Annotated in this window: 49 protein-coding genes (2 of these 49 running past the window's edge); 32 read left to right on the top strand and 17 right to left on the bottom strand. The window is 42.0% G+C overall.

Annotated features, from left to right (window positions below; genetic code table 11):
* The 4 genes in view from ABIN22_RS17445 to ABIN22_RS17430 are tightly spaced (at most 22 nt apart) and all read left to right on the top strand, a layout consistent with a single transcriptional unit that may run on beyond the window.
* Nucleotides 1–600: the 3' portion of an ArsR/SmtB family transcription factor gene (locus ABIN22_RS17445; RefSeq protein ID WP_346910217.1), read on the top strand. 360 nt of this gene lie to the left of the window's left edge; only the last 600 of its 960 coding nucleotides appear in the window; the start codon falls outside the window, past its left edge; the stop codon is at nt 598–600.
* Between the two features lie 22 nt (nt 601–622).
* The gene (locus ABIN22_RS17440) at nt 623–1,432 is read left to right on the top strand and encodes an ABC transporter permease (protein ID WP_118621892.1); all 810 of its coding nucleotides are present in this window, start codon (nt 623–625) and stop codon (nt 1,430–1,432) included.
* Between the two features lie 20 nt (nt 1,433–1,452).
* The gene (locus ABIN22_RS17435; protein ID WP_118621891.1) at nt 1,453–2,292 is read left to right on the top strand and encodes an ABC transporter ATP-binding protein; all 840 of its coding nucleotides are present in this window, start codon (nt 1,453–1,455) and stop codon (nt 2,290–2,292) included.
* Complete coding sequence (locus ABIN22_RS17430) at nt 2,267–3,076, top strand: ABC transporter permease (RefSeq protein WP_346910214.1); 810 nt, start codon at nt 2,267–2,269, stop codon at nt 3,074–3,076. Before ABIN22_RS17435 ends, ABIN22_RS17430 begins: the two co-directional genes overlap by 26 nt.
* An 85-nt stretch (nt 3,077–3,161) precedes the next feature.
* Here ABIN22_RS17430 and ABIN22_RS17425 read toward each other — a convergent pair whose 3' ends face one another.
* From ABIN22_RS17425 to ABIN22_RS17385, 9 genes are all read right to left on the bottom strand, one after another.
* On the bottom strand, nt 3,162–3,623 hold the full coding sequence (locus ABIN22_RS17425) for a VOC family protein (RefSeq protein ID WP_346910212.1): 462 nt from the start codon (nt 3,621–3,623) through the stop codon (nt 3,162–3,164).
* A 55-nt stretch (nt 3,624–3,678) separates the two neighbouring features.
* Nucleotides 3,679–4,422, bottom strand: coding sequence for an SDR family NAD(P)-dependent oxidoreductase (locus tag ABIN22_RS17420; protein ID WP_118621888.1), 744 nt, complete (start codon nt 4,420–4,422; stop codon nt 3,679–3,681).
* A 25-nt stretch (nt 4,423–4,447) separates the two neighbouring features.
* Complete coding sequence (locus tag ABIN22_RS17415) at nt 4,448–6,058, bottom strand: glycoside hydrolase family 43 protein (protein WP_118621887.1); 1,611 nt, start codon at nt 6,056–6,058, stop codon at nt 4,448–4,450.
* Between the two features lie 46 nt (nt 6,059–6,104).
* On the bottom strand, nt 6,105–6,893 hold the full coding sequence (locus tag ABIN22_RS17410) for a carbohydrate ABC transporter permease (protein ID WP_346910209.1): 789 nt from the start codon (nt 6,891–6,893) through the stop codon (nt 6,105–6,107).
* A 1-nt stretch (nt 6,894) separates the two neighbouring features.
* Nucleotides 6,895–7,776, bottom strand: coding sequence for a carbohydrate ABC transporter permease (locus ABIN22_RS17405; RefSeq protein ID WP_346910207.1), 882 nt, complete (start codon nt 7,774–7,776; stop codon nt 6,895–6,897).
* A gap of 68 nt (nt 7,777–7,844) precedes the next feature.
* The gene (locus ABIN22_RS17400) at nt 7,845–9,203 is read right to left on the bottom strand and encodes an ABC transporter substrate-binding protein (RefSeq protein ID WP_109733288.1); all 1,359 of its coding nucleotides are present in this window, start codon (nt 9,201–9,203) and stop codon (nt 7,845–7,847) included.
* Nucleotides 9,204–9,252: 49 nt separating this feature from the next.
* Nucleotides 9,253–10,071: a sugar phosphate isomerase/epimerase family protein gene (locus tag ABIN22_RS17395; protein WP_346910205.1), complete on the bottom strand. Its 819-nt coding sequence runs from the start codon at nt 10,069–10,071 to the stop codon at nt 9,253–9,255.
* A gap of 42 nt (nt 10,072–10,113) precedes the next feature.
* Entirely contained in the window at nt 10,114–10,578 is a 465-nt protein-coding gene (locus ABIN22_RS17390) for a VOC family protein (RefSeq protein WP_346910203.1), read from the bottom strand.
* Nucleotides 10,579–10,614: 36 nt separating this feature from the next.
* A complete protein-coding gene (locus ABIN22_RS17385) occupies nt 10,615–11,766 on the bottom strand; it encodes a Gfo/Idh/MocA family protein (protein WP_346910201.1) in 1,152 nt (383 codons plus the stop codon).
* A gap of 306 nt (nt 11,767–12,072) precedes the next feature.
* Here ABIN22_RS17385 and ABIN22_RS17380 point away from each other — a divergent pair, with 306 nt between their 5' ends.
* From ABIN22_RS17380 to ABIN22_RS17345, 8 genes are all read left to right on the top strand, one after another.
* Complete coding sequence (locus tag ABIN22_RS17380; protein ID WP_109733291.1) at nt 12,073–12,987, top strand: helix-turn-helix domain-containing protein; 915 nt, start codon at nt 12,073–12,075, stop codon at nt 12,985–12,987.
* 47 nt (nt 12,988–13,034) lie between these two features.
* A complete protein-coding gene (locus tag ABIN22_RS17375; RefSeq protein ID WP_346910198.1) occupies nt 13,035–13,529 on the top strand; it encodes a hypothetical protein in 495 nt (164 codons plus the stop codon).
* Between the two features lie 137 nt (nt 13,530–13,666).
* Complete coding sequence (locus ABIN22_RS17370; protein WP_109733293.1) at nt 13,667–14,143, top strand: GNAT family N-acetyltransferase; 477 nt, start codon at nt 13,667–13,669, stop codon at nt 14,141–14,143.
* Nucleotides 14,144–14,555: 412 nt separating this feature from the next.
* Nucleotides 14,556–15,614 (top strand): ABC transporter substrate-binding protein, encoded by a 1,059-nt coding sequence (locus tag ABIN22_RS17365; RefSeq protein ID WP_346910196.1) that lies wholly within the window; start codon nt 14,556–14,558, stop codon nt 15,612–15,614.
* A gap of 76 nt (nt 15,615–15,690) precedes the next feature.
* Nucleotides 15,691–16,767 carry an ABC transporter ATP-binding protein gene (locus ABIN22_RS17360; RefSeq protein WP_346910194.1) on the top strand — a complete coding sequence of 359 codons (1,077 nt, stop codon included), beginning with the start codon at nt 15,691–15,693 and terminating at the stop codon, nt 16,765–16,767.
* Between the two features lie 71 nt (nt 16,768–16,838).
* Nucleotides 16,839–18,476, top strand: a complete 1,638-nt coding sequence (locus ABIN22_RS17355) for an ABC transporter permease (RefSeq protein ID WP_346910192.1) — start codon at nt 16,839–16,841, stop codon at nt 18,474–18,476.
* Between the two features lie 122 nt (nt 18,477–18,598).
* Nucleotides 18,599–20,329, top strand: a complete 1,731-nt coding sequence (locus ABIN22_RS17350; RefSeq protein WP_346910190.1) for a cache domain-containing sensor histidine kinase — start codon at nt 18,599–18,601, stop codon at nt 20,327–20,329.
* Nucleotides 20,330–20,354: 25 nt separating this feature from the next.
* A complete protein-coding gene (locus tag ABIN22_RS17345; protein WP_346910188.1) occupies nt 20,355–21,152 on the top strand; it encodes a response regulator transcription factor in 798 nt (265 codons plus the stop codon).
* Between the two features lie 25 nt (nt 21,153–21,177).
* On the opposite strand, the gene ABIN22_RS17340 is transcribed toward ABIN22_RS17345, so the two are convergent.
* On the bottom strand, nt 21,178–21,960 hold the full coding sequence (locus tag ABIN22_RS17340; protein ID WP_346910186.1) for an inositol monophosphatase family protein: 783 nt from the start codon (nt 21,958–21,960) through the stop codon (nt 21,178–21,180).
* Nucleotides 21,961–22,209: 249 nt separating this feature from the next.
* Here ABIN22_RS17340 and ABIN22_RS17335 point away from each other — a divergent pair, with 249 nt between their 5' ends.
* Both ABIN22_RS17335 and ABIN22_RS17330 read left to right on the top strand, forming a co-directional pair.
* Entirely contained in the window at nt 22,210–25,098 is a 2,889-nt protein-coding gene (locus ABIN22_RS17335; RefSeq protein WP_346910184.1) for a response regulator, read from the top strand.
* Nucleotides 25,099–25,175: 77 nt separating this feature from the next.
* Nucleotides 25,176–26,597 (top strand): D-alanyl-D-alanine carboxypeptidase family protein, encoded by a 1,422-nt coding sequence (locus ABIN22_RS17330; RefSeq protein ID WP_109733299.1) that lies wholly within the window; start codon nt 25,176–25,178, stop codon nt 26,595–26,597.
* Between the two features lie 86 nt (nt 26,598–26,683).
* On the opposite strand, the gene ABIN22_RS17325 is transcribed toward ABIN22_RS17330, so the two are convergent.
* On the bottom strand, nt 26,684–27,874 hold the full coding sequence (locus ABIN22_RS17325; protein WP_109733300.1) for an AfsR/SARP family transcriptional regulator: 1,191 nt from the start codon (nt 27,872–27,874) through the stop codon (nt 26,684–26,686).
* Between the two features lie 517 nt (nt 27,875–28,391).
* On the opposite strand from ABIN22_RS17325, the gene ileS reads away from it, so the two are divergent.
* The 13 genes from ileS to ABIN22_RS17260 all read left to right on the top strand — a co-directional run bounded on the left by ileS (nt 28,392) and on the right by ABIN22_RS17260 (nt 47,336).
* Nucleotides 28,392–31,547 (top strand): isoleucine--tRNA ligase, encoded by a 3,156-nt coding sequence (gene ileS, locus ABIN22_RS17320; protein WP_118622830.1) that lies wholly within the window; start codon nt 28,392–28,394, stop codon nt 31,545–31,547.
* A 5-nt stretch (nt 31,548–31,552) separates the two neighbouring features.
* Nucleotides 31,553–34,027, top strand: a complete 2,475-nt coding sequence (locus ABIN22_RS17315; protein WP_118622832.1) for a glycogen/starch/alpha-glucan phosphorylase — start codon at nt 31,553–31,555, stop codon at nt 34,025–34,027.
* A 9-nt stretch (nt 34,028–34,036) separates the two neighbouring features.
* On the top strand, nt 34,037–34,999 hold the full coding sequence (locus tag ABIN22_RS17310; protein ID WP_242996225.1) for an RNA-binding protein: 963 nt from the start codon (nt 34,037–34,039) through the stop codon (nt 34,997–34,999).
* A 67-nt stretch (nt 35,000–35,066) separates the two neighbouring features.
* Nucleotides 35,067–36,056: a SpoIID/LytB domain-containing protein gene (locus ABIN22_RS17305; protein WP_118622834.1), complete on the top strand. Its 990-nt coding sequence runs from the start codon at nt 35,067–35,069 to the stop codon at nt 36,054–36,056.
* A 42-nt stretch (nt 36,057–36,098) separates the two neighbouring features.
* On the top strand, nt 36,099–36,842 hold the full coding sequence (locus ABIN22_RS17300; protein WP_109733304.1) for a murein hydrolase activator EnvC family protein: 744 nt from the start codon (nt 36,099–36,101) through the stop codon (nt 36,840–36,842).
* A 116-nt stretch (nt 36,843–36,958) separates the two neighbouring features.
* Nucleotides 36,959–38,155 (top strand): ATP-binding protein, encoded by a 1,197-nt coding sequence (locus ABIN22_RS17295; protein WP_346910179.1) that lies wholly within the window; start codon nt 36,959–36,961, stop codon nt 38,153–38,155.
* 374 nt (nt 38,156–38,529) lie between these two features.
* Nucleotides 38,530–39,903, top strand: coding sequence for an ABC transporter substrate-binding protein (locus tag ABIN22_RS17290; protein WP_109733305.1), 1,374 nt, complete (start codon nt 38,530–38,532; stop codon nt 39,901–39,903).
* A 101-nt stretch (nt 39,904–40,004) separates the two neighbouring features.
* Complete coding sequence (locus ABIN22_RS17285; protein WP_109733306.1) at nt 40,005–40,901, top strand: carbohydrate ABC transporter permease; 897 nt, start codon at nt 40,005–40,007, stop codon at nt 40,899–40,901.
* Nucleotides 40,902–40,930: 29 nt separating this feature from the next.
* The gene (locus ABIN22_RS17280) at nt 40,931–41,770 is read left to right on the top strand and encodes a carbohydrate ABC transporter permease (protein ID WP_109733307.1); all 840 of its coding nucleotides are present in this window, start codon (nt 40,931–40,933) and stop codon (nt 41,768–41,770) included.
* Between the two features lie 63 nt (nt 41,771–41,833).
* A complete protein-coding gene (locus tag ABIN22_RS17275) occupies nt 41,834–43,297 on the top strand; it encodes an alpha-L-fucosidase (protein WP_346910176.1) in 1,464 nt (487 codons plus the stop codon).
* A gap of 27 nt (nt 43,298–43,324) precedes the next feature.
* Entirely contained in the window at nt 43,325–44,647 is a 1,323-nt protein-coding gene (locus tag ABIN22_RS17270; RefSeq protein ID WP_346910174.1) for an alpha-L-fucosidase, read from the top strand.
* Between the two features lie 108 nt (nt 44,648–44,755).
* Nucleotides 44,756–46,000, top strand: coding sequence for an alpha-L-fucosidase (locus tag ABIN22_RS17265; RefSeq protein ID WP_346910172.1), 1,245 nt, complete (start codon nt 44,756–44,758; stop codon nt 45,998–46,000).
* A gap of 298 nt (nt 46,001–46,298) precedes the next feature.
* Nucleotides 46,299–47,336 (top strand): LacI family DNA-binding transcriptional regulator, encoded by a 1,038-nt coding sequence (locus tag ABIN22_RS17260; protein ID WP_346910170.1) that lies wholly within the window; start codon nt 46,299–46,301, stop codon nt 47,334–47,336.
* A 14-nt stretch (nt 47,337–47,350) separates the two neighbouring features.
* Here ABIN22_RS17260 and ABIN22_RS17255 read toward each other — a convergent pair whose 3' ends face one another.
* Nucleotides 47,351–48,358 carry a LacI family DNA-binding transcriptional regulator gene (locus ABIN22_RS17255; protein WP_346910168.1) on the bottom strand — a complete coding sequence of 336 codons (1,008 nt, stop codon included), beginning with the start codon at nt 48,356–48,358 and terminating at the stop codon, nt 47,351–47,353.
* Nucleotides 48,359–48,539: 181 nt separating this feature from the next.
* Here ABIN22_RS17255 and ABIN22_RS17250 point away from each other — a divergent pair, with 181 nt between their 5' ends.
* Nucleotides 48,540–48,803: a GIY-YIG nuclease family protein gene (locus ABIN22_RS17250; protein WP_109733313.1), complete on the top strand. Its 264-nt coding sequence runs from the start codon at nt 48,540–48,542 to the stop codon at nt 48,801–48,803.
* A gap of 75 nt (nt 48,804–48,878) precedes the next feature.
* On the opposite strand, the gene ABIN22_RS17245 is transcribed toward ABIN22_RS17250, so the two are convergent.
* The 4 genes from ABIN22_RS17245 to ABIN22_RS17230 all read right to left on the bottom strand — a co-directional run bounded on the left by ABIN22_RS17245 (nt 48,879) and on the right by ABIN22_RS17230 (nt 52,184).
* Nucleotides 48,879–49,853, bottom strand: a complete 975-nt coding sequence (locus ABIN22_RS17245; RefSeq protein WP_346910166.1) for a 3-isopropylmalate dehydrogenase — start codon at nt 49,851–49,853, stop codon at nt 48,879–48,881.
* Nucleotides 49,854–50,281: 428 nt separating this feature from the next.
* Entirely contained in the window at nt 50,282–50,818 is a 537-nt protein-coding gene (gene rbr / locus ABIN22_RS17240; protein ID WP_109733315.1) for a rubrerythrin, read from the bottom strand.
* A 234-nt stretch (nt 50,819–51,052) separates the two neighbouring features.
* A complete protein-coding gene (locus ABIN22_RS17235) occupies nt 51,053–51,595 on the bottom strand; it encodes an NADH peroxidase (RefSeq protein WP_109733316.1) in 543 nt (180 codons plus the stop codon).
* Nucleotides 51,596–51,788: 193 nt separating this feature from the next.
* Nucleotides 51,789–52,184: a Fur family transcriptional regulator gene (locus tag ABIN22_RS17230; protein WP_109733317.1), complete on the bottom strand. Its 396-nt coding sequence runs from the start codon at nt 52,182–52,184 to the stop codon at nt 51,789–51,791.
* Nucleotides 52,185–52,704: 520 nt separating this feature from the next.
* Between ABIN22_RS17230 and ABIN22_RS17225 the strand changes: the two genes are divergently transcribed.
* Nucleotides 52,705–53,811: a C40 family peptidase gene (locus ABIN22_RS17225; protein WP_346910163.1), complete on the top strand. Its 1,107-nt coding sequence runs from the start codon at nt 52,705–52,707 to the stop codon at nt 53,809–53,811.
* Nucleotides 53,812–54,663: 852 nt separating this feature from the next.
* Nucleotides 54,664–54,873 (top strand): DUF1858 domain-containing protein, encoded by a 210-nt coding sequence (locus ABIN22_RS17220; RefSeq protein ID WP_109733319.1) that lies wholly within the window; start codon nt 54,664–54,666, stop codon nt 54,871–54,873.
* Nucleotides 54,874–54,999: 126 nt separating this feature from the next.
* On the opposite strand, the gene ABIN22_RS17215 is transcribed toward ABIN22_RS17220, so the two are convergent.
* Nucleotides 55,000–55,722 carry an adaptor protein MecA gene (locus ABIN22_RS17215; RefSeq protein ID WP_109733320.1) on the bottom strand — a complete coding sequence of 241 codons (723 nt, stop codon included), beginning with the start codon at nt 55,720–55,722 and terminating at the stop codon, nt 55,000–55,002.
* Between the two features lie 544 nt (nt 55,723–56,266).
* Between ABIN22_RS17215 and ABIN22_RS17210 the strand changes: the two genes are divergently transcribed.
* Complete coding sequence (locus ABIN22_RS17210) at nt 56,267–57,148, top strand: carbohydrate ABC transporter permease (protein WP_109733321.1); 882 nt, start codon at nt 56,267–56,269, stop codon at nt 57,146–57,148.
* Nucleotides 57,149–57,162: 14 nt separating this feature from the next.
* Nucleotides 57,163–57,671, top strand: partial view of a carbohydrate ABC transporter permease gene (locus ABIN22_RS17205; RefSeq protein WP_109733322.1) — the 5' portion only. The gene runs 328 nt beyond the window's last position; 509 of the gene's 837 nt are visible here — the first part of the coding sequence; the start codon lies at nt 57,163–57,165; the stop codon falls past the right edge of the window.

Here is a 57,671-nt window from a genome sequence, read left to right as displayed (position 1 = left end):
TTAGATGTGATAGAAAGGTATTATACATATTCTTTTAAAATGGAAGAAACGATTTTGCGGCAATATATTTTACAAATTTTACAAAGAGAAAGGGACAAATGTAAAAAAGAAGGGGTATGGAGTTGGTGCGAAAGAATTCATTCAAGGTTAAAAATAACACAAAATGAAATTGTGTATAAAAAAGATCAAGAATATAAATATGGGAAACAGGAAATAGATAGTGTGACTATTACGGCTAGCACATTTGTATATCCTCATTTGTGGATGAGCAATAATAAATATCGGTTAGAAATGGTTAAGAGTGTAATGGTTGAGAATATAAAAGCTGATATTCCGGAAGAATTTTCGAATGTGTTCAAAGCGTTAGGAGATAAAACAAGACTGAAAATAATTCAACTATTATTACAAGGAATATGTACGACACAAGCGTTAGCCAAAAAAATGCAGTTAAGTGAGGCGGCAATATCGAAACATTTAAAGATTATGTTGGAGGCTGGTCTGGTGCGAAAGATAAGAAAAGGAGTTTATATAGAATATGAATTTAGAATGGAAGTAATTGATTTTATTCCATATAAATTTTATGAAACAATGTTAATTTAGAATATCAGGAGGTGTGGAGAAGATGTGGCGGGTAATTTTTTCGACGTATAAAAAAATCCGGACAGGAATTATAAGAGCGGTACCGTGGTCATTTATGGTTTCGAGAATACTAACTGGTGTTACACAGATTGTTTTTCCATATTTTATATATTATTACCTTATGTATGGAAATATAAATGCAGACTTCAGCAAATATACAGAAGGGGCTGACTATATGACTTATATTGTATTAGGTTCTGCGCTAAATGTTTTAGCTGTTTCTACATTGATGAATATAGGCCGGGCTCTTATAACTGAATTAAGAGAGGGAACTTTAGAAGTTTTATTATTGTCTCCGGCCCCGAGAAAGTATTATTTTCTCGGCTGTTTATTAGAACAAACAACACGGGCATTATTAGAATTTGGAACAGTGTTAATAATAGGCATTCTGTTGGGTGCAAATTTGAAATATTTTTTTTCATTGAAAGTATTTATAGTCATTATTTTAGCAATATTAAGTTTTTTTTGCATGGGAATAACGTTATCATCGGTAATGTTATATACAAGAGATACATATTTAACACAAAACACGTTGTTTGTCACAATGAGTTTAGTATGTGGTATAGTTTACCCCATTCAATATTTACCACTTTATATACAGAACCTAGCACAGATTTTTCCATTAACACCTGCAGTGACTTTATTCCGAAACGTAGTAATAGGTAATCAAAATCTGATGGAAAATCATGTATTGGTATCACAAATTATTATTTTATCGTTTGTATATCTGATAATTGGAATCGTATGGTATAAAACGATGGAACGGAAGTTAGTGGAAAATATATTTGGATAAATTACAGGTTAGGAGCAAAAATGGATAGTGAGAAAATAGTGGCGAGAAATTTGACTAAGGAATATGTAGTTAAAGAAAAAAGGGGAATGTTTCAGGCAAAAAGTAAAAAAATTGTACGGGCAGTTAAGGATATTTCACTAGAAATTCCGCAGGGAAAAATTATTGGCGTTTTAGGAATAAACGGAGCAGGGAAGACGACGACAATTCGTATGCTGGCATCTATTATTGAGCCAACATCTGGAAGTATTACAATGAATGGAGTTGATGCGGTAAAAGAGCATTTGTGGGTAAAAGAGAAGATTAATGTTATTTCTGGCGGAGAAAGAAATTTATATTGGAGATTGACTGCAAAAGAAAATTTGAAATTTTTTGGGAATTTATATGGATTAAGTGGTAAGGAATTAAATGATAAAATCGAACAATTACTAAAGGTAGTAGGATTGGAAGCGGCGGCAGATACTCCTGTTGAGAGATATTCGAAAGGAATGAAACAGCGTTTGCAAATTGCAAGAGGGCTGATAAATGATCCGGAATACATTTTTTTAGATGAACCAACACTTGGATTAGATATTGTTATTGCAAAGGAAATTCGGAATGTCATAGCAGGGTTAGCAAAGAAAAAGAATAAAGGAATATTATTAACAACGCACTATATTAGTGAGGCCGAAGAATTATGCGATTATATTTATGTGTTAGATAAAGGGGAAATTATTGCACGGGGTACGAAGGGAGAACTGAAAGCGTTATTTGACTGTAAACCCAAATTAGTTCTTCAAGAGCCGGGATTAGAAGAAATACTTATGAAAATAATTCAGGATTCGCGGGAGGTGAAGAATGAAAAAGATTGTATTGGTAATTAAAGCAGAGATTGTGAAACAACAGAGGCATGATTACCACTCTGCATATGTATATTTATCACTGCTAATTTGGCCTGTTTTAGGATTCTTTGAGGTGTACTATACATATAAACCGTTTGAATTTTCAGGGTATATGGGGATATCAGGCCATAGGGAACTGTTAGCTTTTCTGGGGACAGGTTTTATGGCATATACGTGTTTTTGGTCAATGGTGCAGAATGCATGGTCAATGGCACATCAGGAACGCACAGGAGGTACATTGGAAATAACGTTTCTTTCACCTGCGAATAGAATGGCAATGCTTTATGGAAAAGCACTCGGTGCGCTGATGCAGGAGACATGGATGTTTTCTTGTTTTTGCATTTTTATTTTGTTTTATACTAATACAATTCAAATATATAACATCTTTTTACTGCCATTAGTTTTTGTGTTATTGATGATATCGTCAACAATCTGGGGTGGAATGTTGAATGCTATTTTTATGTTTTCCAGAGACGCATCAATTATTATGAATGTGTTTGATACTCCAATGGTATTGTTTTCAGGAACGAGAATACCAAGAGAGTGTTTTCCGAAATGGGCACACATTCTCTCTTTATTTTTCCCGTTGACCTATTGTATTAATATTATTCGGTTTGTGCTAAAGATAAAAGTTGGAGAGCAAAATTGGCGTATTGATTTAATAGAATTAATAATTTGTTTAATAGTAATGTTTATGATAACATTTTTTTTAATACGTAAAGTTGAAAAGCACAATAGAAAAACGGGAGAATTACAGTTCTATTAAGTAAAATAATAAGGTACTACCTAACCGTCTATCGGTAGTACCTTTTCTAATCTCATTCTAACAAATAGGCTGCGGATTGTTAAATCTATATATACTGTTCTTTCACCTCGACTAATACGCCAAGTGCATCCGATGTATCGAAATATTCGTAAGCCTCATACCCCTTTTCCTGTTTAAAAATGGATTCGAAGCCTGCATTTTTTACAATCTCTTCATCATTTTCCAGAGGTCCGTCTGATAACAGGCAGATGGAGCAGATTGACGTGCCGTGTTCTTTTAACCAGTCTGCCCAGGGATCATTGTTTCCGAGAGGCTGGATAATTTCGAACCAGAAATTATCACTGAAAACACTCTCCACTTTCATAGGTGTATCTGTAATATCAGCACCTTTATACTTCGTAAAAGGTGTTCTTACCTCTTTGTGTTCTCCATCCTGCGCTTCCGGCCCTTTCCCGGTTCCCAGCAGTGTTTTATATGCTGAAACAGTTTTTTCCAAATCGTCTGTCACTACAATTACTTTAACGATATTCGTTGATGATAATGCCATTGTTGTCTCCCTCATGTTATATGTTATTATTTACTTGTTTCTTTGCTTACCTGATCTATTTATTCGTAAAACCGCCGTCCGTTATAATTTCAGCACCTGTCACATAAGACGATTCATCGGATGCCAGAAATAATGCAACTGCCGCGATTTCGCTGGGTTTTCCGATATGACCGATGGGGAGCTGTGAAATGATATTGTTCCGTATCTCGTCATTGTCATGTACAAAGTCCGTGAACCCTTGTGTCTCTGTCGGTCCGGGGCTTATGGCATTTGCCCGGATCCCCTTTTCGGCAAGCTCGCCTGTGAAAGAACGGGCCATAGACCTGACCGCCGCTTTTGCCGCATTATAAACGATGGCGTTTTTCCCGCCCTGAAAACCTGCAATGGATGAGATGAGAACGATTGCGGATTTATCAGACATAAACGGAATAAGCTTCTGTACTGTGAAAAAGGCAGAAAAAACATTCAAATCCATAATCAGATGGAACTCTTCCGGAGTGATTTCCGGGATCGGGTTTTGAGGTCCGTTTCCGACAATCGGAAGTACTGCCTTGACTTTACGCCCTGTTTTTTTTACGGACTCGGCTATTTTCTCCAGATCCTCTACCTTGGTTGCGTCAACCTTCAGAATATCGATAACCTGACTGTTTCCCTCATATACTTTTTTAGCGGTTTCCAGATCATAATCAGCTACAATCAAATCGGCGCCTTCACTCATAAAACGTTCTGCGATAGCCCTGCCGATCCCGTTTGCAGCACCTGTAACAACACACAATTCTTTATCCAATAATTTATTCATAAATTTCTACCGAACCTTTCTGTGTCTAAACGATATACTCAAAGAATTCAAATTCTGCTTTGGATTCATAGCCGGAATAATCAACCGCGGCCAGACCTACGAATGCTCCTGTAAAAAAGCCGCCGTAATGGGAATTCACATAATCATCAGACAAAATCATGGCATCATATTTCACAGGTATTCTGTTCCAATCTTTCCCGTTGAAGGAATATTCATAAAAATAGTCCAGATGATCGACAACTGTCTTGAACCATATCCATTCGGCATTTTCTGGAATTTTCACAGCGTTGTCTTTCAGGGCAGAAGTGTATCTGCCATTGTCGCACTCGGCAGCTTCAATTACATTATTGCCTTCATCGTCTTTTGTAATGAAGATCCAGGACCAGTGCTCACTATTGTAATAATTTGCAAGACCTGCCATTGCCTGATAGCCGCAGGGGTTGAATTTTACCTTTGTCACAGCCTCAAACTCAAAATCTTTCCATCTTCTTGCAATAAAGGATGGGTCGAATTTATTTGAAAGAGAGCCACGGCCTATTAATTCAAGTTTTCCGCCTCCAGTCTTTCCCATTTTCCCAGAAAAAGGTACCCGCAGTGTATTCCACTCACCATTCAGCTTATCCGATGAAAAATCATCATAAACGGCATTGGTTTCAGGTGCCTCCGTATATATGGCATCCTTCGGGGCATCCACTTCCTTCAGGCCGCCGTGCCCGCCTTCGATCCTCGGCCAATGCTGGTCATCCCAATAGACCTTCTGGATGCTTGTTTCACGGCCAAGCGGACACCAGCCTCTCGGATCATAAATATTTTCTGTCGCATGGTGGAGCGGTCTTGCACAAAGAGAAGCATAATACCATTCTCCGGAAGGGGTCTCAACAAGGGAGCCATGTCCCTGCTTCTGGAGATAATGGTCGGGCGTGTCGAAGTTGGTTATGAATGGGCCGTCCGGCTCTGTTTCATAAGGTCCGGTCAGATTTTTTGAGCGGGCAACAACTTCCTGATGTGTCCAGATTGTTCCACCCTGTGCTGCAAATATGTAATAGTATCCATTAATTTTATAGATATGCGGTCCTTCAACTGTTTTTACATTCGTACCTTCATATACGGTCTTTGCGGTCTCTGGTTTCAGCCTTTGGCTGACCACGTCATATTCTGTAAGGGTCAGTCCATTAAAGGGATTGTTATATTCACGGTGATCCCATGTCTGCTGGATAAGATATTTTTTCCCGTCATCATCATGGAAAAGAGATGCGTCAAAACCAACACCGTTCAGCTTAATGGGACTGCTCCAGGGACCTTTTATATCCTCTGCGGTTACAAGGTAGTTATACATATCCTTAAACGCACCTTCTACCACTTTTACATCTGTGTAGACGAGCCAGAACTTTCCGTCAGCATAGGACAGGTCAGGCGCCCAGATACCGCCGGAGCATGGATTGCCTTCCATGTCAAGAAGTTCTACACTGTCCAGAATAGATGTGGTCAAATTCCAATGTACAAGATCTTTCGATTCATGAACTCTGACACCGGGAAACCACTCGAATGTGGAAGACGCAATATAATAAGTATCATCCACTCTGATCATAGACGGATCCCCGTGAAAACCTGTAAGAACCGGATTCATTATTTTCATCTTTATTCTCCTTTATATTTTAAATAGAATGCCTTTTGTTTCCTAACTATTTCAACGCTCCGGCACTCATACCCTTTTCAAAATTCTTCTGCATGGACAGGTAAACAATAATCTCCGGGATTGCAGTGATTACGGCTGCCGCAAGTATTTTAGTCTGGTCATTTGTAAACTCACCCTGGAAATACTGTGGGAGCAGTGTTACTGTCTGCATGCTCGGGCTTTGCAGGAACAGAAGCGGCAGGAGATAAGAATTCCATGCGTTGATGAATGTCAAAACAATAATAGAAGATGCAATTGGTTTGGTAAGCGGGAGGATAATATACCAAAACATAGAACGGACATTCGCACCGTCAATTCTTGCTGCCTCCATCAATTCATCCGGAATTCCGGTGGCAAAATTTCGTGCAAGCAGAATTGAGAACGGCAGCTGCAGTGCAGCACTTGGCAAAATGACTGCCCAGAAGGTATTAAACATGTGCATCTTCTGAAATGTTACAAATAAAGGTGATAACATAATGACTTCCGGTAAAGTTAACGCAATCAGAATCATCCAGAAAAATACTTCTTTTCCAAATATATGTAGTTTTGCAAATCCAAAACCGGCTGTCATACTGAAGATATACACCAGTATAATGACACCTGCTGTGATGATGAGTGAATTTCTAAAATAGGTCGGAACTACACCTGTGTCCCATACTGCCTTATAATTTGAAAAACCTGTTCCACCAAGAGAACCAAGAAACATCTGTACGAGTGGAATCGCATAAGGTATTGTCATCAGCAGCAGAACAATCTGTAGAATAACTTTGTTTTTTAAACTTCTAACTTCAAACATTTTACGACTCCTCCCCTTTATTCATCCTATTGATAAGCAGCGCGCCACAGATTGCCAGTACAAGGAGCACTACTGATATTGCTGCTGCATAGCCAAGATGAGACTGCCTGATCCCCTGTCTGTAAATATAGGTACCCAGAAATTCTGTTGCATGATTCGGCCCGCCGGTTGTAACCAGATACGGTATGTCAAATGTCTTTAAAGCTCCGATGATTCCAAGCATTGCTAAAGAAATGATAGTGCCTTTGCAGTTCGGAAGTACCATACTGAATAGCGTTCTGATATTTCCTGCCCCGTCCAGATGCGATGCCTCAAGCATTTCTTTATCAATCTGGCTCATTGCCGCATAATATAAAATGAAGCTCATTCCTGTGAACTGCCATACAGCAATCATCATAAGGATAATCAGCGCTGAATTTGATTTCGACAGCCAGTCAACAGTGATACCGAGATGGAACACGTTAAATATATCCTGCAGAAGCCCCTGTGGTGAAAACAGAAGTCTGAATACCGGTGCCATTGTTGCAGGAGCCAGAATTGTCGGTATAAAAATCAAACACTTATGCAGTGTGGCGAGCTTTACTTTTGTATGCAGAATTGCGGCAAATATAAAGCCTAAAAAATTCTGGACTAAAAATGTAACGATGAAATAAACAATTGTGTTTGTAATAGCTTTCCAGAAAACCCAGTCAGAAAACACCTTCGTATAATTGCTTATCCCTACTTTTGTCTGAATCGGGTCAAGGCCATTCCAATTTAATGTAGACAGGTCAAATGTATAAAATATGGAATAATATATAATACCTACAACAAAAATAAATGCCGGAAGAATCCACGGGAGTCCATTCATCTTACTGGATTTTTTTGCTTTATTCTTTTTCATATTTAAATCTCCTCAGTTCTAACTGGCAGGGGGCCAGAAAACGGCCCCCTTTGTCAAAATATGGTCCCTTATTCACTGTCAGCCTGAGTTGCTGCAAGCTGGGCAGCCCCGTCTTCCGGAGTCATTGTCCCACCTGCCACGCCGGCCAGAACATCCATCATTGCCTGATTCATATCTGCATTGATTGCTCCAAAGCGCGGGTTATCTCCGCTGTTCATAGCATTTTCAATATAGTCTTTAATTTCGTTATTCTGCTTCTCAGGATTTACCAGTTTTACATTATCCCAATCTGGAGTGATAGATTTCAGTGAAGGAACAACGTTCAGTGTGTCAGCAATCATCTGCTGTCCGCTTTCAGAAGTTCCGAGCCAAACGGCAAATGTAGTTGCTGCCTTGATGTTTTCTGATGTCGCAGATACCGCTGTTGAGTAGTCCAAATCGCCGAACATGGAGCCTGTATTTCCTGTTCCTGCGATATCAGGGAATTCGATCGGTATCATCGTAAATGGTTCTTCTGATGATGCTGCGGACTCGATTGCAACCTTCATCGTTTCAGGCAGCGTATTGGATGTATACCAGGAGCCCATCATAACCATGGCTGCTTTCTGGGACATAAACAGATTGTTTGCCTCTGGGTACTGCTGGATACCAAGAGCACCTTTTTGCATAATTCCGTCGTCGAATAAGCCTTTCCACAACTCCAGAGCTTTTACGATGGATTCATCTGTCCACTCTGCTTCGCCCCTTGCTGCTTTGGTAAAAAGCCCCGGTTCTACATTGTCAGCGATTGCATGGAAGGTATCCATGTTAAATGCACCCTGCCCTGCACCTTGAACGAAACCTTCAATACCATTATCTCTAAAGGTCTGGCATGCTTCTTTCCACTCGTCATAGTTAGTAGGGATTTTTACATTATATTTATCGAAAAGGTCCTGATTGATCCAGAGATTTCCTGCATATACACTGCCGACACCCAGTCCTTTCAGCTGTCCGTCGACCGTCATGGTTGTAATAGATGCCTCATTGAGTTTATCCTCATAATCATCGCCTAAGGCTTCCTTAACAGCATCAGTTAAATCAATAGCCTGTCCGCCAAATACCTGAATTCCGCCGTTTGCTGATCCTGCTGAAACCTGAAAAGCATCAACACCCTCACCATTAGCTAAAGCAGGTTTGATAGCTGCATCATAATCATCGATTGTAGTCTGTTTCCATGTTACCTTGATGTCCGGATATTCTTTGTTAAACTCGGCAATATATTCTTCATTAGCCGGTGACCCCGGAGTCCATCCCCACCAGACAACTTCGCCTGATGTTTCCGTTGATGTATCTTCTTTCGGTTTGCTGCCGCCGCACCCGGCGAGCACAGTTGACGTCATCACCATTAAGGCTGCTAAGCCTGCTGCTGCAATTCTTCTTTTTTTCATTTCTTTTCCTCCTTTTACTTGTTTAATACCTACTCTATACCATAAACGCTCAAAGCGCCATTAGAGTCTTTACTTTCAAAACACTGTTTAAATATTCTTCATCTGTATTAAGATGCTCAATGATAAACGGCATGTTATCATCAAAGGATAATGCTTTTTCAATTAAGTATCTGATGTTTATCCCCCCGTTACCGACATTCGTTTCTCTGAAAAACAGGGTATAGTTTTCCTCCATCCTGACATCTTTCAGGTGGCAGCTTCGGATATGTTCGCCCAGCTTTTCAAAGCACTCGTTTATGAATTCTTCATTCAGAAAATATCTTCTCGGTGTCGTGATCCAGTTAAAAATATCCATGTGAACGGCAAACCGGTCTCTGTCTACAGATTCAAGCAGCTGTATATATTCATCGGGTCCGGTTGGGAACATCCATGGCATTGACTCAATGGTAAAATATGTATTGGTGGGATTAACTGCATCTATAATCTCCTGAATTGTCTTTACGCCGAGTTTCCATGTTTCTTTCGAAAAATTCTCTTTATAGGCGCCATCCCAGCGGGGGCCTCTTGCCCCTATAATATTCACACAGCAGCGGGCGCCGATCCTGTCCGCAAGTTCCAACTGGCCAATTGTATACTCTATAGCCTCTTTGCGTGCGTCTTTATCTAAATCCAGTGTATTGCGCCAGACTCCAACTTCTGCTATCATAAGATCATTTTTTTCTGATTCTTTCACATATGCATCGATAAGTGCATCGTCGTCTTTGTAAGAGAGTGGAAAGTTGACAGATCCAAGACCTAATGTTTTATGCTTCACAGCCCAGTCCTTCGGGCTGCTGTGCTCTAATGGTGAAGATGTCCCAAGTCTCATGTTTTATATCACGCCTTTCTATTCCGGTTCGTGTATCTGTTATTACTTATTATAACTTTCGAGAAGTTCAACTATACATTTCAGGTCCGGAGCATCGAAATAATTATATTCTCCGCTGCCATCACCATAAACACCTCTTTGAACCAGTGTCATGCCGGCTGCTTCCATATTAACGACGGCAGTTTTTGAATCCTCTACCTGAAATGCAACGTGGTGGATTCCTTCACCCTTTTCATCGAGGTAGTTTCTCCATGTGGAAGGCTCCTCGTTCGGCTGGATTAATTCAAGCTGCAGTCCCGGTCCAACATCAAAGAAGGCCATCCAGCAATAGGCATTCGGTGCAGGCTCACCCTGAAACTGTGTTCCTGTAACTTCATAATCTCCGATTGGCTGTGTCTCCGGGACATTCACACCTAAAAATTCGGCCCACTTCTTCTTTGTCTCCTCGACATCCTTTACAATGAATCCTACCTGTGCTACTAATTTTGTTCCTATTACTCCTGACATGTTCTGTCTCCTTCCTGGGTTTTACCCAATTAAATATTAAATTTCATCTATAAATCCACCTGGTTTTAAAGGCTCTGGCCTTTCACAGGTAGTTTTCATTTTGTAAAACTCACCCATTTCAGAAGAAATCATTATTCCCTCTATTGCTTCGGTAATATGCATAATTAAGATTCCATTTGCCCTGTTTTCTGAGTTTGTCTCTATCGCATCAGCAAGGTCGAGCACCCCTATGCCCCTGGAATAATCTTTTACTCTGGGATATAACTCTGGAAGCTCATAGAACTTTTCTTTTCTGGTGAGAGCTTCCCCGGTTTTTTGGTAAACCGTATCCGTATACTGTTCCTTCCGGTATACTCTTGGAGTGCCGCTGCCGTAGTTCGGGTCCGGATAGGTGAGTGTGCCGCCGTCTCCGTAAATTTCAAACATGGGAAGGTTTGAACCGTAAATATCAAAGCTTACGTTGAGGTTCACAACGACGCCGCTCTTTAATCTTAATATAGAAGAATAATGGGTTGGAACCTCTGTCTCGATCTCTGTTCCCGCATGCGGCCCAACATAGATGTGCCTTGTCCTGCCGGCTTTCGCATCAAAAGCGGCAATGCTTTCTATAGGACCGAGCAGTGAGACGATTGCAGAGAGATAATACGGCGCCATATCAAACAGGGGGCCGCTGTTCTTTTTATAAAAAGGTACTGGGTTCGGATGCCATGTTTCCACACCGAAGGTTGTCATGTTTGCCGTTAAAAAGAATGGCTTTCCGATCAGGCCCGCATCCAGGTAATATCTCAGACTCTGAAGCCCGGATGAAAGAAAAGTATCCGGTGCGCATCCGACCTTGACACCCTTTGCCTTTGCCAGATCCAGAACTTCCTTTGCTTCCTTCAGACTGGGGGCAAATGGTTTTTCACTGAAAAGGTGCTTTCCGGCCATTATGATCTGTCTGCCCAGTTCAACGTGGAACTGCGGCGGCGTTAGATTTATGATAATCTCAACCTCATCATCGTTTAACAATTCTTCCGGGGTGTATGCCTTTTTTATATCAAACTCCGATGCCAGTTTCTGCGCAAGTTCTATATTAATATCTGCACAGGCAATGACATCCAGCTTTTTATAAAATGCTTTTATATCGGCAAGGTATGTTCTGCTAATCACTCCGGAACCAAGGATGCCTATTTTAAATATTCTCAAAGTCATTCTCCTTTTCTGCTGAATTTTCTACAAACCATTTTGCAATGTGTTTTTCTATTTATATAGTATCTAACTTTTTCACAAATTTCTTTTAAAAACTTGTGTACCATATGTGCATATTTTGTTATGTTCCTATAGCAGACTTGATATTGTGTCCATAAAAATCATGTGTTTTTACGTATTTTTGTTAATTTTGTATGCATATTGTTCTTTAAAACTTATCAAATATTGCTATTTGCAATCCTAAATGATAAACTAACCATATACCTAGACTCATCTATATAACCAGTAAAGGATGGTTCGATTATGCAGACAAATAGTTATTTTGAGGAGTTGAATTTTGAAGAGAAGAAGAAAATTATTGTATCAAAGAAAATCGATACAACTTTTTCTGATACAATGCATTGGCATCCTTTTGTCGAAATACTTGTAAGCTGCTATGATAATAATGAAGTAACAATTAATTTTACCAAGTACACGCTTAAGATTAATGACCTGGTTATCATCTACCCGGGCGACCTTCATTCTTTGATTCATGTGGATGAGAAGGCATTTATTCTTGTGCAGTTTCCACTCGATTTACTGATGATTATGAGCGAATTTAACAGTAATTTTTCTGTATTTTCCCAATATCATTGCATAAAATATGACCCTTCGAATATCGATGTTGACAGAATGATTTTTTTAATAAAAGAACTGCCCGAACTATATTATTCCGACGCTCTGTTTAATGAAGTCCGGATATACTCACTTCTGCTGGAGTTTTTTGTAAAGTTTGGACAATACTGTATTAATGATAAGAAAGAAGAGTTTGCCAGTGATACTAACGAGGAATACAAGTCTCTCAAACTCATGGCGGAAGCCTGCCTTTATATATCACAGAACTGTACGAAATCCCTTACTCTGGATGATATTTCCCGTTACATCGGGTTTAGCAAATACCATTTTTCGCACCTGTTCAAAACATATACGAATATGACATTTATAGATTTTCTTACGACTGAGCGTATCAAAATGGCGGAATCATTGATTTCGAATCCAAAAGCACACATGATTGATATTGCTTACGACTCGGGATTTTCAAGTATTTCTTCATTTAACCGTGCCTTTAAAAAGATAAAGGGAATTTCCCCCAGTGAATTTAGAAAAACATTGATCAATAACAGCGTAGATGTGAAATCACCGGTCGGTTTAGAAGAAGAGGGTGACCCCGTTTCCTGAGGATATATTATTAATAAAAAATAAAAATTGAAAGTGAGGTTTATAGTATGCAGTCTGTTAGAATTATTGAGATACCGAAAATCAAGGCGGTTTTTTCCGGGCCGCTTTCTTCAAAAGAAAAATTCGAGAAGTTTATCAAATGGTTCAGTGAATATCATGCATCCCTGAAAGGGGAATTGTTCCCAAGAGATTTTATGTGGTACAACGAAAGAATGAATGTGAGGGAATGGTTTTATGCGTTACCTCCAAATGCAGATTTACAGCAAATAACTGATTATGAAATTGTTGATCTGCCATCCGGCCTTTATGCGGCTGCCTCATGCCTGAATGCTGATCTGGATGGTGCAGAAGACTGGCTTAGTACAAGGCAGGAAATAAACAACTGGGTTCAGAAAAGTGATAAGTTTGATTTATATGTTAATGGAGAGGGCAGGGAGGAAAGATATCCGATGTTTCACATAGTTTCTCCGGGGTGGATGATGGAGAAGGGGATTTCGATTGAAGATTTATATGTTCCGATTGTAGAAAAAGGAGAGAAGTAGAGGAGATATTTTGTACCTGTAGCATAGGTAGTGATATGTATGGATGAAGGATTCTTTTCATAGGGTACATGCATTTCACAGTCTTGAAAACAGCTGATACTGAGGGGAATGTACTGAAAATTTGCCGGAGAGTAATAATGAATTTAACATATAAAAGAGCATCAATTAAGGATATAGATATCTTAACAAAAACAAGAACAGAAGTATTAAGGGCAGCGAATAAACTGTCTGATGATACTGATATGAGTGAAGTGGAAAAGCAGTCCTATAATTATTATAAAAAAGCACTTTCTGATGGAACACATACAGCATATTTGATTTTTGATGAAGGCAACTTTGCAGGTGCTGGTGGTATCAGTTATTTTCAGGTAATGCCGACTTACCATAATCCAAGTGGAAACAAAGCTTACATAATGAACATGTACACGAAACCCGAGTACAGGAGAAAGGGAATTGCGTACAGAACACTGGATATGCTTGTCAGAGACGCTAAAAATAAAGGGATTACTGCCATTTCTCTGGAAGCAACGGATATGGGAAGATCATTGTATGAAAAATATGGTTTTGTAAGAATAAATAATGAAATGGAATTAAAGGGAGGCGTTAAGCTATGAAAAAAGTGCAGTTAGTGAGTATTATCGTATTAATTATTGCGTTAGTCATTATGGTGGTAAATATATTCCTTGCGCCTCTGGCGGACTGGATTGTCAGGGTAGATGGCGTCATTCTATTAATTGGTATATTTTTCCTGTCTTATAGTACGGTTAAATGTCATAATAGGAGCAGATAAATTATCAGTTAACAGGAGAGAATAAAAAAAGAAATCCCCCGAGGGTGTACGTTATTGTACACCCTTTTTACGTGTTCATCACATTGAAATGTGCACAAAAAAAACATAAAATAAAGACAGAAAACAAACAAAATCACAAACAGGAAGAAGTCGGATCCGGTAAATTTTAATAAAATACTGCCTGTATATGTGAGTTGCTCGTTGGAAGCAAAATTATGAAAGTGAGAGGGAAGGTTATGAAAAAAAGACTTGTAGCATTATTTTTAGCAGGAACTATGGCAGTGTCTACATTAGCGGGCTGCAGCGGAGCGGATAAAAAAAACGGGGCAGAAAGCAAGGCTGAAACGGACAAGAGCACAGACACTGCAAAAGAAACCGGGGAGTTAACACTATATTACTCCAACTCTACAGACTGGGCAGATCCAATCATTCAGGAGTTTGAAGACCAGACAGGGATTACAGTAAATCTTGTACAGGACGGGACATCTTCATTATTTGCACGAATCAAGGCGGAAGCAGGTAATCCACAGGCTGATGTTGTCTGGGGAGGCGTAATTGATACTTATAGGGCAAATCAGGATTTGCTGCAGAAGTATACGCCATCTACGGAGGCAGACCTTAAGGAAGAGGCTCTTGACCCGAATGGGTACTATACAGGCTTTGATATGGGACCTATGGTAATGGTTTATAACACAGAGTTGGTGGATGAAGCGGACGCACCTACAAAATGGTCCGACTTACTGGAAGAAAAATACAAAGGGCAGATTGCCTGTGCAGATCCCACATCGTCATCTTCTTCATTTGCATGCGCCATGGCTATTATGCTTGCATATGGGACAGAGGATGGTAAAGGATATGACTTTATTGAAAAACTGGTAAAGAATCTGGATGGCAAAGTGATTGATTCTTCTTCAGGGGTGTACAAGGGTGTAGCTGACGGGGAATATATGGTAGGACTGACTTATGAGGAGGCAGCACTGCGCTATATAGAGTCAGGGGCAACAATAGGGATTGTGTATCCCGAAGAAGGAACCTCTTCAAGCCCATCCGGCTGCGCTGTTGTGAAAGACTGCCAGAATCAGGTCAATGCCCAGAAGTTTATAGACTATCTCTCTAGCAAAGAGGTTCAGGCACAGCTTGGAGATTTGAACCGCCGCTCTGTCAGGACGGATGTGTCAGATCCGGATACGATGAAGGCATGGGATGAGATTAAGTTCGTGGATATGGATTTAGACTGGACATCTTCGCATGTGGATGAGTTCAATGAGAAATGGACTGATTTTGTAACTGAGTAGAGAAAAAAGTAGCAGATGTGATTAGAAAGCGCCTTATGGCGCTTTCTGAATAATAACGGCAGGAAAGGGTAAATACATGGCAAGTCAGAGCGTAAAAATAATAGATGCGACAAAGATTTATGGAGATTTTAAGGCTTGTGACCATATCAGCCTGGACATTAAAGAGGGAGAATTTTTCACGCTGCTTGGTCCGTCAGGCTGTGGAAAAACGACTCTTCTCCGCATGATTGCGGGATTTAACAAAATAGATGAAGGCCATATTTATTTCAGTGAAAAGGAAATCAACCACATACCCGCGGATAAGAGAAATATAGGGATGGTATTCCAGAATTATGCGATTTTCCCGCATATGACAGTTATGGAGAATGTGGCATATGGCCTGAAAGCGAGAAAAGTAAAAGGGGAAGAACTGACAAACAGAGCGATGGAAGCTATGAAAATGATGCAGATTGACAATCTGAAGGACCGTATGCCAAGCCAGCTCTCAGGAGGCCAGCAGCAAAGGGTGGCTCTGGCCCGGGCAATTGTCATTCACCCAGATGTACTATTAATGGATGAACCCTTATGTAATCTGGATGCAAAACTTCGTGTTACCATGCGCACAGGAATTAAGAAGATTCAAAGACAGCTGAATATTACTACGATTTATGTAACACATGATCAGGAAGAGGCTTTATCAATCTCTGACAGGATAGCAGTCATCCATGACGGTAAGGTCGAGCAGCTTGGAAAGCCAAAAGAAATCTACACAAAACCTGTGAATATGTTTGTCGCTAATTTTATAGGAACATCCTGTTTTCTGGATGGAGAAGCGGAAAAGGGAGAAGTGGAAATCCTCGGATGCAAACGAATAAAGTTAAACATCGATCCGGACTTTCAGGGGAAGGTAAAGGTTGCAGTAAGGCCAGAATACGCTGCTTTAGAGGATGAAAAAGCCGGCGAACTAACGGGTACGATAACTTTAGCTACATTTCTGGGTGATTATATGAGTTATGAAATTGAGCTTCAGGACGGTACTTTTATAGAAATCAATGAATACACGGACAGGCTGAACAATATCCGGCAGACGGGAGATAAAATAAGTCTGGGGTTACTTGAAAGCAGACTGAATGTGTTCGATGCAGCAACAGAGAAGTCCATAATGAAATATTAAAATTCTATGGCTGAAAGGAAATAAGAATGAGAGTACAGGCTAAGAAGAAAAAAATATATGAAAAATTACATATGGACAAGATTGATTTCTGGGTGATTATGGGGCTGCTGATTATTATTTTATGCCTGATATTCATTGTCTATCCATTTTTTAAATTAATTGTACAAAGTTTTCAGGACCCTGATACAAATGTTTTCACATTTTCTAACTATATTAAATTCTTTCAAAAGAAGTATTATCAGACGGCACTTGGGCACAGCCTCCTCATAAGCAGTGTTGTAACCCTGCTCGCAACAGCATTAGGTGTGCCACTGGCTTACATCGGCACCAGATTCAATCTGCATCTGAAAAAAGTAATTTATGTCATGATTGTATTGTCCATGCTTTCCCCTCCGTTTATTGGCGCATATGCCTGGATTACCCTGCTGGGGCGTGCCGGCTTTGTAACCAAAATTTTAGCGGGATTAGGGATACAGCTGGGGGAAATCTACGGTTTTAAAGGGATTGTTCTGGTATTTACCTTAAAGTTATACCCCATGGTATATCTTTATGTCTCGGGAGCTTTAAGCAGTATTGATTCCTCTCTGGAAGAAGCAAGTGAAAGTCTTGGAATCTCCGGTATCCAGCGGGTGATGAAGGTAACATTCCCTGTGATTATGCCGACGATCCTTTCTTCTGCATTGATGGTATTTATGACGGCACTGGCAGACTTTGGTACGCCGAGGCTCATAGGGGAAGGCTATACGACACTCCCCGTTATCATTTACAAGGAATTTTTGAATGAGGTGGGAACGGATACGGGATTTGCCAGTGCCCTGAGTGTGGTAATTGTCCTGATCGCCTTGGCCGTATTATTTATTCAGAAACAAGTAGTAGATAAGCGCAGTTATAATATGACCAGCCTGCGTCCTCCGGCAAAGGTGGAATTGACCAGAGGGAAAAAACTGGCGGCGACAATTCTGGTTTTTACCGTCTCCTTTCTGTCCGTTCTGCCTCAAATTACGGTCATGCTGCAGTCTTTCCTGAAGACAAAGGGCCCTATGTTTGTAAAAGGCCTTAGTCAGGACAGTTACCGGGCAGTGGCAAATAAACTGGGAGGTGCTATCACAAATACGTTTATTATGGCATTCATCGCACTGATAATTATTGTATTATTGAGCCTGGTCGGTGCATACCTGATCGTACGCAGAAAAAGTTTCGGTTCGAATCTAATCGATATGCTTTTAATGTTTCCGTATGTCATTCCCGGGGCAGTCCTCGGCATCTGTCTGACAGTGGCATTCAACCAGAAACCAATGATGCTGACAGGAACGATGTGGATTATTATCATTTCATTTGTCATTAGAAAACTGCCCTATACGATGCGTTCAAGTGTAGGGATTCTGTACCAGATTGATAATTCCGTGGAAGAGGCATCCATCAGCCTTGGTGTACCCCCCATGAAAACGTTCTTTAAGACTACGGTACATCTCATGATGCCCGGCTTGATCTCAGGAGCGGTACTGAGCCTTGTCAGTGTTATCAATACATTGAGCGCAACGCTGATCTTATATACGGGCAGGACAATTACAATATCTGTGGCCATTTTCAATTGCGTAAATAATGATGCATATGGACAGGCTGCGGCGTTGTCTACCATATTAACATTGACGACCATTTTATGCCTGCTGGCCTTTAATAAAATATCCGGTGGGAAAAGTGTGGTATAAACAGCTGGCGGCAGTAATTAAAATGAAGTGGCTTTTTATGGAAAAGCTGCTTCATTCTTTATATTACTTTCGTTTTGTTTTGTTTATATGGTAGAATGGTAAAAAAGTGAGGGGAGAGGACTGTGCTGAGTATTAGGACAAGTTACTTCAGGAGAATATTTCTGACATTTTTTGTTGTCAGCCTGACATTAGTTATCATTATCGGAGGAATCATAAGCATTACTTTTTATGAGATTTACAGCAGCAATATAGAAGATCAGGGACAGCAGGCGGTTGAAAATATCCAGCGTGCAATAGAATCACTCAAAGAAGATTACAGCAGGGTAATAAACCAATTGGAAACAGATCAGGATGTATGTGATTTTATGAGCGGAATGAGTAATAGTGACAGTGAGAAACAGTTGATTAAAGAACTGTATTTTGTCAAGAACAGTTACCCTGTGAAGGCGGAAATAAGTATTATAGATATGGAAAATGACCGCTGTATTTCTACGCGGGCAGAAAATGTGAATAAAAAAATATCCCGGCATCAGAACTGGGGTGTATTTCGAAAGGCAAATACCACGGACCAGATTGCAATGTATGCAGTTGCCAAAGATGCAGTTCTGCATGAGGCGGACAGGATCTTCCTTGCCAAGGCATTCCACAGCAGGAAAGACACAATAGGTGGTTACATTCTCGTAGAGATATCAAGAAGTGCTTTACAGTCTGTAATAGCCGAGTATACAAGCCTGTATAATACAAATGTCATGATTGTAAATAAGAGTGGTTCTATTATTTACCATACCAAAGGAGCTGGATTTGAAGGGTTGGGAAAAATTCAGGACTATGGCAGCCGGGCTGAACTGGATGAAAACCAGGATAAAACCAAGGTATGGGAGTCATATTCCTATTCCTACCATAAAAAATCAGAGTTATATGTTCTGGCGGAAATCCCCTCAAGTGCAATGCAGATGATCAGCAACGCGCTTTTGAAGACACTTTTCCCTGCTATTTGTATTATCATTTTTCTGGGCCTTCTTGTTTCTACAGCAGTAGCAAAATCAATCGCCCATCCAATTCAGGAATTAAAACATTCGATGTCTAAGGTTGAGTCGGGGGATCTGTCTGCAAGGGTTGAAGTAACCCGTACTGATGAAATTGGTCAATTAGGGGAAGCCTTTAATCTTATGACGGATAAAATCGAAGAACTCATGGTAAATATTGATGAAGAAAAGCATAGTTTATGGATTGCAGAGACAAGGTCCCTGAATCTACAGATGAATCCACATTTTTTATATAACACACTGGATTTGATTAAGTGGAATGCCAAATTGGGGCGGATGGAGGAAATATCAAATATTGTAGTGAACCTTGGAAGGCTGCTGCGGCGCATAATGAATACAAAGGATGATTTTGTAAAAGTTTCTTATGAACTGGGGATCGTTTCATCCTTTATTGAAATACAGAAAAAGCATTATGGTGATGAACTTCAGTTATATGTAAACATAGAAGAGGATATTATGGAACAGACAATTCCAAAGCTTATCTTACAGCCAATCGTGGAAAATGCGATTGTGCATGGATTTGGGCAGAAAAGTGAAGATTGTATAATTAAGATTTCAGGGAAGGAAAAAGAGAATTATATTGTTTTCACAGTAGAAGACAACGGAACGGGTATCGAACAGGGTAAGCTGTGCGACATACTCTGTTTTAAGCAGGATAATACACATCACATCGGGCTTAACAATGTAGACAGGAGGGCCAAGCTATATGGAAATGAAGGATGCGGAATTAGTGTGGAGAGTGAAAAAGGAGTGGGAACGAAAGTAATTCTTGTTCTTTGTAAACAAACTGAGGATGTAAAAAAATGAGATGAGGAAAAAGGGGGAGAATGTGTTGGCGACAGTAGTAATTGTGGAAGATGAAAAACTCACCCGTGAAGGGTTGAAACGCACGGTAAAGTGGGAACAGTATGGCTGCAAATTGGTAGGGACGGCTGCGGACGGTGAGGCCGGCATCCGCCTGATTCTGGACAAAAAACCGGATATTGTAATTACGGATATACGCATGCCCAAAAAGAGTGGTCTGGAAATGATGGCAGAATTACAGGAACAGGTAGAATGCCAATTTATTATATTATCCGGATACGATGATTTTGTCTATGCAAAACAGGCTATACGTTACGGGGCAAGCGGTTACCTGCTGAAGCCGATTGATGACAGGGAACTGGAGGAAATGTTACTTCGTATCACAGAACGAACCCGCGTTTCACATAAATTAACAGCGGGCAGTGTGCAGAAAAATGAAGCAGTTAAGAATGCTCTGTGTGATAAATATCTGGAAAAAGCAATGGAGATTATGAAAGAAAAGTATATGGAGGAACTGACACTAAGAATAGTTGCCGATGAATTGTGTATCAGTGAAAGTTATCTGGGAAAGCTGTTCAAGAATAAGACGTCCTATACTTTTTTGGATTTTCTTACATTATACAGGGTGAGGGCAGCGATCAGCCTTCTGGAGGAAACAGAACTGAAAGTGTACGAAATTGCTTATACGATAGGTTATACCGATGCAAAATATTTCAGTAAAGTATTCCAGAAGATTGTCGGGGTAAAGCCTACAGAGTATAGAAACGGGTATCAATTATCAGAAGATAACATACTTCATATCCTAAAGCCAAAGGTCCCAATATAATCTGCACCTATGAGAAGGTCGGTTATTATAAGAGGGGTTCAATTAAATTAAGGAATTCAGCGTGCCCCTGAGGATTGGAGGCAATCACAGAAATGCCGGAGCGGTATGACAGGGCAGTTCCGTCAAAGCTTGTCAGTATTCCGTTAGCTTCTTGAATGATCAGAGATGCGGCAGCATAATCCCACACACATAAACGGGGAGAGGCATAGGCAGCACAGCGTCCGCAGGCAGTGTAACAGAGCCCTAAGGCAGCACTGCCGATTTCTCTTAAGTCCATTGTGTGATAGGAAATTATTTTAGCAGCATCAAAGGCAAAATCACGGAGCTCCGGGTTATAAGGCGCTGTACCAAAGTTTACGACACCCGTATTTAACAGTCCTTCCTTCATCATAAGCCTGCGGCCGTTTAGATAGCTGCCCATATTTTTCTGAGAATAGAACATTTCATTACGAAAGGGGTTAAAAACGACACCTATTAGCATTTCATGCTTATAAGTAAGTCCGACTGAGATCCCGCTTAACATAAAGCTGCAGATAAAATTAGTAGTGCCATCAATGGGGTCCAGAATAAAGGTATAGCCATCACCTACCTTCTCTTCAGAAAGTCCGTCTTCTTCACCCAGAAATGATGCATCTGGAAGGAGTAAGGACAGATTTTGGATTAAGTAAGACTGAACCATAGAATCATACTTTGTAACGAAATTAGCGGGTCCCTCCTTATGCGTTAGCTCTGTAACAGGCTCAATATCCCTGATAAGCTCCCCGGCCGAGCGGACAACAGACAGGATAGATGATAATAAATCGGTCATGATGGTTTTCCTCCATGTATATGTTTTATATGAGTAGTATAAAATTGCAGTCAACATAAGACAAGGTGAGAGAAGCGTTTTTTAGTATGCTGAAACCGTAAAACAAAGATATATTTTGAGAAGGACACTGCAAAAAAGATTTGTAGTGTCTTTTTTTCCAAATAATAGTATAATAAAAAATAGACTTAATTTGTAGTGACCGGAGAAGTAACAGGTTGGAACTATTGTAAGTAAGGAGAATTTGTAATAATGGATGCAGTGTTAAAAAGCGAGGTAGAGGAATTTGCCAGTAAGATATTGAGAAGTTATTTTTGCGATTCAGAGGTAGATTTCCTGATTTCTACTTTTGCACCGGAGATTGTATGGATGGGCGGCGGGGAAAAGCAGAGAGCCGAAGGGAGAGAAGCCGTTGCGTCTGCATTCAGAAGAGAAAAGGAAGACCTTATCCCGTGTAATATGAGTGAGGAGAGGTATGTCACCTTGGAGCTGGGAGAAGGCCTGTACCTCTGTGAGGGAGACAGCTGGATCGAGGCAAAACCGGAAACGAAAATGGTTATGAATGTCCACCAGCGTGTAACCTTCATATTCAGGAGAAAGGGAGATAGTTTTGAGTCTGTACATATTCATAACTCAATAGACTTCTCTGCAATACAGGATGACGAACTGTTTCCGATCGAGTCGGCAAAAGAGAGCTATGAGAAACTTCAGGATATGCTCGTGCTAAAGGAGGCGGAAGCTGACAGGCAGGCGAGATTCCTCCAACAGCTTTATGATACTGTTCCCTGTGGGATTCTGCAGTTTACGACGGAACAGCCGTACGAGATCCTGAGTCTGAACAGAATGGTGTGGGAATTTTATGGGTTTGAGTCGGAAGAGGATTACAGATCAAAGATACAGTCTCCTGTCCAGCTTGTCCTGAAAAATGATAAGGATAATATCATTAGTATGATTGAAGGTCTCAAGACCGGCGGACCAGCTGTCAACTATACGCGCCAGAGCCGGAAAACAGACGGGACCAGTGTCTGGATCAGCGTGATTATGCACCGTATTGTCAATGTAGACGGAATTGAGGTTATACAGGCCATATTTACGGATATTACAGAAATGACTACGCTGGTGATGGCACAGGAAAGAGAGAGGATGATTGAGAATCATTTTCTGAGGGCGGCAACTTGTACTGCCTACCCGCTGATTATGAGCCTGAACCTGACACAGGGTAAATTTAACTGTTTTATCGAGGAACAGAAAGGAGTCATTGATGACAACAGCGGTAATTATGATGAATTAATGGTTCACTCGGTTGAATTGGTGAATCCGGCATTCAGAGATGAATACAGACATGAATTTTCCAGGGAAAACCTGCTCAGGAGATATGCGGAAGGAAAAAAGGAGAATTACATAGAACTTCAGATGATGGGATATGATGGGAAGGAGCACTGGCTGTCCCTTCATGTTATCTTTGTTGTCAACCCGTTCAGCACGGATATACTGGCAATCCAGCTCGTGAAAGTGCTTGATGACCAGCGTTCGGAAAAGCTTAGACAGGAGCAGCTGCTGCGTGATGCGCTGTCTTCAGCCATGGCCGCCAATCATGCAAAGTCGGATTTCCTTTCCAGAATGAGCCATGACATCAGGACGCCAATGAATGCAATCATCGGAATGTGTACGATTGGTCAGCTGAAGATCAATGATCCGGTCCGTGTCATGGATTGTTTTAAGAAGATTGACGACTCATCCAGATACCTGCTCTCTCTGATCAATGATATTCTGGATATGTCAAAGATAGAAAATGGGAAGATAGAAATCGTAAAAGAGAAGTTTGAGTTTGCCGGATTTTTTGAAAATTTAATTTCCATAATTTATCCTCAGGCGGTAGATAAAGGAATTACGTTTGAGATGTATCATAAGGAGCCAATCTTGAAATATTATTTAGGTGACGCTCTTAGAATTAAGCAGATTCTTATGAATTTATTGTCTAATGCATTGAAGTTTACCGGATGCGGCGGAACAATCCAGCTGGAAGTATATGAAAAGAAGAGAACACGGGAATCCGCATATATGTGTTTTGTGGTTCGTGATACCGGAGTGGGGATGTCAGAAGAATTCATGAAGCGCATCTACGAGCCGTTTGAGCAGGAGTCCAAGGAGGCGGCGAGGAATAATGTGGGAAGCGGTCTGGGACTCTCTATTGTTTACAACATGGTACAACTGATGAATGGCCATATTGAAGTCAAAAGTGAAAAGAACAAGGGAACGGAATTTACTGTCACGATTCCTCTGGGCATTGCAAAGGAACTGCAGGAGGAAGATTTTGATGCAGACAGCAGTGACCTGATGCAGGGAACAAGGGTCCTGATTGTAGATGATGACCAGATTGTAGGTGAGCAGGCAGTACTTATTCTGTCAGAGATCGGCGGAGATCCGGTCTGGGCTGCATCAGGAATGGAAGCTGTGTCATATGTACAGGAGTCTGCTGATGCAGGAAAACCGTTTGAGATTGCCATGATCGACTGGAAGATGCCGGATATGAACGGGATTGAGACAACCAGGAGAATACGGCAGATCGTTGGCAGAGATACAACGATAATCATCATATCTGCGTATGACTGGAGTACAATAGAAGAAGAGGCAGTGGCTGCCGGTGCAGATTATTTTATTTCGAAACCGCTGTTTAAGTCCAATATCGAAAGGGCACTGGCAGAGATTGATAAAAATCATGAAAAAATCAAGGCTCTGGATTCCATAAAACCAGATTGTTTTTCCGGACAGAGGGTACTTCTTGTTGAAGATAATATACTGAACCGGGAGATTGCAAAATCTCTGCTGGAAATTAACCATATCGAGGTGGACACGGCAGAAAATGGCGCTGAGGCGGTAGAGCGGTTCAGAGAGTCCGGGAAAGGATTCTATTTTGCCGTACTCATGGATATCCGTATGCCTGTCATGGATGGCTTAGAGGCGACGAGGCAGATACGAAAGGAACCAAGGGAGGATGCCAAAACAATCCCGATTCTTGCGATGACTGCAAATGCATTTGAGGAAGATAAGAGGATGGCATATGAGGCAGGCGTGAATGGATATCTGGCAAAACCGCTGGATATTCAGGTTATGTTAGATGAGCTTAAGCTATATTTGTAATAAAAAGATTTGAATAGGTATCCTCTGCCGGTAAGAATGCCGGTTAGAGGATATCTGACAGATGGCGGGAGGTAACAATGAAGTTAAAATGTATTTTATTTAGTCTTATGGTGTCTGTCCTGCTGGCATCAGCGCCGGTTCAGGTATGGGCTGAGGATGCGGATAATCAGGAAAAGACAGAAGAAGAACTTGCCGCGGCAGAAGAAAAAGAGAAGACGGATTCCTATGCCAGGGAGATCGATACGAATGCATTGGAGAACTGGCCGTCCGGTCCGCAGGTTTATGCGGATTCAGCGGTTGTCATGGACATGGAAAGCGGTGCTGTCCTGTATGCAAAGCAGGCCGATAAACAGCATTATCCCGCCAGTATTACCAAGCTGATGACAACGCTTGTTGCTTTGGAGAATGCGGAACTGACGGATAAGGTAAGATTTACAGAGGACAGCATTTCCTTTCTGCAGTGGGATGATGCACAGATCGGGATGAAGGCGGGCGAAGAAATCAGTCTGGAAGATGCACTTCATGGCGTCCTGCTGGCCTCTGCAAACGAGGTTTCCCACGCAGTCGCGGAGAGTGTGGGAGCCGACCGGCTGGGCGGCGATTATGAGACTTTTATCCAGAAGATGAATACGAGGGCAGAAGAACTGGGATGCACAAATTCACACTGGGTGAATCCAAACGGGCTTCATGATGATAACCATTATACATCGGCCCATGATATGGCCCTGATCGCATCTGCCGTGTATCAGCAGGATGAGTTTAAGAAAATTATGGGAACGCTGGAGTATAAAATAGGCGCCACAAACCTGACGAAGGAAGAGAGGGTATTCCAACAGAACCACAAAATGCTCTGGCCGGAAAACTATTATTACTATGAGTACTGTAAGGGTGGTAAAACAGGATATACGGATCAGGCTAAAACGACGCTGGTCACCATGGCTGACAACGGAGATATGCGTCTGGCTGCAGTTGTTCTCTATGACTACGGAGTGGATGCCTATACAGACACAAGGGCAATGTTCGACTATGTTTTCCAGAATTTCCACAAGGTTCCTGTAGCCGGGGCCGAAGATGCGGAAGAGATATCCTCTTTTGATGATAAGGATGCATACGTGGTTCTGCCTGAAGATGTTGCGTACACAGATCTGGATAAAGAAATCGTCCTTACAAAGCAGGGAATCCGTTCTGGAAAAATCATATACACGTATAAAGGTGATAACGTAGGCAGCGCCGCCGTGACCCTTACAGAAGAAGGGTACCAGAAGCTCTCAGGAGGAAGTGCTGCCCAGAGCGACAGCAAGAAGATTGAGAATGAAGGCAGTACGCCGGACCAGTCGGCGCAGGCAGACAGGGACAAGGCAAAGGAACAGGAGAATGCGGAAAAGGACAGCCGGAATCTGAAGCTTGTCATCGCTGTTTCAGCCGCAGTTGTTTTCGTTGTCATCATTATCATCGCGATACTGGAAGCAAAGCGGAAAAGAAAACGCAGGAAAAAATAAAAGACCATAAAATGAGAGACGGCCCTCCCCCTGTATCTAAGTTATTCGGATACAGGGGAAGGGCTTTCGTTTTTTAATAACCACATTTATTCAATTGGTTTTTCCTCGATATTTAGATAAATGTCAGGATCAGGATTGATTTCCTCGAATGCTTTAATAATCCGGTCTGTTACGGTGTTGATATTGATATCCTCAGAGACATTGAGCAGCACGGAATACTGGTTCAGTGATGCACGAGTAAAGACATCATTCTTTCTCAGTCCGTTGGCAAGCAGATCGTAAAGCAGATTCATAATCCTCTTCATCTTAACTGAATCCGGCAGTGTATCGTTCTTGGGAAGCAGAGAAAACAAGAGCAGATAATATTTTCCCTGTGAACGTCTCACAGATCTCAGATTGAGCTGGTAAATATTCTTAAAAATGTCAAAGTTACAGTAGAAGGTCTTGTCCGTATCCTTCTCCACACCGAGCGTGGTCTCCAGTTCATCCATCTTCAGCTCTATATTTGGCATGCGGAGCAGGATGTCCTGATAGATATCACGCAGCGAAGTGCTGATATCGAGGCCATATTTTGAGGAGAAGAAATCCACTGTGGACTGGTAATATTCCAGCGCAGTCTTAACTGTATTCATTCCCATATATGCAAGCAGCTTATAGCGGTAGAAACGCTCTTCTTCCGGATAGAGGATGATGGACTGGTCGCATAGTGAAATCAGTTCGTCATATCTGGACTTGGCGTACAGATATTCACACATATTCAGGGTACAGTTAACATACATGTTGCGATAATATGTTGCACGGTACTGGACCCATTCAACAGAGGCATGGTTAGACAGAAAATCTCCGGTATACAGGCGCTGCATACGGTAATAATACCGGTACTGCCTTTCGGAGTCCGGTTCCTGCCGGGCCAGGTTATAATAATTTTCAAAATCGGTAATATCAATCTTGCAGTACAGGTCCGGGTTCCAGTAATAGGCATCCTGGGTAAACTTGATATAGTCGATATCCTGTTCCGGATAAAGCCTCTCGAGTTCTTTCCTCGCCCTGTATACAAGGTTGCGGAGAGCACCTACAGGGATCTTGTCTTTGACATCAGGCCATAGCATTGACATCAAAACATCCTTTGGCACTTTTGTATCCTGATTGGCAACCAGATAAGAGATCAGAAGAGTAAGCTGGGTACTGTTGTGCTCACTTGGCGCATATTCATAAAACGGACTGGAAATAGAAAACTCATTAAAAAAGTGGATATGAAGGTCTGGTTTTCGTCTCATTTGTCTATTCTCCTTGTTTTTTTCGAATTTATAACATTGTTATAGTAGGATTTAATAATTATTATATCACTTATAGTGCAAACTTTCTACAAATAGATTCCACCAATATACCAAAGAATGGAATTTTGCCGAAATTTTTAAATTCCGGTGAATCCCTTGACTATTTAAGAGTTTCTTTTTATAATAAATTCTGTGCAGACTTAAATGGAAAAAACGATGACGAAGACAGTAGGTCATATCCGAAAGTCCCAGCGAGCCGGAGATGGTGGGAGTCCGGTACCTGTAAGATATTTCTGAACATCACTTCCGAGTTGCAGACCTTGAAACGCTGAGAAGTAGGGGCTGACGGTGTTCCTCCGTTATTGGAACGCATATGCAGGATTTAAAGAAGCCTACTATGGCTTTTAGATCTGAGTATGTTGTAACAGGTGGTTAACGTAAGCTTCAGCTTCCGTCCTATTACAGGGCGGAAGCTTTTCTTTTACCAAAAAAACACAATTAGAAAGGAAGAAGAGTTATGTACAAGAAAGTTACCACGGACATGAACTTTGTGGAGCGTGAAAAAGAAGTTGAAAAGTTCTGGGAAGAAAATGATATTTTTCAAAAGAGTATGGATGAGAGGGAGGGAGCTCCGAAATATACCTTCTATGACGGTCCTCCGACAGCAAACGGAAAGCCGCATATCGGGCATGTCCTGACACGTGTCATCAAGGATATGATTCCGAGATACCGTACAATGAAGGGATATATGGTACCCCGCAAGGCCGGTTGGGACACACACGGACTTCCGGTTGAGCTTGAAGTTGAGAAGCTGCTCGGGCTGGACGGAAAGGACCAGATCGAAGAATACGGTCTGGAGCCATTCATTGATAAATGTAAGGAAAGTGTATGGAAATACAAAGGGATGTGGGAGGATTTCTCCGGCACAGTTGGATTCTGGGCCGATATGGAACACCCGTATGTCACTTATGACAATAACTTTATCGAGTCTGAGTGGTGGGCTTTGAAGCAGATCTGGGACAAAGGGCTGCTCTACAAAGGCTTTAAGATTGTGCCTTACTGCCCGCGATGCGGAACCCCGCTTTCTGCACAGGAAGTGGCGCAGGGGTACAAGGATGTAAAGGAACGCTCTGCCATCGCAAGATTTAAGGTAAAAGACGAAGATGCCTATATCCTTGCATGGACCACAACACCGTGGACACTGCCTTCCAATCTGGCACTCTGTGTGAACCCGGTTGAGGATTATGTGAAAGTAAAGGCGCGCGACGGTTTTGTTTATTATATGGCTGAGGCGCTTCTGGACAAGGTGCTCGGAAAGCTTGCATCAGAGGATGAGCCGGCTTATGAGATTCTTGAGAGATACAAGGGAACCGATCTGGAATACAAGGAATATGAGCCGTTGTTCCAGTGTGCGGCCGACAGCGCGGCAAAGCAGAATAAGAAAGCATTTTATGTAACATGTGATACCTACGTTACACTGACAGACGGTACGGGAGTCGTACACATCGCCCCTGCATTTGGTGAAGACGATGCCAATGTAGGAAGAAAATATGGGCTGCCTTTTGTACAGCTCGTTGATGAGAAGGGCAACATGGCTGAAACCACACCGTTTGCCGGCGTGTTTGTGAAAAAGGCAGATCCTTTGGTACTCAAAAACCTCGAGGAGAGAAACCTTCTGTTTGATGCGCCAAAATTCGAACACAGTTATCCTCACTGCTGGAGATGCGATACTCCGCTGATTTATTATGCGAGAGAATCCTGGTTTATCAAGATGACAGATGTAAAAGAGGACTTGATTGCGAATAACAATACAATCAACTGGATTCCTGAGAGCATCGGGAAGGGACGTTTCGGCGACTGGCTGGAAAATGTCCAGGACTGGGGAATCAGCCGTAACCGTTACTGGGGAACGCCGCTGAATATCTGGGAGTGTGAGTGTGGACACCAGCATTCAATCGGAAGCATTGAGGAACTGAAGTCCATGTCAGACAACTGCCCGGATGATATCGAGCTGCACCGCCCGTATATCGACGATGTAACTGTAAAGTGCCCGGTCTGCGGAAAAGAGATGCACCGTGTGCCAGAAGTTATTGATTGCTGGTTTGACAGTGGGTCCATGCCGTTTGCACAGCATCACTATCCATTTGAAAATAAAGAACTTTTTGAACAGCAGTTCCCGGCAGATTTTATTTCAGAGGCTGTGGACCAGACAAGAGGATGGTTCTATTCCCTTCTGGCCATTTCGACCCTGCTGTTTAACAAGGCACCTTATAAAAATGTTATCGTTCTCGGCCATGTTCAGGATGAGAACGGGCAGAAGATGAGCAAATCAAAAGGAAATGCAGTCGACCCGTTTGATGCTCTGAATCAGTTCGGAGCAGACGCAATCCGCTGGTATTTCTATGTAAACAGTGCTCCGTGGCTTCCGAACCGTTTCCACGGCAAGGCAGTAACAGAAGGACAGAGGAAGTTCATGGGTACCCTGTGGAACACCTATGCGTTCTTTGTTCTGTATGCGAACATTGATGAGTTCGATGCGACAAAATACAGCCTGGATTACGAGAAACTTTCTGTAATGGATAAATGGCTGCTGTCCAAACTGAATACACTGATTAAGACGGTTGATGATAATCTTGCAAATTACAGGATTCCGGAGAGCGCAAGGGCACTTCAGGATTTTGTGGATGACATGAGCAACTGGTATGTCAGAAGAAGCCGTGAACGTTTCTGGGCAAAGGGAATGGAGCAGGATAAGATCAATGCCTATATGACTTTATATACTGCATTGGTGACAGTTTGCAAAGTGGCTGCGCCGATGATTCCGTTTATGACAGAGGAAATTTACCAGAATCTTGTCCGCAGCATTGACAGCGGGGCACCGGAGAGTATTCACCTGTGTGACTTCCCTGCTGTAAGTGAAGAGTGGATCGATACTGAACTCGAGGCAAATATGGCAAACGTACTGAAGCTTGTGGTTATGGGCCGTGCCTGCCGTAATACTGCCAATATCAAGAACCGTCAGCCGATCGGGCAGATGTTCGTGAAAGCAGGATATGTGCTGCCTGAGTTCTATCAGGAGATCGTTGCAGATGAGCTGAATGTGAAGAGTGTGAAGTTTACAGAAGATGTAAGAGACTTTACTTCATATAGTTTTAAACCACAGTTAAAGACAGTTGGGCCAAAATATGGTAAGATGTTAGGTGGAATCAAAAATGCCCTGGACAATCTGGATGGTAATGCAGCCATGGATGAGATCAATGAGACAGGTGCTTTGAAACTGGACGTGAACGGACAGGAGATCACGCTGTTCAAAGAAGATCTGCTGATCGATACCGCGCAGATCGAGGGATATGTTTCTGAAAATGATAATGGAATCACGGTTGTACTTGATACGAACCTGACAGATGAATTGCTTGAAGAAGGCTTTGTAAGAGAAATCATCAGCAAGGTCCAGACGATGAGAAAAGAAGCAGATTTCGAGGTAATGGATAAGATTAAGGTTACCTATGAAGGAAGTGAAAAAGCGGAGAATGTTTTTGCCAAATATGGCAGGGAGATTGGTAGTGAGGTTCTGGCAAATGAAGTTGTAAAAGCGCAGCCGTCAGGATATGTGAAAGAATGGAAGATTAACGGCGAGGCTGTTACAATGGGTGTTGAGAAAGAAGGGATGTAAATTTTATGTATAGTAAAAGATTTGCAAAAGAAACGTTTAAGGAAACTGTAAAAGATAATGTGAAGACATTATACCGCAAGAAGATTGAGGAGGCGACTCCCCAGCAGATTTTCCAGGCTGTATCCTATGCGGTTAAGGACATCATTATTGATGACTGGCTGGCGACTCAGGCAGAGTACAGGAAGCAGGATGCCAAGACGGTATATTATATGTCAATGGAGTTCCTGATGGGCCGTGCTCTTGGCAACAACCTGATTAATATGACCGCCTACAAGGAAGTAAAAGAAGCGTTGGAAGAGATGAACATTGACCTGAACGCGATTGAGGACCAGGAGCCGGATGCGGCTCTTGGAAACGGCGGTCTGGGACGTCTGGCTGCATGTTTCCTGGATTCTCTGGCGACGCTGAACTATCCGGCTTACGGATGCGGGATCCGCTACCGTTACGGAATGTTCAAGCAGAAGATCGAGAACGGATATCAGGTCGAGACTCCGGATGACTGGTTAATGGAAGGAAATCCGTTTGAACTGCGCAGGGAAGAGTATGCAAAGGAAATCCGTTTCGGCGGTACGATTCGTTTTGAGAAAGACCCGGTAACCGGAAAGGATAAGTTCATTCAGGAAAATTATGAATCTGTTATGGCGATCCCTTATGATATGCCGATCGTCGGATATGGCAACCATGTTGTAAACACACTGCGTATCTGGGATGCACAGGCGATTACGAACTTCTCTCTGGAATCCTTTGACAGAGGGGATTACCACAAGGCCGTGGAACAGGAGAACCTGGCGAAGATGATTGTTGACGTACTCTATCCAAACGATAATCATTATGCAGGAAAAGAACTGCGGCTGAAACAGCAGTATTTCTTCATTTCAGCCAGCCTTCAGGCAATGATCGAGAAGTATAAAAAGGATCATGATGATATTAAGAAGCTGTATGAAAAAGTAAAAATCCAGATGAATGATACCCACCCGACTGTTGCAGTTCCTGAGCTGATGCGCCTTTTGATCGACGTGGAAGGACTGGACTGGGAAGAGGCATGGGATGTAACAACAAAGACTTGTGCATATACGAACCATACGATCATGTCAGAGGCACTGGAGAAATGGCCGATCGACCTGTTCTCTAAGCTTCTCCCTCGTATTTACCAGATCGTACAGGAAATCGACCGCCGTTTTATCGAGCAGGTCCGCAGACAGTATCCGGGCAATGAAGAAAAAGTCAGAAAGATGGCAATCTTAAGAGATAATCAGGTGCGTATGGCACATATGGCTATCATTGCAGGCTTTTCTGTAAATGGTGTTGCACAGCTCCATACGGAGATTCTGAAGCATCAGGAGCTGAAGGATTTCTATGAGATGATGCCGGAGAAGTTTAATAATAAGACAAACGGTATTACGCAAAGACGTTTCCTCCTCCACGGCAATCCGCTGCTTGCAGACTGGATCACAGGGCTGATCGGGGACGGATGGATCACAGACCTCTCCAAGATCTCCAACCTGAAGCCGTATGTAAACGATGAGAGATTCAGAAAAGAATTTATGCAGATCAAGTACAAGAATAAGGAACGTCTGGCAAAGTATATCAAGGAGCACAACGGCATTGACGTAGATCCGAGGTCAATTTTCGATGTGCAGGTTAAACGCCTCCACGAGTACAAACGCCAGCTTTTGAATATCCTCCATATCATGTATCTGTATAACCAGATCAAGGAGCATCCGGAGATGTCCTTCTATCCGAGAACATTTATCTTTGGTGCAAAGGCTGCGGCAGGGTATTTAAGAGCGAAAGAGACGATCAAGCTGATCAACTCCGTGGCAGACGTTGTGAACAACGACAGAAGCATCAATGGAAAGATCAAGGTCGTATTTATCGAAGACTACCGTGTATCCAATGCAGAGCTGTTATTTGCAGCCGCTGATGTCAGCGAACAGATATCCACTGCATCAAAAGAGGCATCTGGTACAGGTAACATGAAGTTTATGTTAAACGGTGCGCCGACTCTGGGAACTATGGATGGTGCGAATGTTGAGATCGTGGAAGAAGTAGGGGAAGAGAATGCATTTATCTTCGGCCTGAGTTCAGAAGAAGTTATTAATTATGAGAACAACGGCGGCTACAATCCGATCGACATTTACTTCAATGACTGGGAATTAAAGCGTGTTGTTGACCAGCTGATGGACGGTACTTATGCTAACGGCAACCATGAGATGTACAAGAACCTGTACAACTCACTTCTGAATACACAGAGCACAAACAAGGCTGATATGTATTTCATCCTGAAGGATTTCCGTTCTTATGCGGAGGCCCAGAAGAGGGTGGAGGCAGCATACCGTGATGAGCAGAGATGGTCCAGAATGGCAATGCTTAATACCGCGTGCAGCGGCAAGTTTACATCAGACAGAACAATCGAGGAGTACGTGCAGGACATCTGGAAACTGGAAAAGGTGTATGTACCATCAGGACAGCCGGAATAGGAGGCGTTTATGAATTATTACGACACTTATAATTATACAACATCAGCGGCGGACAGGATACTTGCGGGTATACTTGCAATCTATGTTATCGTGCTGCTTGTCTTTTTCCTGTTTTATGTAATTAGTTATGTTTTCAAGGGTATCGGCATGTATACCATTGCAAAGCGCCAGGGAATGGATTATCCGTGGCTTGCATTTATCCCTTTTGCCAGGACATATCTCCACGGAGAACTGGCTGGGCGGATCAGCCTGAAGAACAAAGGGATTAAGAACCCGGGAATCTGGCTTCTTGTCATGCCCTTTATATTTGGTGCGGTGAACTTCGTATTCTATATGATATTATGGGCAGTCGGAATCGGTGCATTTGCAGATACCTTTACAGGTGCCATGTATGGATATCAGTACGGATACGGTGATCCCCATGTCAGCACCGGACTGATCATGGGCCTGATTATACTCTTCGCCATCTGGATGATTACTGCGGTACTCTATGGCGCAGTTTACAAAGTGCTGGGGGTTCTTGTGAATCACCAGATACTGGAGAAGTTTACAACAAAAAATATGTCCGTTGCCCATGCGGTACTGAGCACATTGATTCCGCTTTATGAGTCAATCTGCCTCTTTGTTATGAGGAATAAGGACTATAATCCGGGAATGGAACCGGATCTTGGACGGCCGTTTATGCAGTCACCTCCTCCGGTAATGCCGCCGCAGGGGGGACCTGTACCGGGACCTCACATGGGACCGGAAGTGCCGGTACCTCCGGCTGAGCCCGGGATGCCAGTACAGGCGGAAACACCTGTACCGCCGGTGCAGGCCCCCACTGAAGGGGAACGTCCGGCAGAGCATGAAGTTCATGCGCCTGTTGAGCCGCCTGCACAGGATGTGATTCATCTGGGAACATCTGCGGAAAATACAGAGAATGCTCCTTCAGAACCTCTGACAGACAGTCAGGACAGAACACCGTTATAAATTTTTAAGAAAAGGGGTCTGCCCCCTTAACGCCCTTCATATATATAATTATATGGAGGGCTTTTTTATGGGACAACGTTACATGCGTCAGAAAGCAAAAACAATCGGTTCATTCCTTATTATTTTGATTTTACTTCCCTATATAGTGGCTGTATTTGTAAACGGTGCGGATATGGAAGTGATCGGCAAGAACGGCGGTGCCTATGTGCAGGTAAAAAAGACAGCAGAGGACGGTACAAAGCAGGTGCTGGAAGTACCGTGGGAAGAATATTTTATAGGAGTACTGGCAAGGGAAATGCCGGAGACTTATGAAAAAGAGGCCCTGAAGGCACAGGCAGTAGTTATCCGCACAAATCTGTATAAAACTCTTGATGGTGATGGGGATAAAGTTCTGACGGAGAGCTACCTGTGTGAAAAAGATCTGGAAAAAAAGTGGGACGCGGCAGACTATGACGCAAATTATAAGAAACTGAAGGCGGCAGTGGATGAGACGGCGAATCAGGTATTATACTATAATGATACATATGCTATGGTTCCGTTCCACCAGTCCAGCAACGGAAAAACAAGGAGCGGACAGGAAGTCCTCGGAAGCGGGGACTATCCGTATTTAGTGGTAAAGGAATGCCCGCTCGACAAGGAAGCAGACGATGAGATGCACGTCTATACCATGGATTACAAGGAGATACAGACAAAGTGCCAGGCATTTCTGGTTGCCGTGGACAAAGAAAATGCAGAAAAAACATACAGCTTTGCAGATTTTGAGATACAGGAGTATGATTCTGCCGGTTATGTTTCAAAACTCAGAATAGGCGATACAGTCTGCACAGGAGATCAGTTCCGGGATGCATTGACACTGGCTTCCAGCGCATTTTCACTACAGGATGCGGACGGGAAGCTGCGTATCACAACCTCTGGCAGGGGGCATGGTTTGGGAATGAGCCAGTGGACCGCGAATGAGATGGCAAAAGAGGGGAAAAGCTGTGAAGAAATCCTTCAAAATTTTTTTGAAGGAACAAAAATGACAGATGGCGGAGAAATATTTTCAAAAATCGAATAAGGCGTCATTTTTCTGGCAAAAATATAGCCAGAGGTGATGAATATGAATAAGAATGAAAAGCCGTTTTCTTTAAAAGGGAAAGGCGCAGCAGTCGGTATCGTAATCTGCTTTGTAGCTGTAATTGTAATGGTAGGAGCATTTACATTTAACAATTATCAGAAAAAATTAGATGAGCAGTTAGCAAAAGCCGAAGAACAAACAGAACAGTTAGCAAAAGAGAAGAGTGAAGCAACTACGGCAAATGACATTGTACTGCCGGAAGCAGAAGGTAATACATCAACAGAAAATGAAACAGAAGACAATGAAAGCACTACACCGGAAAGCACGGCAGATAACTCTGCAACAGCATCAGGGGCTTCCGACGTATGGTTCAGCGAGGAAAGTGTCCTCGAATGGCCTGCAAGCGGAGCAATCCTGATCAACTACAGCATGGACAAGACAGTTTATTTTTCAACACTGGAGCAGTATAAGTATAACCCGGCACTGGTAATCGGCGGAGAAGTAGGAGAAACAATTGCAGCATCCGCAGCCGGTATCGTAACAAACGTGGAGCAGTCCGCCCAGACAGGGACAACTGTTACCCTTGATATGGGGAACGGATATACAGCGGTATACGGGCAGCTCAAAGAAGTACCTCTGCAGATCGGCGACTATGTAGCAGCCGGTGAGACAGTAGGGTATCTCAGCGAACCAACAAAATACTACAGCGTAGAAGGAACCAATCTCTATTTTGAAATACTCAAAGACGGAGAACCAGTCAATCCTTTAGATTTCATGGAATCATAGCAAGTACAAATTCAAATGGATTAAATTACAAATTTGTCAAGTAAGTACGGTACATCGAACTTACTTGACAAATTTTCATTTAAGTTCGATAATATACATAAAAGGGGGACGTGAGGATGATAAAACGTGAAACCTATTTAAAAAGAATACGGGGATTTTATGATAAAGATTTAATAAAAGTGATTACAGGTATAAGGCGCTGCGGAAAATCAGTCCTGTTAATGCAGATCATGGATGAACTTAAAACACGGGGAATCGGAAAGGATCAGATTCTCTATATCAATTTTGAAGACTATGATTATTCTTTTATCCGGACAGGAATGGATTTGCATGATTATGTAAAAAGTCAGATCACAACAGACAAGAAATATTATCTGTTTTTTGATGAAATCCAGACAGTCCCCGATTTTGAACGTGTCATTAATTCGCTGAAAGTAAAGTATAATACAAGTATATTTATTACAGGATCTAATGGTAAGCTCTTGTCAGGAGAGCTTGCAACATTTCTTACAGGGCGATATGTAAGTTTTCGGATCATGCCATTTACTTTCCGTGAAATGTGTGAATTGAAGCAGATAAAACCGGGCGATGTGACAGATGAATTATTCTATGACTATATAACCTGGGGCGGCCTTCCTCAGAGGTTTCAGATGGAAGGGGAAGAACAGACCAAAACTTTTTTAAGAGATGTTTATGATGCGATTGTACTGAAAGATATTGTGCAGCGTGCAGGAATTAAGGATATCGAGTTATTCAACAGAATTATAGAGTACCTTGTATGCAATCCATCCCAGACATTCTCTGCCACGGCAATATCAGATTATTTTCTAAGCATTAACTGGAAAGTCTCCAGAGAGACCATTTATAATTATCTGGAACATATTACCTCCTCACTGATTATGTCTAAAGCATCCAGATATGACATACGGGGCAAGCGGATTCTTACAAAATTAGATAAGTATTATTTGACAGATATGGGACTGGGGCGTATCCGAAATAGCGGCTTTAAACTGGAGATGGGCGCCCTTCTGGAAAATGTAGTATATAATGAATTACTGGTGCGTGGTTACGAGGTTTATGTCGGGAAGACGAGAAATGGAGAAATCGACTTTGTGGCGGTAAACGGAACGGATAAGGAGTATTATCAGGTTGCTTATTATCTGGCAGATCAAAGGGTGATTGACCGTGAATTCGGTGTTTATCGGCAGGTGGCAGACAATTACCCGAAATATGTGCTGTCTATGGATAAAATGGATTTTTCAAGGGATGGCATTATCCATCAGAATATATTAGAGTTTTTAGGAAAAGAATAATTATTATTTAAATATGAATATTTGTATAAAAACCGGGGGTTCTCTTAGAAGGGGGATCCCCATTTTTATTCCCGCGTGGTATTTGACTTTGAATGGAAACAGGTTAGATGTTTTACTGTATATGTCTGGATTTTGAGTCTGAATATAACATTAAAAACAAAACGATTAAGTCTAAATAAAACATAAAACTGGTAATTATATATAAAAAAGGAAGATAAAATATGGATAATATGCTTAAAATAAACAAATAAGTTGACATTTCAAAACCATGAGAATATTATAAAGATGAAACGATTTACTTCTGCAGAGGTGAAAAAACAGTCACGATACACCGGTTATTAAAATAACCAGGTAAAAAAGAGGAGGTATGTGTTATGAAAAAGAGAATAGCAGCAGTTCTTTTATCAGCAGCTATGGTTGTAACAACATTGGCGGGTTGCGGTAATTCTTCTTCTGACCCCGCAAAAAAAGATTCTGGCTCCAAGGATGCACAGGCTGAAACTGATTATGATGTTGAAAACAGAGAATACAAAGATGTTAAGATAACAATTCATACCAGATGGGACACCGGAGATGTATCCGGTCCTCTTTATCAGAATATTGTAGAAGGCTTTATGGAAAAATATCCGGGAATCAAGGTGGAACAAATCAATATTCCAACGGAGTCTGAATGGCTTAATTCAGAATCAGTGCTTATGTCCGATAAAGATTCTATGCCCAATATTATTGTTGAGTATGGCGGCTCCCGGACTGCAGAGTATGTAAATTCAAACCTTATCGTTAACATGGACCCGTATTATGAGCAGTATCCGGAATGGAAAGAAAGCTTTAACTCTATGGGCGACAGCCTCACAGACTATTCAAGCTACGGGGCGGAAGGGACTTATGGTGTGCCATTTACAGCATATCAGGTTATGCTTTTCTACAACGAAGATATATTAAGCCAAAACGGGATTGACCCTGCATCAATCGTGAGCTGGGACGACCTTATGGCAGCATGTGAGAAACTGAAAGCAAACGGTGTGCAGCCTTTCGAAATGGGTGAAAAAGATGACTATCGTTTTGGACACCTGCATTCAGCATTAAATTATAAGACCTTTGGCTGTGATATGGCGGAAAAGCTCGGCAGCCGTGAAGTTTCCTATGACGGAGAAGAACAGACAGAAATATACCAGATGATTATTGACGCATATGAAAAAGGATACCTTGGAACAAATCTGCTCGGAAACGATGACGGGCAGGAAAGAGCGCTCTTTAATACCGGGAAATCTGCGTTTTTATTCATGGGAACATGGTTCTGTGCAGAAGATCATACAGGGCTGGAGCTCTTTGAAAATGAGAAGATCCATGCACTTCGTATGCCTTATGTGAATGAAGAATATAAGCTGAATGACATGGGCGGCGGAAATGAGGCTTATTACGCAGTTGATACAGGAGACGCTGATGAAGTGGCAGCATCCGTACTGTTTTTGAAGTACATGACAAGTGAGAGCGTAGTAAAAGAGTTTGTTGAAGGATATCCGACACCGGTATGTGTAAATGTTACAGCCGAAGGTGGTAACTACTTAAGCCAGGAGGCGGCAGAGATTATTGCTGAGACCGAAGATGTACGCGGGGACATTGAGAACTATGACAGCGCAACACATATGATTAATACAGTCCGTCAGGCACTTCAGAGTATTGCGATGGACGCAGATGCAAAGTCAGTAGGCAAAACCATTGTAGACACGATCAAGCAATATGAATAAATGGGAATCCATGAATTCTGACTGCTAGACCGGATAATAAGATGTGTGGACCTTGCAGACATTTCTGAAGGGTTCACACATCGGGTCAGGAGGTAAAACGTATGTTTTTTTCATCCAGCAAATACAGAAAGACATTTCTGAAATCAATGCTTTTTGTCCTGCCCGGCGTTGCGATCACTGTCATCTTTGTTATTTACCCGGTTATCAATACATTCTGGTTATCACTAAATGACTGGAACGGTGTTGCGACATCACCGGTGTCATGGGTAGGATTGAATAATTATATTAAAGTTTTTACGAGTGAAAAGTTCTGGAACAGTATGCTGAATGCAGTGTACTTCATGATCGGCGGGTTTGTAGTACTGATGCCCGTTGCTTTCGGAATGGCACTTTTGGTTACTTCGAAGATTAGGTTTACGAAGTTCTTCAAGGCATCTTACCTGATGCCGGTTATGTTAGGAACAACGGCAGTCGGCTTAATGTGGACATTCATGCTGAATTCTGATTTTGGTATTTTTGCCCAGTTCTTAAGGGCTGTCGGACTCGGGGACGCGGTTATAAACTGGCTGGCGACACCAACGGTGAATATTTGGTGCGTAGTTCTGGTCAACGAGTGGATGTATGCCGGCTATAACATGCTGATCTTTGCGGCGGGTATTGTTGCAATACCGGGAGACGTACATGATGCGGCACTGCTTGACGGATGTACCGGACTAAAGAAAGTCATTTATGTCATCATACCTCTTTGTAAAAATATGTTCATGGTTTTCTCCGTGCTCTGTGTAACAGGATGTCTGAAAGCTTTTGACATCGTATGGGCAATGACGAACGGAGGACCAATCGATTCCAGTGCAACTCCTGCCGTGCTGCTTTATACACAGGGATTCCAGTATAAGCTTATGGGGCGGAGCAGTGCAATCGGTATTATTCTCCTCGTTCTGGGCCTTGTTTTATCAGTTTTACTGAATAACGTTATTTTTAAACAGGACAGAGAATAAGGGAACGGACATTCAGAAAGGAGTTATGAATGAATAAAAAGGTTGGCTCAGATAAACTAAAAAAAGGAATTCTTTATATAGTGGCTGTCCTTTTAGCCGCTATAACGTTTCTTCCATTAATTATAACCCTGCTTTCTTCCTTTAAGACAAATGAGGATATTCTCCTTGGTATGTTTTCACTGCCGAAAAAATGGGTGTTTAACAACTATCCGAGTGCAGTTGAGACGGCAAATGCAATACGTTCGATCGGAAATTCACTTTTCGTTGCGGTTGCCACACTGATAGCTACCGTAATCATTGCGTTACCGGCTGCCTATGTACTGGCAAGGAAGCCTTATAAATATTTGAAAGGTGTATACTTCCTCTTTATGGCAGGGGTCATGGTCCCGGTACATAGTACGCTCGTTTCCATATCAAAGATATCCAGTTCTTTCGGAGCCAGAAACAGTTATTTTTTCCTGATCCTGATTTATGTCGCATTTAATCTGTCTCAGGCAATATTTTTGTTTACAGGTTATATCGGAAGTCTGGACAGAGGTTTGGACGAGGCGGCAAAGATTGACGGATGCGGTGACGGCAGAATGCTGATCAGCATAATGGCTCCGATATGTAAGCCGATCATCGCCACGGAAGCTATTTTAGTATTTATTTACGGATACAGTGAACTGATATTTTCATTGATTCTGATATCAGACAGTTCAAAGTATACAGTATCCAGAGCAATGCTTAATTTTACAAGCAACTATACTACCAGTTACGGCCCGCAGTTCGCATTTGTCATTATGTCAATGATTCCGATGCTGATTATCTACTTACTGCTTCATGAAAAAGTGGAATCAGGAATTCTGGCAGGTGCTATCAAAGGGTAAATACTTCTTCATCCCAGGTTCGAAAAAGCCGGGCCCGGGGTGTATAAATATGAGGATGGTGCTATGAATAAAAAAGATTACTTAAAGCAGATAGAAAATGTAATTGCAAACGGTCCCTATGCCGATACATGGGATTCACTCTGTGAACACCCGGTCCCTAAATGGTATGAAAAAGGTAAATTCGGTATTTTTATCCATTGGGGTGTCTACAGTGTGCCTGCATTTGGAAATGAGTGGTATCCGAGAAATATGTATGTCAAAGGTTCGAAAGAAAATCTCCATCATGAGAAAACATATGGGACCCTCGATAAGTTTGGCTATAAAGATTTTATACCGATGTTCCGGGCAGAAAAATTTGATCCCCGGGAGTGGACGAAACTGTTTTTGGAGTCAGGGGCAAAGTTTGTTGTACCTGTTGCGGAGCACCACGACGGTTTCCAGATGTACGACAGCGATTTTTCTGACTGGAATGCGGTAAAGATGGGACCGGAAAGGAACGTACTGGAGGAATTAAGATGTGAGGCGGAAAAGGAAGGAATTGTATTTGGCGCATCTTCCCACCGCGCAGAGCACTACTGGTTTTTCAACGGCGGACGCCGGATTCCGGAATCAGATGTGAACAATACAGAGTATGAAGAATTATATGGGCCGGCGATGGGGGTTACCCGGGATATGAGCAATATATATGACAATCCCCCGTCAGAAGAATTTATGCAGGACTGGCTGGTCAGGACATGTGAGCTGGTTGACAGGTATCAGCCGAAGCTTCTCTTCTTTGACTGGTGGATCCAGCAGTATGCCTGGAAACCATATTTACGGAAATTTGCGGCCTATTATTATAACAGGGCAGAGCAGTGGGGCGCAGAAGTAGCTATCGATGCGAAGTTTGATGCCTATGTTTATGGAAGTGCGGTCAATGATCTGGAGAGAGGACAGCTGGATCATATTACCCCGGATTTCTGGCAGGATGATACATCTGTTGCGAAGAATTCCTGGGGATATACCGTGGGAAATGATTACAAAGACCCTTCTGATATTGTACTTGATCTGGTGGATGTGGTAAGCAAAAACGGTGCGCTGCTTCTGAATATAGGACCGAAATCGGACGGAACCATCCCGGATGAAGATGCCCATATTTTGAAGGAAGTAGGAAAATGGCTGAAGGTGAACGGAGAGGCCATATATGGAACGAAGTACTGGAAGATATTCGGTGAGGGACCTACAGACGTTCCGGAAGGACATTTTACCGACACGACAGGAAAAAATTATACGTCCAGAGATATCCGGTTTACGAGCAGGGGAAACCATATCTATGCAATTGTAATGCGGTGGCCGGAAGATGGAAAGGTATCAATTGAATCTCTGGGAAATGACTACAAATATTTGAAGTCAACCATCCGGGATATCCAGATACTCGGGACAGACCACCATCCGGAATTCAGCAGGAACAAAGAGCTGGACATCGTGAGCGGGTTACAGGTGGATGCCGGAAAGATGCCGGTTGTTTTGAAACTTACCATTGATTAATGAGCGTATTACATATGGAGGGTAATTATGGCGGATAAGCGTTATACAGGAAGCTGGGAATCAATTCAGAAGCATGAAGTGCCAAAGTGGTATGATGATGCAAAATTTGGTATTTTTATTCATTGGGGAATCTATTCCGTTCCGGCATATGCGCCGCATACGTGGGAACTCGGGGATGCCCAGGTAACTGACTGGTTTTGCAACAACCCCTATGCGGAGTGGTATTATAATTCTGTTAATGTGGGACGCGGGCCGGGTTATGAACATCATGTGGAAAAATACGGGGCGGATTTTAAATATGAAGACTTTATCCCCATGTGGAAAGCGGAAAACTGGAACCCGGATGAGTGGGCACAGATTTTTAAGAAGGCAGGTGCACAGTACGTCGTCCTGACGACAAAACATCATGACGGTTTCTGCCTCTTCCCGAGTAAATATACGGATTTCAATTCTGTGAAAATGGGTCCGGAAAGAGATATTACCGGAGAACTGACTGATGCAGTCAGGAGTGCAGGCATCCGTATGGGATTATACTATTCAGGTCTGATTGACTGGCAGTTTGCAAATGACCCTATTTTTGATGATGATGACCTTTTTGGAACGGCAAGTCCTACTTATGCATATGCTGATTTTTCCTATAACCAGATGAAAGAACTCATTGATAAATATGAACCGAGTGTACTGTGGAACGATATCGGCTGGCCGAAGCAGAGCGAAGAGGCGATGCCATACCTGTTTGCACACTACTATAATAAGGTCAGAGACGGTGTAGTAAATGACCGTTTCAATGGAAAACACTATGATTTTCTGACAAAAGAATATCAGGCGGGGGAGATGGACAGGAGCCAGAAATGGGAAATGTGCCGCGGCATGGGATTATCCTTCGGATATAATGAAATTGAAGCGGACGACCAGCTGATCACGGTGCCAAAGCTCGTTAACCTGCTTGTATCTACGGTAGCCAACAACGGAAACCTCTTACTTAACATAGGGCCAAAGGCAGACGGAACCATCCCGGCAGAACAGGTAAGAAGGTTGGAAATTCTGGGTGAATGGCTTTCGGTTAACGGGGGAGGAATTTTTGGAACCCACCCAAGTGACAGGGAATCTGAGATTCGAGAAGACGGGATGGAACTTCACTATACAAGGAAAGATCATGTACTGTATGTTTTTGCAGATGGGCTGAAGGATGGAGTAAACGAATTCCTTATATCAGATTTTCACGGGAACCTCAGACCTCTTGATGAGCGCCTGCAGATTGAGACAATACCTGCCGGTGATGGGCTGCTTGTCAGGACAAAAAATTATCAGGCCGGAATGTATGCTATCGGGCTGACATCAGAAGGATAAAATAGTATCTTAAAGCGGGTATTGTAAGTGCGGATATTTACGGGACAAAATACGTTTTGTCCCAGTATTATATTCAGTTTAGTAGTAAAAGAGAGAGAGGACTAACATATGTATGACACAAAACAACAATGGTTTAAAGATGCTAAATATGGTTTGTTTATGCACTGGGGATTATATGCGCTGCTTGCCGGTGAATATAAAGGGGAAAAAACAGACCGTATTGCCGAGTGGATCATGAACTATCTGAACATACCAGTGGAAGAATACCGCAAATTAGCAAAGGAATTCAATCCGCAGAACTTTGACGCAGATGAAATCGTACGCAGGGCGAAAGAAGACTGGGGCATGAAATATCTGGTCTTCACCTCCAAACACCATGAGGGGTTCGCAATGTTCAAGTCAGAAACAACACCGTACAATTCTGTAGACGCATCTCCCTGCCACCGCGATTTTGTAAAAGAGCTGGCCGACGCCTGCCATAAATATGACATGAAATTTGGTTTGTATTATTCTCAGGCACAGGATTGGGATGACCCGGATGGGTTCATGCAGACAAAAGAAAACAGCCATAAAAATTTCCAGAGATATCTGGACGAAAAATGCAAACCGCAGCTTCGGGAAATATTAACACAGTACGGAGAAATTGCACTGCTCTGGTTTGACACACCGATGGGTATTACTAAGCAGCAGACGCAGGAACTGATTGATCTGGTAAAATCCTTACAGCCAAATTGCATTATCAGCGGCCGTGCGGGAAACCATATGGGCGATTATATGACAACAGGAGATAATTTCATACCGAGACTTCCATACGAAGGAGACTGGGAAGTTCCGGCAACCCTGAATGACACATGGGGCTTCAATAAATACGATCACAACTGGAAAAAAGCAGATGACATCATCCGCCTGCTGCTGAAAATCAACAGCAGGGGAGGGAACTACCTGTTGAATATCGGTCCCGACGCCGACGGAAACGTGCCAAAAGAAAGCATTGAGATATTAAACGAAGTAGGAAAATATGTAAAAGAAAATGCAGAAGCAATCTATGGCACGAAACGCGTGGCCCTGTACCATTACGAATTAGAGTGGGCACAGTTTACTTCAAAAGACTACAAACTATTCGTACATATCCTTCAGCCCCGCATGCGCGTGGAAGTCATAAACATCGCTAATCAGGTGAAACGGGCATACATCGTCAGAGATGGAAGAGAACTTGAATTCACCGTAGGAAAAGTATGCGAAGGCGACGGATATATAGAAGTAGAACTTCCGGAAGATATGCAGGAACAGAAAAATTACGCAGTCTGTATTGAAATGGAAGAAAAAGAACCAATTTTCGAAGAAATCCAGTAAAAAAATACTAATACGATGAATACCGCCGATAAACGCAAGAATGCCAGTTGCATTCTAGTTAAGCCGTCTGATCCGCAGGCCCTTTAGTCCTGCGGATTATTCATGTTTTAACCTTTGTTTTGATAAAAAACTGTAATTTCGAAAAGACGCATCCGTGAGGAGCCATCCTCCCTCCCACGGAAAGCTGGTTTATCCAGACAGAAAGTTCGTATGCTTGGAGTGTTGGTCGGGCAGGCGTATTGCGAAATCATTTTTTTGATTGTATAATGGTGTATAGATTTATGGAGAATAGGGGGAAATGATGGCTGTTACGATCAAGGATGTTGCCAGGGAGACGAATCTTGCGATATCGACTATTTCTAAATATATGAATGGGGGTAATGTGCGGGGTAAGAACCGTAAGCTGATAGAGGATGCTGTGCAGCGGCTTGGGTACCGGCCGAATAATGCAGCCCGGGGGCTGAGGAGTTCCCGGAGTTTTTTAGTTGGCCTGATTCTGGACGGTCTGGATAATCAGTTTTTTTCACCCATTGCTTCTCAGATTACAGAGAGGCTGAATGAACAAGGATATCATGTTATTGTATGCTGCCATAGGGATAGTATTAAAAAGGCGAGGAAATCAGTAGATTTTATGCTGGAAAATCAGGTGGACGGAATGATTCTCCTTCCGCTTTCAAGTGATGAAGATTATTTGGAAAGTGCCAGAATAAATCGTGTTCCGGTTGTGACATTAGACCGGCTGGAGATGCCGGATTTTGATATGGTAGGAAGCAATGCAGCCGTTGGCAGCTATAATGCGGTTGAATATCTGATACAGCAGGGGCACAGAAAGATTGCGGTCTTATCCGGGACGGATAAGAAGACGGGTGGACTGAAGGCCGGACAGGAGAGGCTGAAAGGATACAAACGGGCGCTGGAGGACTATATGATTCCTTTGAAAGAAGAGTATATTGCCAGTGGCGATTTCAGCTTTTCATCGGGGTATGAAGGGATGAAACGGATATGGCAGCTTAAGGACAGGCCCACTGCTATATTTATTTCTAATTACAATATGACACTAGGGGCAGTTACGCTGCTGCATAATCTTGGTATTGCGATCCCGGAAGAACTTTCTTTGGTATCATTTGATGATTTGGAATTTTCCGAATTATGCCAGCCGAACCTGACAGCAGTCAGGCAGCCGGCCGAAGAAATTGCAAAAGAAAGTGTGGATTTGCTGCTGAAAAGAATGCAGGGTGACTACACTAATTTTCCGGAATACAGGAAATTACCTGCAAAACTGTTTATCAGAGATTCTGTCAGGGCAATCAGCCGGAATGCAGAAACTGCCACTTAATCAGGGGGAGGTTTTTAAGAAATATCCTTTACAGAATCACGCTCTATAAATTGTGCTTTCACATAGGATACCTGAGGAAAATCTTCCCAGTCTCCCCTCATACGTTTCAAAAGCAGACGGCCGGCTTCCTTCCCGAGTGCTGGAAAGTCCTGCAGCATGACTGTGATAGGAGGGTGGATAGCTGAAAATATCTCGTCATCGTCAAAAGTAACCAGAGATAAATCATCCGGTATACGAAGGTCATACTTATGAAGCAGCTGAATACAGGCCATGATATAATAATAATTCAGTGAAAAAACAGCAGTGGGTCTCTCAGGGAGTTCCATCATTTTCTGAAAGAGCTGCAGGCCGGACTGGGCATTGTATGTCCCATTATAAACGATCTGGTCATCTTCTGATATGCCGTGCTCCAGACAAGCCTGGCGGAATCCCCTGATCCGTTCCATTGCAGTGTAGCTGTCTGCGGGACCGCCGATAACACCGATTCTTTTATGTCCATGCTGTATAAGATAAAGAGTCATTTCATAGGCACTCTCATAATTGTTGGATGTTACAGAGTCGAGGGTACATGTCTTTAAAATCTGGTCGAGGAATATGCAAGGGATATTTGCCTCCTGCATCAGCTGTATAAGATTGCTTTTTTCTATATTTTCATCTACCATAATGCAGCCTTCAGTCTGAATGCTCAACAACTGCTGGTATGTTTCAGACTGGTCAGTCTTGGAAGGATTATAAGCCATCACAATGGTGGAATAATTGTGTTTTTGCATATATTCTTCGATATAGGTGGTAATGGAACCCCAAAAATAATCACTGAAAGATGGCAGGAGAATTGTAATCGTATTGCTCTTTTTGCTGCGAAGCCTCTGGGCACTCCTGTTTGGGATATATCCTAATTTTTTAATACTTGCTTCAATTGCCATTTTATTTTCAGGAGCAATTTTTTTCCCGTTTAAATATTTGGATATGGTGGCCGGTGAAAGACCGGTGTCTTTTACGATGTCTTTAATTGTAGCACTCATTCTAAAGACCTCCCTTTTGCTTAGTCAAACCGAAAATTCACAATCCGTTTTGCTGCCTGCATTTAGTATAATATTTGAAACGAAAAAAATCAATCGAAGAAGTGAATCGTATGGACAATGCTACTGTTTAAAACGTGCCGTGCACAGTAACTGGACAATAATTTAAAGGAAGAGATAAAATATGAATTTTACTTATATACTGAGATGCAATGATGGAAGTCTGTATACCGGCTGGACAAATGACCTTGAAAAGCGGCTGGGTGACCATAACGCAGGGAAGGGCGCTAAGTATACAAAGGGCAGAAGACCCGTGGAACTGGCCTATTATGAGATTTATGAGACAAAGGAAGAAGCAATGAAACGGGAATATGCAATCAAGCACCTTACCCGGGAGCAGAAGATGAATCTGCTCCATATGGGGAAAGGTAAGGATAAATGTGAATAAATAAAAATATTAACCAATCGTACTTAAAACCATAAATATAAACTGCAGGCCGCTGTTTACAGATCTGCCTGCAAATTAATTGCTTCTGTTCCGTACCTGTTGAATATAATCCTGAATATCCTCTTTCTTCAAGTGAAATTTCTGGTGTAGTTTTTCACAGACGGTGGATTCTCCATACCCGTCTTCAAGCAGGATTTCAACAAAAAGCAGGATATCATTACGGGTGACTTCTTTAGTGACTTCTTTAGTGACTTTGTTGGTGACTTCTTTAGTGACTTTGTTAGTAACTTCTTTGGTAACTTTATTTGTAACTTCTTCAGTAACCTCTTTAGTGATTTCTTTAGCAATTTCCTTAGTAGCCTTTTCCAGGTCCTCAGCCCATAATTCATGCAGTGCTTCGCACATTGATCTCGCCTCCTCCATTGCCGCGGGGTTAGCCCGCACTATTAAATCCATAGCAGCCTGATAGAGTTTAGAATCTTTATGCTGCTCATAGTCTTCAAACAAAACATTCAGACTCTGGTCAGGCTGTAAGTCTGTACGCAGACTGCCCAGCCATCGGTTCTCTTCCGGGGATAATTCTTTTGATATTAAAATTTGTATTGGAAAGGGGTCACCCTCCAGATAATAAATTCCCGGGGCAGTCTTTCGGACTTCAAGTTTTCGAAAACGTGTAACTTCTTCCAGCATTTTACGCGGATACCTGCTGCAGACGAATGTTATAGTGATATCATCCTGTTTAATTGCATTCGTCTGCTCTGAATTGGACTTGTAAAAGCAGGCATAGCCATAAACCTTATAAAAATCATCAATATTCAGGGTGTCTTCCGGGCTTTTATATTCGAAGATATTATGTCCCTTTAATAATCGGCCCATATTCTTTTTCAACGGTTCAGAACCATTTTTTTTAATGACCAGTGCATCAATCCTCATGGGCATCTTGTTTAATTCCAACTCGGAAAGAAAAATAAGACGGTCAGCTTCCTCTCCAAAGTCAATCTGCATGGCGGCAATAAATGCCGGATGCCATTGCAGCCTTTTATCTGTCATGTACTGCACCTCCATTATAGCATGTGAAATGTACGGAGTATATCTGTTTGTAACTTAAAAATGTGCATTACTGTTCGCTGATATGACTATTTCAGGTCATCTGGGAACAATAATCCACTGACAGTCCTGTAAACAATAATCTTTTTTATCTGCTGCAGCTTTATTCAATTGTGAAATACAAATCTGGATTTTTTGACGAAAGTCAGAAAATATAATATTCCGGAAATAAAGATTTGTATGGCCAGAATACCATTTCGGAAAAACAATTTCAATGTGTTTATTGTTGAAAAATAGGGGTATATTGTTGATACTTTAGAAGTTAGATTTGTGGAAATGTATATTAGTTTATAAAAACGACCATGCATGAACAGAAATGTTCATGCATGGTCGTTTGTTATTTTGATCACGCCTAAAGATATGGCCCGTATTTAGTAGTTTTCGGCTTTTCTTTCGAAGTAAGCACGTGGATGTGCACATACCGGACATACTTCAGGAGCTTCATCACCCTGATAGATATATCCACAGTTTCCACATTTCCATCCAAGAGGAGCTTCATCTTTGAATGTCTGTCCAGCACGGAAGTGGTCAAGAAGTCTCTGATAGCGTTTTTCATGAGAAGCTTCTACTTCTGCAACACCTCTGAATTTAGCAGCCAGTTCTGTGAAACCTTCTTCTTCAGCCTCTTTAGCCATGCGTGCATACATATCTGTCCACTCATAGTTCTCGCCTGCAGCAGCGTCTGCCAGGTTCTCTTCTGTATTACCGATTCCGTGGAATTCTTTGAACCACATTTTTGCGTGTTCTTTTTCCTGGTCAGCAGTCTCTAAGAAGATGTTTGACATCTGTACATAGCCAGCTTTTCTTGCAGCGGATGCATAGTATGTATACTTATTGCGTGCCTGTGATTCTCCTGAGAATGCCTCCATAAGATTCTGTTCTGTTTTTGTTCCTGCGTACTTAGACATAGTGTAAATCCTCCTTTATTTTTTGGTGCTTCTGACGGCAGTGCCGCCGGTTCGTCCACGAGGCATTCCGTTTGGAATGACTACTTTATGGATAAGTTTATTATACCATTATGAACATATGTTTCAATAAAAATTAGATAAAATGTGGATAAATTTTCCATGTAAGAGTAAATGACCTGCAAAGGAGGGGAAACTCCAATGCAGGTATTTACATATGAATCCTATTATTTTGGATTAGCCGAAGTATCTCTTTAACAGACCCTCGAATGCTTTTCCGTGGCGTGCTTCATCTCTTGCCATCTCGTGTACTGTATCATGGATTGCATCCAAGTTAGCAGCTTTTGCACGTTTTGCAAGGTCAAACTTACCAGCTGTAGCTCCGTTCTCAGCATCAACTCTCATCTCCAGGTTCTTCTTAGTGCTGTCTGTAACAACTTCACCTAATAACTCAGCAAATTTAGAAGCATGTTCTGCCTCTTCGTAAGCAGCTTTTTCCCAGTACAGGCCGATCTCAGGATATCCTTCTCTATGAGCAACTCTTGCCATTGCAAGATACATACCTACTTCTGAGCATTCTCCTTCAAAGTTAGCTCTTAAATCAGCGATGATGTCTTCGCTTACGCCCTGAGCAACGCCTACAACATGCTCTGCAGCCCATTCTCTTTCACCTGTCTGCTCTTTGAACTTCTCAGCTGGTGCTTTACAGATTGGACATTCTGCCGGTGCTGCATCTCCCTCGTGAACATAACCACATACTGTACATACAAATTTTTTCATAATTTAAATCTCCTTTTCTTTTTATAATATTTTTTATTTTGTTTAGCCGATAGACCAATAAGGTCCGGCAGTAATTTATTTTAATATAGGAAGTAATCTTACTTCCTATATTAATCACATGGTAAATTTGAAAATCTCTCATACAGTCTGGCTGCATGGATTGTGTGGAACGTGTTATAAAGGGGTTCCTTCCTTATGACTTTTGGATGCAGTCACCGCATTTTCCGTAAAAAATTGTGGTACTGGATTCTATAATACCGTCGAAGTTTTCGGCAGCTGCTTTATTGACCTGTTCGATATTCTTCATATCCAGGTCCAGATCCAGAACCTTTCTGCAGCTAGTGCAGAAAAAATGATTGTGCGGCTGGATATTTCCATCAAATCTATCTCCGCCGTCGGGGGCCGGAATCTTTATCGCCTCTCCAATGTCAGTCAGCAGGTTTAAATTCCGGTATACGGTACCAAGGCTGATGTTTGGAAATTCTTTCTTCACATGCAGGTAAACCGTATCGGCAGTGGGATGTTCTTTCGTCATCGCCAGATAACTTTTGATGCATTCTCGTTGCCGACTATACTTCAAAGCTGCCAATGTAAACCTCCTTTTAATCTGTAAAGTAATAATAGTAATTGTTACTGTAGTTAGAATATAATACATAATCACACAAATGTCAATACTATTTTTAAAAAAAGTAATTTTTTTTTGTGGGTAAACAAAGGCCTTAGAAAATGGATATTCCTATATTTCTATTATAGAAGCTTTCAGACATATATGGATGAAGATTTTGTGAAAATTAAAAGTTTATAAACATCTATATAGAAGGAATAGAACTGATAAAATGTTACAAAATAATTAACAAAATGGTTGATAAAACTTTTTTAAATAATGGAATATAAAGGAAACTGTCGAACTATGTAGCATGAAAACGCTTGAAAATATGTTGACACATCGGAAATAGGTTGCTATAATAACATCGTAACAAAAGTTAACAATTATGTAACATTTAGAACTTCCTACAAAAGATAAAGACACTTGAACCCAGGGGAATCAATTCATTACCCCACGGGTAGATTTGCAGCAAAGCTGCAAGAAAGGCTTAAGGAGGTTTTATATGAAAGCAGCACGTATGAAGCAGAAATTGATTCTTTCTGCTTTAGCAGGAGCGATTATGGTTCCGGGGAGTGTAATTACGGTTAAGGCCGCGGACAGCAGTGAAGAAAATGTTCCGGTCATTCCGGTTGCAGGAATCGAATCGATAGTAAAAGAAAGCTACCAGACAAATGTAAAGGAGAACATTAATCTTTATCTGGTACAAAATAGCGAGGGTGAGTATTTAAATATGGCATTTTCTAATGTGAGTGACTATGCTTACATTAGAAGTGCCCCGGATGAAGCAAGTGACTGGGTCGGCAAGCTGTATCAGAATTCAGCGGCCGAGGTACTTGAATATAATGAAGGCTGGACAAAGATCAGGTCCGGTTCGGTAGAAGGCTATGTGCCTGCCGACTGTCTGCTGACAGGGAGCAGCGCCGAGGCACATGCCACAGAATATGAACAGAACCAGGCAACAGTGAATGCCGATCTTCTGAATGTCAGGGACGGGCAGGGAACCGATGCCGGAATACTGACCCAGATTACGGCGGGGCAGCAGTATGAAGTAACAGGTGAAGCTGTTAACGGATGGTATCCTGTAAAAGTAGGAGAAACAAATGGATGGGTATGTGGTGACTATATAGATGTACAGAAACAGTATGCATATGCTGAATCCAAGGAGGAAGAGGAACAGCGCATCGCACGCGAAGAAGCTGCAAAGCAGGCCGAGGAGGCCCGCAGACAACAGGAAGCCCTGGAGGCGGCTGCGATCAAGGATCAGGCGGCCGGTGGACAGGCAGTCATTGATTATGCGTGCCAGTTTATAGGAAACCCCTATGTATGGGGCGGAACAAGCCTCACAGAGGGCGCTGACTGTTCCGGATTCGTACAATCCGTATATGCAAACTTTGGAATCAGCCTGCCGCGGACAACATGGGATATGGAATCTGTAGGGACGGCAGTTAATTATGAGGATGCAATTCCAGGCGATATTGTCTTATATGATGGTCATGTGGGCCTGTATATGGGAGATGGTAACATCGTCAACGCAATGAACGAGTCAGACGGCATCGGAATATGCAGCGCAACTTATGCACCGATCATAACGGTGAGGAGAGTATTATAATATAGATTATGAAGGCACAGTATTGGGGAGAAATCAGGAAACTGATAATACTGTGCCGGACAAATAGAATAATGAAAGCTGCACTGAAAAAAATATTTTTCTGGTGCGGCTTTTTTAGTGTATTCTTCCACTTTGGATAAGAAGATACATAGTTCGACAAAAATAATTTGGCAAGCAAATGTATTTGTTCAGACATTATGGAAAGATATAGGAAAAAAGCTCGGATTTTGCAGGAAATGTGAAAAGGATGGCATAGACAAAGTGCACAAAAATGTAAAATAATGTCGAAAGTGTGGAAAAAGAAGTTTTCAACTTATCCACACTAAATTCCAAAAAAAACGTGGAAAAATATAGTTTTTAGCAAAGTTATCCACATTATCCACACAAAAACATGTGTTTTATGTGGATTACTTTTCTAAAAAAAAGAACGGACGTTTTGTTCAGTTATTATGAAATTAATTTTTTGTCGAAAAAAATCAGCAAAATGATTGACTTTTGAGTAGTCAAAAATTGAAAATAATTGTGCGAACAATTCAGAAAATTATCTCGAGATGTACCTGATTTCTGCGTAGGTTTTATGACTTTAGATCAGATGTATTATAAGATATTATGTAACTGTTCAGTACAGGACTGTGCATTTACTGCACAGTCCGTACGAAAACGTAGAACAGCCAGAAGCAAGCCCCATCGCCAAAGGCGATTTTCATGGGCTTGCGGTGTAACTGTTCATGGTTCTGAACAGTTACTTATATTTTAGACATTAATATACAATAAATTTGCATTTTAGACGGTTGATTATTTAAAAAATAGGGACTATAATAAAAAGCACTAATAATGTAAGGAGGAAAAGAAATGTCCAAAATTTCTAAAGATACGACAATCGGAGAATTATTACAGATTTATCCGGACGCAGCACCTATTTTAATGGAGATTGGCATGCATTGCCTTGGATGCCCGTCTGCACAGATGGAGTCTCTTGCAGAGGCGGCTATGGTGCATGGTCTTGATTCCGACCTGCTTGTAGAAAAGATCAACGCTTCTATGAATGCAGCCGGTGTATAATAGTTACTGCTTACAGGCGTGCCAGTGAACCGTAACGTATCATAAAATATGACCGCATGTGGTGTTATCCACATAAAAATCCCCGGAAGGCATAACCTCCCGGGGATTTTTATCAAACTGTTTTCCTTATACAGAAGCAAGCTTCTGCACAGCATTTGCGGAAATCATGATATCGCAGTGCTCCTCAAGAAATGCAAGGGTTGCACCGGAAGCTTTTTCCAGAGATCCATATTCGGAAAGCATATTACATATCTTATTGAACTCCTTGTTGGAATGGCCTGACTGTGTCAGGGCCAGGATATATAATTCATTCTCCGTATCATGGTAAAGTGTATTGGAGCCGTGGTATACAGGTCCAAGAAGATGGGCGACCTGGATCACACGATCCATGCTGTCAAAAGAGAACAGGCGCACATTAAACGGCGCAGGCGCGTCGGCAACCGTGGATGATGCATCCTTTGTGTCAGCTGCAGCCTCCTTTACCTTGTTAAGCAAATTCAGGAATTCCTCTGCCCCTTCCAGCTTCTCCAGAGTCTCAGGTACGACGGAGTCTGCCTCCCCCAGTGGTGTAAACTTGGAAAACCTGGTATCTAATTCTTCCGGATCTTCTACCTTTGTGATGATTAAAACGATAGAATCCGCTGAAGCAGGAATTGCTTCTATCATCAAAGGGATGTCTTCTGCCTCAAAGCCAAAGTCGAAAGACGCCTGCTGCATCATATCTCTAAAAAGAGATTTAGCTTTTTCTGTGCCGTAGGCAAGCTCGCTTAATTTCAGGTGGCGCGCTGCCAGGTCGGCACGTGTCAGTGTACAGCGAATCTGATTGTCGTTCAGTTTTTCGATTTTCATATAATCACATCCTCACGAATTGTAATATCAAAAAAATATATATCTTCTCACTATTAGTATAAACAAAAACAAAAAATATGTAAAGGAATTTAGGAAGAGTTTATAAAAAAATGCAGTTAAAAAATTTGTATTAAAAATATGAAAAAAGATATTGACATTATCGTTAATATGAACGATAATACAAATATAAGAAAAAGAGAGCGGAAATAACTTTAAATACGAAAAATATCACAAAAATATAGAAAGAAACAAAATGAATATACGCGTTATTAATAAAAAAATAGTGGATTCAAAAGAAGCAATCTAGGAACGATAATATAATAATCATATAAATTTAATTAGAGAGGAGGAAAAAGTATGAAAAAGAGACTGGCAGGAGGGGGACTGGAGGCCCCGAAGATCATTCAGGAATGCAGAAGGGAAAAAGCCATATCCGGGAAATGCCTAAGTGGCGGTGCAGTAAGGTTTTGGCTCTAGTGAGAACAACGTTATGAGAACTTTCAGGCTGCAGGAAATTGGCTGCCATAAAAACTGAGGTGATAATGTGAAAAAGAAAAGAGACGAAAAATCGGGGTATCTGTTTATACTTCCCGCCACGTTGATGCTTCTGGGTGTGAATATCTACCCATTAGTCAGAGGTATCATGCTGGCTTTTACAAACCGCAATTTCTTATACCCTAAAAAAACAAAAATTGTGGGATTAAAAAACTTCATAGAAATTATTTTCCGGGATAAAGAATTCTGGGGAGTTCTGGGATTCACATTTTTCTTTGCAATTGCATCTGTCGTGATTATTTACCTGATTGGACTTTGCATTGCACTGCTGATTAACAGAGAGTTTAAAGGAAAGAATTTTTTCCGGGCACTGTTTCTGCTTCCCTGGGTTATTCCATCCGTAGTTGCGGCAAACTCCTGGATCTGGATGATGAATGACCAGACTGGATTCATTAACACGACACTGATGAAATGGGGCGTTATCAAAGAGCCGATTTTGTTTCTGGCGACGAAACATGCGGCACAGCTATCTGCAATCATGGTAAACGCATGGAAGAGCTTTCCGTTTATGCTGCTGGTTCTTTTAGCGGCGATGCAGAATATAGATCATGGCTTATATGAGTCGGCAAGAATCGACGGTGCAAGCCGATTCCAGTGTTTCCGTTATATTACCATGCCTATGATCAAAGGTATAAGTGTAGTCTCCACAGTCCTGATGATGATCTGGAGCTTCAATAACTTTGAAAATGTATATCTGCTGACAAGAGGCGGCCCGGCGAGAGCGACGATGAATATCTCAATTTATACATATAATCTCGCTTTCTACAGGAATCAATGGGGATATGCGTCAGCAGTAGCCGTAGTTATGATGATCATTATGTTCGCTTTGTCTTATGTATACCGAAGGCTGCTGCGGACACAGGATGATTAAGGGAGGAGAACAGTATGAATAAGTATAAAAAATTAAAAGCGACAGCATTTTATGCAGTACTGCTGCTTATTGGACTTCTGATCAACCTTCCTATTATTAATATGGTTGGCTCAGCGTTTAAGAGCAGCAAAGAGATTTTTACGAATAATAATCTCTTCCCACACCACCCGACAGTGGAAAATTTTAAAAACGTACTCGAAAGGACACCATTTTTCCAGTATGTTCTAAACAGCCTGATGGTGGCGATTGTCGTATCCATTATAGTGGCGGTTGTATCGTGCCTCGCGGGATACGCAATCTCAAGGTATGCGAAAAAAATTAAGTTTTTTAAGCATTACTCCAGCCTGTTCCTGATCCTTCAGATGTTCCCGGGCGTCCTTCTTATGATTCCGGTTGTAGTGCTGCTGAGTGACATTGGTTTAGGGGATTCACTGTGGGGGCTGATACTGGTTTATGTCTCTACGAACATTCCGTTTTGTACATGGATGATCAGCGGATTCTTTGACGGAATACCGTCAGAGAT

The sequence above is a fragment of the Faecalicatena orotica genome (assembly GCF_905197545.1).
In the GTDB taxonomy this organism is placed as follows: domain Bacteria; phylum Bacillota; class Clostridia; order Lachnospirales; family Lachnospiraceae; genus Faecalicatena_A; species Faecalicatena_A orotica.
The sequence above is the reverse complement of the archived record's forward strand: the minus strand, read 5'-3'. Positions and strand labels throughout refer to the sequence as shown.

Bases quoted from the DNA above. Each gene is read 5' to 3' on its own strand.
- ABIN22_RS17250 (WP_109733313.1), top strand. From the start codon at position 48,540: ATGAATTTTACTTATATACTGAGATGCAATGATGGAAGTCTGTATACC.
- ABIN22_RS17395 (WP_346910205.1), bottom strand. From the start codon at position 10,071: ATGAGACTTGGGACATCTTCACCATTAGAGCACAGCAGCCCGAAGGAC.
- ABIN22_RS17410 (WP_346910209.1), bottom strand. From the start codon at position 6,893: ATGTTTGAAGTTAGAAGTTTAAAAAACAAAGTTATTCTACAGATTGTT.
- ABIN22_RS17435 (WP_118621891.1), top strand. From the start codon at position 1,453: ATGGATAGTGAGAAAATAGTGGCGAGAAATTTGACTAAGGAATATGTA.
- ABIN22_RS17290 (WP_109733305.1), top strand. From the start codon at position 38,530: ATGAAAAAGAGAATAGCAGCAGTTCTTTTATCAGCAGCTATGGTTGTA.
- ABIN22_RS17310 (WP_242996225.1), top strand. From the start codon at position 34,037: ATGAATTATTACGACACTTATAATTATACAACATCAGCGGCGGACAGG.
- ileS (WP_118622830.1), top strand. From the start codon at position 28,392: ATGTACAAGAAAGTTACCACGGACATGAACTTTGTGGAGCGTGAAAAA.
- ABIN22_RS17340 (WP_346910186.1), bottom strand. From the start codon at position 21,960: ATGACCGATTTATTATCATCTATCCTGTCTGTTGTCCGCTCGGCCGGG.
- ABIN22_RS17440 (WP_118621892.1), top strand. From the start codon at position 623: ATGTGGCGGGTAATTTTTTCGACGTATAAAAAAATCCGGACAGGAATT.
- ABIN22_RS17260 (WP_346910170.1), top strand. From the start codon at position 46,299: ATGATGGCTGTTACGATCAAGGATGTTGCCAGGGAGACGAATCTTGCG.
- ABIN22_RS17370 (WP_109733293.1), top strand. From the start codon at position 13,667: ATGAATTTAACATATAAAAGAGCATCAATTAAGGATATAGATATCTTA.
- ABIN22_RS17315 (WP_118622832.1), top strand. From the start codon at position 31,553: ATGTATAGTAAAAGATTTGCAAAAGAAACGTTTAAGGAAACTGTAAAA.
- ABIN22_RS17365 (WP_346910196.1), top strand. From the start codon at position 14,556: ATGAAAAAAAGACTTGTAGCATTATTTTTAGCAGGAACTATGGCAGTG.
- ABIN22_RS17285 (WP_109733306.1), top strand. From the start codon at position 40,005: ATGTTTTTTTCATCCAGCAAATACAGAAAGACATTTCTGAAATCAATG.
- ABIN22_RS17375 (WP_346910198.1), top strand. From the start codon at position 13,035: ATGCAGTCTGTTAGAATTATTGAGATACCGAAAATCAAGGCGGTTTTT.
- ABIN22_RS17280 (WP_109733307.1), top strand. From the start codon at position 40,931: ATGAATAAAAAGGTTGGCTCAGATAAACTAAAAAAAGGAATTCTTTAT.
- ABIN22_RS17335 (WP_346910184.1), top strand. From the start codon at position 22,210: ATGGATGCAGTGTTAAAAAGCGAGGTAGAGGAATTTGCCAGTAAGATA.
- ABIN22_RS17270 (WP_346910174.1), top strand. From the start codon at position 43,325: ATGGCGGATAAGCGTTATACAGGAAGCTGGGAATCAATTCAGAAGCAT.
- ABIN22_RS17220 (WP_109733319.1), top strand. From the start codon at position 54,664: ATGTCCAAAATTTCTAAAGATACGACAATCGGAGAATTATTACAGATT.
- ABIN22_RS17255 (WP_346910168.1), bottom strand. From the start codon at position 48,358: ATGAGTGCTACAATTAAAGACATCGTAAAAGACACCGGTCTTTCACCG.
- ABIN22_RS17215 (WP_109733320.1), bottom strand. From the start codon at position 55,722: ATGAAAATCGAAAAACTGAACGACAATCAGATTCGCTGTACACTGACA.
- ABIN22_RS17275 (WP_346910176.1), top strand. From the start codon at position 41,834: ATGAATAAAAAAGATTACTTAAAGCAGATAGAAAATGTAATTGCAAAC.
- ABIN22_RS17405 (WP_346910207.1), bottom strand. From the start codon at position 7,776: ATGAAAAAGAATAAAGCAAAAAAATCCAGTAAGATGAATGGACTCCCG.
- ABIN22_RS17245 (WP_346910166.1), bottom strand. From the start codon at position 49,853: ATGACAGATAAAAGGCTGCAATGGCATCCGGCATTTATTGCCGCCATG.
- ABIN22_RS17420 (WP_118621888.1), bottom strand. From the start codon at position 4,422: ATGAATAAATTATTGGATAAAGAATTGTGTGTTGTTACAGGTGCTGCA.
- ABIN22_RS17425 (WP_346910212.1), bottom strand. From the start codon at position 3,623: ATGGCATTATCATCAACGAATATCGTTAAAGTAATTGTAGTGACAGAC.
- ABIN22_RS17295 (WP_346910179.1), top strand. From the start codon at position 36,959: ATGATAAAACGTGAAACCTATTTAAAAAGAATACGGGGATTTTATGAT.
- ABIN22_RS17330 (WP_109733299.1), top strand. From the start codon at position 25,176: ATGAAGTTAAAATGTATTTTATTTAGTCTTATGGTGTCTGTCCTGCTG.
- ABIN22_RS17390 (WP_346910203.1), bottom strand. From the start codon at position 10,578: ATGTCAGGAGTAATAGGAACAAAATTAGTAGCACAGGTAGGATTCATT.
- ABIN22_RS17415 (WP_118621887.1), bottom strand. From the start codon at position 6,058: ATGAAAATAATGAATCCGGTTCTTACAGGTTTTCACGGGGATCCGTCT.
- ABIN22_RS17235 (WP_109733316.1), bottom strand. From the start codon at position 51,595: ATGAAAAAATTTGTATGTACAGTATGTGGTTATGTTCACGAGGGAGAT.
- ABIN22_RS17300 (WP_109733304.1), top strand. From the start codon at position 36,099: ATGAATAAGAATGAAAAGCCGTTTTCTTTAAAAGGGAAAGGCGCAGCA.
- ABIN22_RS17380 (WP_109733291.1), top strand. From the start codon at position 12,073: ATGCAGACAAATAGTTATTTTGAGGAGTTGAATTTTGAAGAGAAGAAG.
- rbr (WP_109733315.1), bottom strand. From the start codon at position 50,818: ATGTCTAAGTACGCAGGAACAAAAACAGAACAGAATCTTATGGAGGCA.
- ABIN22_RS17400 (WP_109733288.1), bottom strand. From the start codon at position 9,203: ATGAAAAAAAGAAGAATTGCAGCAGCAGGCTTAGCAGCCTTAATGGTG.
- ABIN22_RS17265 (WP_346910172.1), top strand. From the start codon at position 44,756: ATGTATGACACAAAACAACAATGGTTTAAAGATGCTAAATATGGTTTG.
- ABIN22_RS17360 (WP_346910194.1), top strand. From the start codon at position 15,691: ATGGCAAGTCAGAGCGTAAAAATAATAGATGCGACAAAGATTTATGGA.
- ABIN22_RS17305 (WP_118622834.1), top strand. From the start codon at position 35,067: ATGGGACAACGTTACATGCGTCAGAAAGCAAAAACAATCGGTTCATTC.
- ABIN22_RS17225 (WP_346910163.1), top strand. From the start codon at position 52,705: ATGAAAGCAGCACGTATGAAGCAGAAATTGATTCTTTCTGCTTTAGCA.
- ABIN22_RS17430 (WP_346910214.1), top strand. From the start codon at position 2,267: ATGAAAAAGATTGTATTGGTAATTAAAGCAGAGATTGTGAAACAACAG.
- ABIN22_RS17325 (WP_109733300.1), bottom strand. From the start codon at position 27,874: ATGAGACGAAAACCAGACCTTCATATCCACTTTTTTAATGAGTTTTCT.
- ABIN22_RS17355 (WP_346910192.1), top strand. From the start codon at position 16,839: ATGGACAAGATTGATTTCTGGGTGATTATGGGGCTGCTGATTATTATT.